Genomic DNA, 56,396 nt, shown 5'->3' on the forward strand with positions numbered 1-56,396 from the left:
CCCCGCGAGAAGGAAAAAAGAATGGCCGAAACAGAGGCGCCGACGCGCCGCATCCAGGTGGCGAACAGCCGCGCCGAGGATTCCGGGCGGGGCCTCGCGCATATGCCGCGCAGCATGATGGCCGCCCTGGGTGTGGGCGAGGGCGATGTAGTGGAGATCGTCGGCAAGCGGTCCACCCCTGCCCGCGCCGTCTACCCTTATGCAGAGGACGAGGGGCTCGACGTGATGCGCCTCGACGGCCTTCAGCGCGCCAATGCGGGCGTCGGCTCGGGCGACTTCGTGGAAGTACGTGCGGCAGAATCGAAGCCGGCCACGCGTGTCGTGTTCGCGCCCGCACAGCAGAACCTGCGCCTGCAAGGGTCCAGCGCGGCGCTGAAGCGCACTTTCTACAATCGGCCGCTGGTCGCTGGCGACATCGTCGCCACTGCCGGGCACCAGCGCGTCGGCCAGATGCCCGCCTCCATTCAGCGCTACATGAATGCGCCGGCCTATGCGTTGCAGGAGATCCGCCTCGCGGTGGTGAGTGCCAGCCCCAAGGGGGTGGTCCATATCGACGAGGACACCGAGATCGAGCTTCGGCCTGAATACGAGGAGCCGGAAGCGGCGCGTCGGGCCGACGTAACATATGATGATATCGGCGGCATGGCGGCGACGATCGACCAACTGCGCGAGATGGTCGAGCTGCCGCTGCGCTATCCGGAGCTGTTCCAGCGCCTGGGCGTCGATCCGCCCAAGGGCGTGCTGCTTTATGGCCCTCCCGGCACCGGCAAGACCCGGCTTGCCCGCGCGGTCGCGAATGAGTCGGACGCGCAATTCTTCCTGATCAACGGCCCCGAGATCATGGGTTCTGCCTATGGCGAGTCGGAGGGCCGGCTGCGCGAGGTGTTCGAGGCGGCGGCAAAGGCCGCGCCCTCCATCGTCTTCATCGACGAAATCGACTCGATCGCGCCCAAGCGGGGCAATGTGCAAGGTGAGGCGGAGAAGCGCCTGGTTGCGCAGCTGCTGACGCTGATGGACGGCCTGGAAGCCCGCGCCAATCTGGTGGTGATCGCCGCCACCAATCGTCCCGAGGCGATCGACGAGGCATTGCGGCGTCCGGGCCGTTTCGATCGTGAGATCGTGGTCGGCGTTCCCGACGAACGCGGCCGGCGCGAGATCCTGGGCATTCACACCCGCGGTATGCCGCTTGCCGACGGGGTTGACCTCGCCGAGTTGTCGCGCACCACCTATGGCTTTGTCGGCGCCGACCTCGCGGCGCTGACCCGCGAGGCGGCGATCGAGGCGGTGCGCCGCATCATGCCGCAGCTGAACCTGGAGGAGCGTACCGTTCCGCCAGAGGTGCTCGACACGCTGTCGGTCACGCGCGACGATTTCCTGGAAGCGTTGAAGCGCGTTCAGCCATCCGCGATGCGCGAAGTGATGGTTGAAGCGCCGCGCGTCCGTTGGGAGGATGTCGGCGGGCTCGACAAGGCGCAGATGCGCTTGAAGGAAGGCGTCGAACTGCCGCTGAAGGACCCAGACGCGTTCCGCCGCCTGGGCATCCGGCCCGCCAAGGGCTTTCTGCTATATGGCCCTCCCGGCACCGGCAAGACGCTCCTCGCCAAAGCCGTTGCGCGTGAGGCGAAAGCCAATTTCATCGCGACCAAGTCGTCCGACCTGCTGTCGAAATGGTATGGCGAGTCGGAACAACAGATCAGCCGGCTGTTCGCCCGCGCCCGCCAGGTCGCGCCGACCGTCATCTTCATCGATGAGCTCGATAGCCTGGTGCCCGCGCGTGGCGGCGGCCTGGGCGAGCCACAAGTGACCGAGAGGGTGGTCAACACGATCCTTGCAGAGATGGACGGGTTGGAGGAATTGCAGTCGGTGGTCGTCATTGGCGCCACCAACCGGCCCAATTTGGTCGACCCGGCCCTGTTGCGGCCAGGGCGTTTCGATGAGCTGATCTATGTCGGCGTGCCGGACAAGGCGGGCCGCCGCCGCATCCTGGACATCCAAACCGAGAAGATGCCGCTGGCCCGCGATGTCGATCTCGACCAGGTGGCGGAGCGGACCGACCGTTTCACCGGCGCTGACCTGTCCGACGTCGTGCGCCGCGCCGGCCTGATCGCGCTACGGCGATCTCTGGGCGCACGGGAAGTCTATATGGACGATTTCACCGAAGCGCTGACCGAATCACGCGCCAGCGTCACGGCGGACATGGAAAAGGACTATGAGCAGATCGCCTCGCGGTTGAAGCAGGATGCCGCGTCCATGCAGTCGATCGGCTTCATCAGCCCAGGCCAGTTGACCCCGCGCGGGCCAAAGGGCGCTGACTGACCCGAGGCGTCCCCGTCGTACCTGGGCAGGCGCGACGGGAAGGCGTTCTCATGCCCAGTTCCGGGTCCACGCGTAGCCGCGGGTGACCGTGGCGACGGTCAAGGTGTACCAGTCGTACCAGCGCTCGCGCCCTTGGTCGCGCGTGGCGGCGTGCTCGGCCTGATCGCGCCATGCACGCGCGGCGGCGTCATCCGACCAATAGCTGACGGTGATGCCGACGCCGTCCGACCCACGGACCGCATCGATGCCGCAATAGCCAGGCTGGCGTGCTGCCAGGTCGTCCATGCGGGCGGATGCGGCACGGTAGCCTTCTTCGTCCGCGCCGGTCCGTCGCGAGACAAAGATCACCGCAATCTGCCCGACCCGGTCCGTGTTCATGGCGACAACTTAGGCCCGCTTGATAACACCGATGCAACCCCGGCGCTTGAAACCCATTCTGATTGTGTGCGACGGGAGATAATTCGTGTCGCCCGCGACCGACTGTGACAGGACCGTGATGCCTCCTTCGACCACCGCTGCCCCCAGCCGCCGCGACCGTACACGCCCCTCAGGCGTGCCCTCGCCATGGCAGATGTTCTTTCAGGGATTCCTGAAACATCCAGTTATGGTCGGCTCGATCATTCCCTCTTCCGACCGGCTGATCCGCAAGATGCTGGGCCCGGTCGACTGGGCGAATTGCAAGCTGTTCGTCGAATATGGTCCGGGCGTCGGCACCTTTTGCCGTCCCATCCTTGACCGGATGGCGCCCGACGCCACCCTGATCGCGATTGACACCAATCCCGACTTCATCCGCTACCTTCGCCACACGATCACTGACACCCGCTTCGCCGCGGTGCACGGATCGGCGGCGGATGTCGGCCAGATCATCGCCGATCATGGCCACGCCCATGCCGACTACATCCTGTCCGGCCTGCCCTTTTCCACCCTGCCGCCCGGCGTCGGCCCGGCGATCGCCACGGCCACGAGCGCGGCGCTGCGTCCCGGCGGCGCCTTCCTGGTCTACCAGTTCAGCCCCAAGGTGAAGGACTTCCTCGATCCGCATTGGTCGAACATCGACCACGACATGGAATGGTGGAACGTCCCCCCTGCCCAGCTTTATTGGGCGTGGCAGGGCTGACTACCTAGCCCGTTGGGTCGATTGAACGCCGCCGGCGAATGTGATTACCTCCGCTCCGCCCGATAACGGGCAGGAGAGGCAAGGATGGTAAAGGCCCTGAAGCTGGTCGTCGCACTCGCGGCGACGTTGGCCGTGCCCGCTTGGGCCCAACAATCGCCTTCGCCCAAGGCCGGATCCGACGTGGTCGTCCGCGGCGCGAAGCGGACGCAGATGAGCAGTTGGCGGCAGGCCGAGACGCGCCACCTTGTCGTGCTCAGCGATGGCAGCCAGTCAGAGCTCATCCGGGTCACACGCAACCTGGAGCGACTGCATTTTCTGCTGTCCGGCCTGCTTGGTCGTTCCGACACGGGTGACGATCCGATTCGGCTTCGAGTGACGCTGATCGGCGACGTGCCGACCTTTGAGGCACTGGACCTGCGCAACTGGCGTTGGCAACAGGGGCCGTACAACGAGCTGTTCCAGCTCAGCCGTTATTACGATCCGCGTCAGGACGGGGCGGTGATGGCGACCACGCGCGTCGACCAGCGCACCGTGATCGAACACACCACCACCAACGCCATCTCGGTCCTCAGCGCACTGTCCGACCCCGCGATTGCGGCCAACCTCGGCGCCAACGATCCCGCGGCCCGAGCCGAGCTGTCGAGTTCGCTGCTCGGCCTGTTCGCGACCGGCGGCATGCGCAGCGAGCATGACCTAGCTCCGACATTCGGCGAGCGTGCGATCGACGTTTCCGCCGACAGCCTGCTCTACGCGGGCTATGCGCAGCATTATCTCCAGACCTACTTTCCCGCCGCGTACCCGCGCTGGTACCTCGATGGCTTCGGACAGGTGTTCGCGTCGCTGGTGGTGAAGGGCGACACGGTGCTGGAATATGGGCGCAGCCCGCGGGGCACATCGGCTGTGCTGAACAGCTTCGGCTCCTACCCCATCGCCGACGTGCTCAGCGAAAAATACCTGACCGCCAACCCGCGCAAGACCAGTTGGACGCCCATCCACGCCTGGATGCTGACCCACTTCATGCTGTTCTCCGATACGCGCCGTCCCCAGTTGCGCCAGTACCTCGCGGCTCGCGCCAGGGGAGACGATGCGGCCAGTGCGGCGCAGTCGTTCGGCGATCCCAAGGCGCTCGCCAAGGAACTGCGCGCCTATTTCGGCGCCCGGAAGCCATATGAAATCGTGACCTATCCCGCCGATCGGATCGAGGAACCGGTGGTCCGCCGGCTGACCCAGGGCCAGGCCGCATTCGTCAAGGGACGGCTGGAACTCGGCGGACGCACCACGGTGCCCCCCAGCCCCGGTGCAGCGACGCCACCCGAGCAGGCCCGCCGGATGACGAGCGAGCGCGAGTCCGCGCTGCGCCGGAGGACCCGCTGGCTTGAGCGCCTGCGCGACGATGCCGCGCGGTGGGACGGGGAGGCAGATGCACAACTGCTGCTGGCCGAGGCAGAATGCCGCAGCGACAATGCCGACCGTTGCCTTGCCGCTGCCGACCGTGCCGCAGCGCTGGCGCCAGGTGACGCAGCGCCGCTCGCCTGGCGTGCTACCGCGCTGGTGATGCAAGCGGGCGCCGCGCCGGCCGCCGACCGCCCGGCCAGACTAGCGGAAGCCCGGCGTGCGATCGCGGCCGCCAATCGCGCCGACACCGAAGCGGTGCAGCCTTTCTTCGCCTATTACGACAGCTTTGCCGCGGCCGGACAGCCACCCTCGGTCACCGCCATCGACGGGCTGCAAAAGGCAGTCGGCGAGGTGCCCGACGCCCCGCAGAGCCGACTGGCGCTTGCCACCGCACTTGCCAGCCGGGGACAGATTGCCCCCGCACGTCAGGTCATCATGCCTGTTGCGGCTGGGCCGTACGACAGCCCCGAACGTCCCGCCGCCCTCGCGCTGGCGGGCCGGACCGCGCCGTCACCCTCCCACGGGCCACCGCCAAAGCCTTGACAAAAGGCCCCGAAACACATACTTACATCTTTGTTAGTAAGGAGTGTTTTCCATGGCCAAGCTCCCTCCCCTTCCCGGTACCACTGGCCGGCGTGACTGGCGCACGGCGCTGGACGCGATTCGCAAGCTGCTCGCCGATGGCAACGACACCGCACAGGTGTTCCGCATCATGCACGCGCTCAACACGGGCACGGCGGCTACCAATTACGCGCGACTGATCGCCACCAAGGAAGGCGGTCGGATCGCGGCGGGCCTGGCCGAATTGGCCGATCGGTTGAGCAATCCCGACTTTGTGGCGTCCTTTGCCCCCGGAACAGTGGGCGCCGCGTATCGCGACTGGCTGGCGAGCACCGGCTATTCGGCCGACGGGCTTGCCGATGTCAGCCGTCAGGCGAGCAACTACGATATGCGCCACCCCTATGTCTGGATGGGTCGTCGTATTCGCGACAGCCACGATATCTGGCACGTGCTGACCGGCTACAAGGCCGATGAGCATATGGGCGAAGCCTGCCTCGTCGCCTTCTCCTATGCTCAGGTGGGTGGGCTCGGCTGGGCGCTGATCGGCACCGCCGCTGCCCTGAAGAGCCTTCGCGCAACCGGATCGCGCCTGTTCGCGCGGGCGGTGTGGGAGGGATATCGCCACGGCCGCCGCGCGCGCTGGATATCGGGCGAGGATTACCTGCAGCTTCTTCATGAGCCGCTGGATGAAGCCCGCCGCCGTCTGCGCATCGAAACCCCGCATGCCTACCTGAAGGCGCAGCGGGACCTAGGCCCCGCGGCTGCGTCCTTCATGCAGGCGCCCGTACGCGCTGCCGCCTGATCGGAGCCGTCGTTCAGTTGCAACGACGGTTCAGGTCGCGGCCATTCCGCTCTAAGGCCAGGCGCAATGCTGTCGCGCCTGGTTCTCACCGACTTTCGCAACCATCCCCAGCTCACCATTGAGCCGGGGGCCGGGTTCGTCGTGCTGTTCGGGGAGAATGGCGCGGGCAAGACCAACATCCTTGAGGCGGTGTCGCTGCTTGCCCCCGGCCGTGGGCTCCGTCGCGCACCGCTCACCGCCATGGCACGGCAGGGTGGCCCCGGTGGATTCGGGGTGGCCGCCAGTCTGGTGGAGGATGTCGATCTGGCGACCGGAACCGTGGTGGGGGCGCCCGAGCGGCGATTGGTCCGGGTTCAAAGCGCACCGGTTGCCGCCACCACATTGGCGGAATGGTTGACCATATTGTGGCTGACCCCGGCAATGGACCGTTTGTTCGTGGAGCCAGCGGCCGAGCGGCGGCGCTTTCTTGACCGGCTCACCCTGGCGCTGTTCCCGGCCCACGCCCGTCACGCCAACCGGTACGAGGCGGCGATGCGCGACCGCAACCGCCTGCTTGCCGAGCCACGGCCCGACCCGGCCTGGCTGTCGGCTTTGGAGGCACGCATGGCGGAGCACGGTGCTGCCATCGCCGCGGCGCGGGCGGAAACGGTGGCATTACTGGCCGAACGGCTGGCGGTCGAACCCGATGGCCCGTTCGCTCGGGCGCGGCTGGCACTGGAAGGGGGCAGGGCCGATGATCTGGCGGCCGAGCTTGCCCGCGGCCGGACGCGCGATGCGGCGGCGGGGCGCACCTTGTCAGGGCCGCACCGTGCCGACCTGCTCGTCACGCATGTGGCCAAAGACCAGCCGGCCGCCCTGTGCTCCACGGGCGAGCAAAAGGCGCTGCTTCTGGGCATCGTCCTCGCCCATGCGGCCCTGGTCGCGGACCGGACAGGACGGGCGCCGGTGCTGTTGCTGGATGAGGTCGCCGCGCACCTCGACCCGGTGCGCCGGCTTGCGCTGTTCGAACGGCTCGACGGGCGCGGTCAGGTGTGGATGACGGGTACTGAGCCCGCCCTGTTCGATGGCGCGCCAGCCGATGCCTTGCGACTGGCAGTGCATCCCGGCGGCACTGGCTGACTGGCGGCACCGTCTGGCGGCTGAACCGGGCCTGTCAGTGCGGCTCAGGATCGGTTCAAGCGTAGCGGGCCACATCGTCCGCCGCCGGGGCGGGAAAAACAGGAGTTTGCCGATGCTGAAGCCGATCGTCTTAGCCGCCCTCACCGCCTCTACCCTGGTTGCCGCACCGGCTCAGGCCCAGCGCCACGACCGTACTGTCGTGGTCGAGCGCACGGTCGTCGTGGATCAGGCGCCCGGCTGGGACCGCCGGGCAATGCGGGGCTATGGCTTTCGCCAGACACCGCGTGGAGCGCGCCTGATCCTGCAAGGTGACGTGCTGTTCGCGACGGACTCGGACGTGCTGCGCCCCGGCGCCATCAACCGCCTGCGCCCACTCGCACGATTTCTTCGCGCCAACCCCGGCGTGCGTGTCGCCATCGACGGTTACACCGATGCCCGTGGCTCGGACACGCACAACCAGGATCTGTCGGAGCGGAGAGCGGCGTCCGTCCGCGCAGCGTTTGACGACGTGGGCGTGGTACGCGCCCGGTTCAGCGTCGCCGGCCATGGCAAGGCCAATCCGGTCGCGAGCAACGCCACTGCGGCGGGGATGCGTCAGAACCGGCGTGTCGAGGTGACGCTGCTCGGCCGTCGCGCGGCAGAGTTCTAATTCGCCAGAGCCCCGGTTCGTGGAAGCGGACCGGGGCTGGACGGTCCCGAATGGACCATCCTTTTACGACCGCCCCGGCCTGACGTAGGTTAACCTTGCCGGCGGTCGGACAGCGCCGTAAGCGCACGGCATGTGTCTTGGTTCCGAGCCGATTGTTTTCAGCACAGCTCTTCCCGCTTACGATGTCGTCATTCCCTGCTTCAATCGCGATCATGTCGTTGCCGATGCGGTGGAGAGCGTCCTCGCCCAGGGTCACCCACCCACCCGCGTCATCGTTGTTGACGACGGCTCCTCCGATGCCAGCGCTGCCACGGTTCTCGCCCTCGCCGCTGCCGACCCGCGGGTTAGCGCCGTGCTGTTGCCGCGAAACGTCGGGGCGTCAGCAGCACGCAACGCCGGCGTTGCGATCGCGCAGGCGCCTTGGATCGCCTTTCTCGACAGCGATGACGTGTGGCTGCCCGGCGCAGCGCATGCGATGCTAGGCTCGCCTGCGCTTGCGGCGCTGGACGTGGTCGTCGGCCAGTTTTCCCGGGTCGAGCAGGGTGGCGAGCCCCAGGCGCCCGAATGTGGTTGGGATGGGAATTGCATTCGTCGCGGCCTGGCCTCCGGCGGGGTGGTCGGGCCGAGCTGGTCGGTGATCCGGCGCGATGTCGTGATTGCGGTAAACGGGTTTGATCCCAGCTTCCACAATTGCAACGACTGGGACTTCTACACTCGCGCGGCCGCTGCCGGTGCCCGCTTTGGCCGGGTGGATGCAACAGTCGCGCTGTACCGCACCGCAGCCGGCGGGCGCCTGACCCATGACGACGCGGTAGGCGCCGCCAATGCCCGGCGGGTGCTGTCCCATCCGTGGCTGCGAGAGTTTGCGGACGTCGCCTGACGCCCGGCTGTCATTTACGGCGCGGGCTCAGCCTCACTATTCGGCCCGGCCGGCCGGCATTGAGCGGGTGATGTGGAGAAAGCGCGCCAAAGCCTGCCTCTTTCTACGTTTAACGCCCGGCAAAGCCGCGCTTAGCGGGCCATTTCGCTTTCGTTACAGCGTCTCAATCCCTATATCCTGCCCATGGCAGAAGACGCGAATACCAACGAATATGGTGCTTCCTCGATCAAGGTCCTCAAGGGCCTTGATGCAGTGCGCAAGCGGCCGGGCATGTACATCGGCGACACCGACGACGGGTCGGGCCTGCATCACATGGTCTTCGAGGTCAGCGATAACGCGATCGATGAAGCGCTGGCGGGGCATTGCGACCGCATCGACATACAGCTGAACCCGGATGGGTCGGTCAGCGTGACCGACAATGGTCGCGGTATCCCGACCGGCATCCACCCCGAAGAGGGCGTGTCCGCGGCCGAGGTCATCATGACCCAGCTTCACGCCGGCGGTAAGTTCGAGAACACCAGCGACGACAATGCCTACAAGGTATCGGGCGGCCTGCACGGCGTTGGCGTTTCGGTCGTGAACGCGCTGTCCGAGTTCCTGGACCTTACCATCTGGCGCGACGGGCAGGAGCACTACATGCGCTTCGCCTTTGGCGACGCCGTTGCCCCATTGAAGGTGGTGGGCGAAGCGGAAGGCAAGAAGGGCACTCGTGTCACCTTCCTGCCCAGCCCGGCGACGTTCAAGATCACCGAGTTCGACTTTGACAAGCTGGAGCACCGTTATCGCGAGCTCGCTTTCCTGAACTCGGGCGTTCGCCTGTTCCTGACCGACGCGCGCCATGACGAGCCCAAGACGGTGGAGCTCTATTACGAGGGCGGGATAGCCGCATTCGTGAAGTGGCTCGACCGGTCGAAAACGCCGTTGTTTCCCGAGCCCATCGCGATCACCGGCCAGCGAGACGCAACCGGCATGGAGGTCGCGCTGGAGTGGAATGATTCCTACTACGAGAACGTCCTCGCCTTCACGAACAACATTCCCCAGCGCGATGGCGGCACCCACATCGCCGCATTCCGTGCAGCGCTGACCCGCACCCTCAACAACTATGCCGAGAAGTCGGGCATGTTGAAGAAGGAAAAGGTGACGCTGACCGGTGACGACATGCGCGAGGGGCTGACCGCCATCGTGTCGGTGAAGCTGCCCGACCCGAAGTTCTCGTCACAGACCAAGGACAAGCTGGTGTCGTCCGAGGTACGCCAGCCCCTTGAGTCGCTGATCGCCGACAAGCTTGCCGAGTGGCTGGAGGAACATCCGCAGAACGCCCGCGCGATCATCGGCAAGGTGATCGACGCCGCCGCTGCGCGCGAGGCCGCCAAGAAGGCGCGTGAGCTGACGCGGCGCAAGGGCGCGATGGACATCGCATCCCTGCCGGGCAAGCTCGCCGACTGTCAGGAGCGCGATCCCGCGAAGTCGGAGCTGTTCCTGGTGGAAGGTGACTCCGCCGGCGGATCGGCCAAGCAGGGACGCAATCGCCATTTCCAGGCCATCCTGCCCTTGCGCGGCAAGATCCTGAATACAGAGCGCGCGCGCTTCGACCGCATGATCTCCAGCCGGGAGATCGGCACGCTGATCCAGGCGATGGGCACCGGGATCGGACGCGACGACTTTAACGCGGACAAGCTGCGTTACCACAAGATCGTCATCATGACGGACGCGGACGTCGACGGCGCGCATATCCGTACGCTGCTGCTGACCTTCTTCTATCGCCAGATGCCCGAGCTGATCACGCGTGGGCACCTCTTCATCGCCCAGCCCCCGCTGTACAAGGCGACCAAGGGGCGGTCCGAAGTCTATCTGAAGGACGACGGCGCGCTCGACGACTATCTCGTGGAGGCGGGTGTCGGGGCGATGGTGCTCGAAACGCCCGGCGGCGCGCGATCTGGCGCCGACCTCAAGAGCCTGCTCGACCATGCCCGGCGCATGCGCACGCTGATGCGCTACGTACCACGCCGTTACGACCCGCAGATTATCGAGGTGCTGGCACTGGCTGGCGCGCTCGATCCGCTACTTGATCGGGCCGGGCGCGAGGAGCGGATTGCCGAGGTGACGGGTCGCCTGGATGCGGGTGACGCCAAGGGCCGCTGGTCCGCGGGCCTGACCGATGAGGGTGGCATCCATTTCCAACGCGTCTCGCGTGGCGTCACCGATCACCACATCGTTGAGTCGACCTTCCTACTGTCGGCCGAAGCCCGGAAGCTGCATACGCTGGCCGCCGAACAGGCCGACAGCTTCGCGCGCGCCGGCAAGCTCGTGCCGATGCGCGGTGTTGCATCAACGGAAGAGCCGGAACCGGAGCCCGAAGAGGGCGCGATCGGCACCGTCCAGACCACGCTCGCGCGTGGTGAGACCCTGGTCGCGCGGCCGTCGCAGCTGCTCGACGCGATCCTGACAGCGGGTCGCAAGGGTCTCGCCATCCAGCGCTACAAGGGCTTGGGCGAGATGAACGCGGAGCAGCTGTGGGAAACCACGCTGGACCCGTCGAACCGCTCCATGCTGCGCGTGACCAGCGACGACGTGTCGGCCGCGGACGAGGTGTTCAGCCGACTGATGGGTGAAGTGGTCGAGCCGCGGCGCGAGTTCATTCAGGACAATGCGCTGAACGTCGCCAACCTGGACGTCTGATCGGGCGTCGGCGCGCCCTGGCCGGACGGGTCAGGGTGTGTCGGAGCCACAGTCGACCGGCCCGCCCGCCGTTGCGACGACTCGGCACTTGGTTGTGCCGGCGATGCTGACCCGGCCGACGCCAGTGTTGCTCACCTGCGCCTGATAATGCGCGCGAGCCCGGATCTCTCCCGGGCCGTCGAGCCGTACGAACAGCTCGCCCGTATCCAATGCGGCCGCGTCGATCGTGCCGGTACCGTTGCTGAGCAGTCGGGCATTGTCGGCCTTTCCCGCCAGCGTCAGCGATCCCGAGCCGATCACGGTCCCGATCAACCGTGGCGTATCGACCTGCGCCGCCTCGATAGCACCCGTGCCGCTGATCGACAGATCAATCCGTTCGCCCCGCATCCGCCCGAGCTTCAGGCGGGACGCGCCAACGACGCTTGCCGAGACGATGTTGGGCGTGGTCAGCGCCACTCGCACTGGTTCCCGAGATCGCACCGCCCGCTGGTCAGCACTGCCGATCACCGGCCGCACGACCAGGGTGGTACCGTCCACCCTGACCTCAATCCGGTCGATTGCCGCCTTTTCGCCGGTGACGGTTCCGGTTGGGGACGCGCCAACCGACACGGTCACTTCATAAGGCCCCTGCACGCGGATTCGGTCAAAGGTCCCAGGATAGACGCCACGCTCTGCCGCAGGCGCGACGACGGGGAGCAGGAGGGCAAGAAGCGCGAACTGGCGTGGCATGGTGCCCAGCCTTGCATCCCGCTCACCCCCGCGCAACCCAGCTCAGGCGCAGCGAACCGACCCTGATCCCATCTTCGTTACCTGGCACTTCGCGCCGCCGGTGATGACCACATCGCCGGACCCGACAATGGTGACATCGGCTGTGCGCGCTGCATTGGCGGCGACATTGCCTGCACCGGCGATCGTGACCTCCGCCGTGTCGGCCCGCAGGCCGGCGTTGCGGACCTTGCCCGAGCCGCCAATCGAGACACTGGTTTTCCCAGCACGGCCGGCCGCGGTGATGTCGCCCGATCCGCCAATGTTCCAGCTGGCACGACGCACCTGCATGTTGTTGACGGTCAGGCGTCCCGATCCGCCGATATTGCCTTCAAAGGAGTCGCCCGCAACCCGGTCCACCGTGATCGAGCCCGAGCCGCCGATCGCTGCACCCGTCAGCCGCGGCAGCGTCACGACGAAGTGCACCCGTTCCCCACCTCCCGACCAGGCGCCTTTCTTCGTACCGAGATCGAGGCTGTGCCCGTTCTGGCGAACCCGCAGGCGGTCCAGCATGGCGGGAGAGCCGGTCGCTACTACCGAGAAGGTGGGTCCTACCGATACGGTCACGTCCGCGCTCGACGACAGACCAACCATGTGAAAATCGCGCGCGGCGAACCGTCGCTCCCCGCCCGAGCCGGTGGCCGGGATTTCGGTGCCGTTCCCGTCAGAAGCTTCGGCAGAACACGCGGCCAGCGGTGCAACTGCCGCAAAAAGGCCGATAGCGAGAAGAGGGCTAATCTGCTTCACGACCGCAACTCCCATTGGTGTACTGTTCACATAGTACACCCGTGCGTCGATGGGCGACAAGCACAAAAAAGGGCGGCACCGACCGGCACCGCCCCTTCCTTGTTCGACCGTTACGCCAATCAGGCGGCCGGCTTGTCCTTGTTGTAGATCGCCGCAGCCGCACGCAGGATTTCCAGGATCTTCACCTGCGCTGCCGGCTCGTCGATCTGCTCCATGGCCGCGAGCTCGCGGGCGAGGCGCGAACACGCCGCTTCGAAGATCTGACGTTCCGAATAGCTCTGCTCGGGCTGGTCATCGGCACGGAACAGATCGCGGACCACTTCGGCGATTGACACGAGGTCACCCGAATTGATCTTCGCCTCATATTCCTGCGCGCGGCGCGACCACATGGTGCGCTTGACCTTCGGCTTGCCCTTCAGGCATTCCATCGCCTCGCGCATGGTCTTGTCCGACGACAGCTTGCGCATGCCGACGGATTCAGCCTTATTGGTCGGAACGCGAAGCGTCATGCGCTCCTTTTCGAACCGCAGAACGTAGAGCTCAAGCGAGGTTCCCGCGATCTCCTGCTTCTGCAGTTCGATTACACGGCCCACGCCGTGCTTGGGATAGACAACATAGTCGCCGACGTCGAAGGACAAAGCCTTGGCAGCCATTCAGGGGGCCTTTCCGGGTTTTCCGACCATGTACCGCGGCGAACACCGGGTTTATACGAACGGAAAAGAGGGGGTTGCGTACACTCCAAGCGGGCGGCACAAATTATCACGCCCGTCGCGGACCCATTTAGCATGGCCGCAACAAAATTACCAGCGTGTTGTGTCAGCAGCGCTGCCCGGAATGGGCCAGTCACTTCCGCGGTGTGAAATCGCCGGGCGATCAGTCGCCGGCGCCTGCCTCCGGCGTGAAGTACTTGTCGTACTTGCCCTCTTCACCTTTGTGCTCGTCGGCATCCGCGGGGGTCTGATCGACCTTGCGCGTGACGTTGGGCCACTGGGAGGAGAAGGTGGCATTAAGCTCCAGCCACTGCTCCAGACCATTTTCCGTATCCGGCAGGATGGCTTCAGCCGGGCACTCAGGCTCGCAAACGCCGCAGTCGATGCACTCGGACGGATTGATGACCAGCATCGTCTCGCCCTCGTAAAAACAGTCCACGGGACAGACCTCGACGCAGTCCATGTACTTGCAGCGGATGCAGGCATCGGTGACGACGTAGGTCATGTACGAGTTCCCTAGGCCAGTGGCCGGCTGTTCAACGATGCGCTGCTAGGACGTGGCGAGCCGATCCGTCAATCAATTGGGTCTTGCTGCGAGACGTTAGCAACTTGCGGGGCCTCGGTGCCGACCGTCAGGTCGGTGTAGCAGGCACGCGCCTCAGGCGCGGGACCGCGCCGCGGCGGCAGCGCGTCGACCCGTACCGTTCTGACCCGGCCATGAGCGGCAAAGGTCAACACGTTGCCGACCCGGATGGCAGCCGCGGCCTTCTCCACCAGGCGACCGTCGCAGCGGAGCCGCCCGGTCGCTGCAAGTTCCTGGGCAACGGTGCGCGTCTTCGCCAGCCGTGCGAACCACAGGAAGCGGTCGAGTCGCATCGTGGCTTCAGCCATTCGCCGCCCACGCAGCAAGCGCCGCAAAAGCATTGTTGGGATCGGGAGCCGGCTCCTCGCGCCGGGCGGGCGGGCGCCCCTTCCAGACCCAGCGTGGCTCATCCCCGGCCACCGGACGGAACCCGAGTTCCGCCATCAGCCGCGCCAGCGTTCCCGGCTCCAGCCCCATGGACGTGGCGAGCGCAGGGTCAGGGGCGAACGGCTTGCGCCCCTGGCGCGCGTCGTGGGCAACCCGCGCGATCCGCTCAACCAGATCGACCCGCACCGCTTGCGCGCCAATCGGTCGAAAGCCGGTCGCCAACGTTGCGCCATCGGCACCGCGGGGCAGCGTGGTCGCCCCTTCACGCGGCAGGACTGGCGATCCACCGCGGACGCGAAGCAGGGCCGCTCGCCAGCGCGCCGCCGCAGGCTTCAGCAGCCGCGCGTCATACAGGTCGAGAGCGCCGATCGTGACACCCATCTTGCGCAGGCGCCGCCGCTCCTCGGGCTGGAGCGCCTCCACGGCTTGGCGTACCGGCATCCTGGGCGTTATTCCGCCCGCTGCCTCCAACGCCGCCGCAACGACCCGCAGCGCCGGTGTTGCGCCCGGATCGCGGGCCGCCGCCGCCAAGGCGGGCAGGATCGGCAGATGGCGCGCGACCAGATCATCCAGCCACGAGGAAAGGCGCGCCTGTACCGCCTCCCGCTGCGCCTTCGACAAGGGATCAAGAGCGCGATCCAGAACGACTCGTGGCCGGGCCAGCATCGCGCCAGGCGCGAGCGCGGCCACCGGGTGCCCGCCCCAGGCAACTACATCGTCGTGGATGGAAAAGGCATCGTTCGGGGCCGAAACCAGCGCCTCTGCACGCTTCGACCGCTCTCCGCCCAACCGCTTCTCCGCCGCCGCGAGCAGCAAGCGCTTGTCGCCGGCGCGCGCATCGGCCGCGACCGTGAACTGGAACCCATCGAGCGTGCCGATCGCGTGATCCTCGACCAGCACCTCTCCTTCCGGGCCGATCGTGACGGGTAGAAGCGACGCGTCGGCGCCAAGCTGACGGATCAGGGCGGTGGTGCGCTTGTCGACAAAGCGCTGGGTCAAGCTGGTGTGCAGGCCATCCGACAAGCGCTCTTCGATCGCGCGGGTACGCTCGGCCCAATGCGCGGGGTCGGCGAGCCAGGTGCCGCGATGGGCGATATAGGCGTAGGTCCGGATCGCAGCGATGCGCCCCGCGATGGTTTCCACATCACCAGCGATCGTGTCGAGGCGCGCAATCTCGTCCGCGAACCATTGGTGGGGAACATGGCCACTCCCCTGCGTCAGATCACGGAACAGGCGTTCGACGAAGCGGGTGTGCGGGTCGATGCCGAGCTTCCGGAAATCGGGCAGGCCGCACGCCGCCCACAACCTCGCCACGCCGGCGGGGCTGCGCGATCGGTCGCGAACCCAGGGTTCGTCCGCCATGCGCTTGAGCACCTGCAGATCCCTCGCCTGGGGTGCCGCGCGCAGCACGCCCGGCTCCGGCTTGCGTTCCAGGCTGGCGATCAGCGCATCGACGCTCGAAAGGTCGGGCTCGCCGTCACGCCAGTAGAGGTTCTCGAGCCGCGGGAAGCGATGCCCCTCGATCGCGAAGATTTCTTCGGGAGTGAAGGCGCCCGGCCCTTCCTCCGTGACCGCGCCAAAGGTGCCGTCGCGCTGGTGTCGCCCGGCCCGGCCCGCGATCTGCGCCATCTCGGGAACCGTCAGCCGACGGGTGCGCCGGCCATCGAACTTGTGGAGCGAGGCAAAGGCGACATGGGCGACGTCCATGTTCAGCCCCATGCCGATCGCGTCCGTCGCGACGAGGTAGTCGACCTCGCCCGCCTGGAACATCGCGACCTGCGCGTTGCGGGTGCGGGGCGACAGCGCACCCATCACCACCGCAGCGCCGCCGCGTAGCCGTCGCAGCATTTCCGCGACCGCATAAACCTCCTCCGCGCTGAACGCGACGATGGCGGAGCGTTTGGGCAGACGGGTGATCTTTTTGGCGCCGGCATAGGTCAGGGTGGAAAAGCGCGGCCGCTCGATGATCTCGGCCTCGGGCACCAGCGCACGCACCATGGGCCGCAGCGCGTCGGAGCCGAGGATCATGGTCTCCTCCCGCCCGCGCGCGCGAAGCAGCCGGTCGGTGAAGACGTGCCCGCGTTCTGGATTGGCGCCGAGTTGGGCCTCGTCGATCGCCAGGAACGCGGCATCGCGGGCAAACTCGTCACCTCCGCGCACGCCCGGCCGGCCGCCCGGCTGCGGCATGCTTTCGGCCGTACACAGGAAGTAGCGCGCCGTAGGCGGGCAGATCCGCTCCTCCCCGGTGATCAAGGCCACCTGGTCGGCGCCCTTCAGCGCGACGACGCGGTCATACACCTCACGGGCGAGCAACCGCAGGGGGAATCCGATAATGCCGCTCGAATGGCCGCACATCCGTTCAACGGCGAGATGGGTCTTGCCGGTGTTGGTGGGCCCGAGGACCGCGGTCACAGCGGGTTTCATGACGCCAACATCGGGCCTCCATCGCCGGATCGCAACCACCTTCCGCCCGGCCCGCACGCGCAACGTCCCGTCGCAGCCAGGCGCGGCAAGCCTCGGGGTTAATTTGACTTTAGTGTGTCGCCTCCACAACCATTGCCATCCAGCGCCGGGGGGTCGGCGGGCTGTCGGGACGGTGATCGCCGGTGTTTCTGCGTAACGATCAAGGGCTGGAGCTTGGCGGCGGCACGAGTGCACGCGCGTTCGGCCGTGCCCTGGTGCGTGAAGCGGACCTCCACCCGATCGAACGCATCCGCATTGCCGCCCAGCGGATCGATTGGGTGCCTGACCTCGGCAGCCAAATTGGCAGTTTGTCTTGGTGGCGCGGGCTTTGCACCTGCACTGCCCTGTGCGCGGCAACCTGGGCCTTGTCGCCCGGCTTCCGCCCCATCGTCGGCGCAGTGCCGGCACCGCTCACGGGCAGCGAATGGGATGAAGCGCGCGCACAGGGGATCGCACCCTTGGGCCTGGGCAGCGACACTGGCCGGCGGATGGCGGCGGGTGACCTGGTCCGCCCGCTTGCCGAGGCGCCAGAGCGGCCCAGTATCGATCTGTCGGCGACCTTGGGCGAGGGCGACGGTTTCGAGCGCATGCTGGAGCGCGCGGGCGTGAGCCGGCGCGACGCCGACGATGCCGCCGCGCTGGTCGCGCAGGTCACGGATCTTGGCGACATCGCACCTGGCACGGCCGTGTCGCTGACACTCGGCCGGCGTCCCAGCAAGCTTTATGCGCGGCCGCTGGAGAAGCTGGACATGCGCGCGCGCTTTGACATGGCGCTGACGCTGAACCGCGCGGGCGAAGCGCTGCACCTGACGGAGCGGCCGATCGCGATCGATCACACGCCGCTCCGTCTCCAAGGGCTGGTCGGATCCAGCCTGTACCGCTCCGCCCGCGCCGCGGGAGCGCCCGCCAAGGCGGTGGAAAGCTATATCCGCGCGATGGCCAGCCGCTTGTCCATCGGCAGCGATGTGCATGCGGCCGACAGCTTCGACATGGTGATCGAGCGGGAGCGTGCCGCCACGGGCGAAACCCGCACCGGCAAGCTCCTGTTCGCTGGCCTTGATCGGGGCAGCCGGCAGACAAAGCTTGTCCGCTGGACGGTGGACGGGGACGAAGACTGGTTCGACGCGGACGGCCGGATCGAGCGCAAGGGCCAGATGGGGTTGCCGGTGGCGGGCCGCATCACCTCCAACTTCGGCTGGCGTACCCATCCGATCCTTGGCTTTGTGAAGCTGCACAAGGGGCTGGACATCGGCGCCGCCTATGGCTCGCCGATCTATGCCGCGATTGAAGGATCCGTCAGCTTCACGGGCCGGGCCGGAGGATACGGCAACTTCGTCAAGCTGACCCATGGCGGCAATCTGGTCAGCGGCTATGGCCATATGAGCCGTATCGCGGTCCGTTCGGGCCAACGCGTCGCGCGCGGGCAGGTGATCGGCTATGTCGGGTCCACCGGCCTGTCGACCGGTCCGCACCTGCATTGGGAAATCTGGAAGAACGGGGTGTCGATCAACCCGCGCTCGATCTCCTTTGACCAGATCCAGCGGTTGTCGGGACGTCAGCTGGCGGGGCTGAAGGCGCAGGTTTCACGCCTGTTGGCAGTGATACCCGGCCGATAAGCCGTTATTCGTGGCTACGGCCGAAGTCGGCGGCCGGATCATCCTGCCCTTGTTCAACGATAGACCGGCGGATGGCGCGGGTGCGGGTGAACAGGTCGAATAGCTCATCGCCCTTGCCCCAGCGGATCGCGCGCTGAAGGCTCGCCAGGTCTTCTGAAAAGCGGCCCAGCATTTCCAGCACCGCTTCGCGATTGGTCAGGAACACGTCGCGCCACATGGTGGGGTCCGACGCTGCGATACGGGTGAAGTCGCGAAAGCCGCCGGCGGAGTATTTGATGACCTCGCCCCGCGTGACCTCTTCCAGGTCCGACGCGGTGCCGACGATCGTATACGCGATCAGGTGCGGCAGGTGACTGGTCACGGCCAGCACACGATCGTGATGCTCGGGCGTCATCACCTCCGGCGTCGCCCCCAGCCGTCGCCAGAACTCGGCCACCCGCTCGACCGCGGTGGCATCCGTGCCTGCTTCGGGAGTCAGAATGCACCAGCGGCCATGGAACAGCGTCGCAAAGCCCGCCTCCGGTCCCGACTGTTCGGTGCCGGCGACCGGGTGGGCAGGGACGATCGCGCGGCCGGGCAGCGCCTCCGCCAGCGCGCGAGCAACCGCGGCCTTGCAACTCCCCACGTCGCTGACCACCGCATCGGCGGGCAGATCGTCGGCGAGCTCAGCCGCCGCCGGCCCGATCGCACCGACGGGAACGCACAGGATCACCAGGTCCGCGTCGATGGCCGCCGTTCCGGCGCTGTCCGCGACATCGTCGACCAGTTCAATCCGCACGGCCGTCTCCCGTACGGCAGGATCGGCATCATAGCCGGTCAGCCGCACGGTCGGCATCGTCGCCCGCACCGCCCGCGCGAGCGAGGAGCCGATCAGCCCCAGCCCGATCAGCGTGACACGAGCGAAGGGCAACATCAGCCCGCCCGCTCCACCAACTGGCGCAACGCCGCGATGACGCCGCGGCACTCGGCCTCCGTCCCGATCGTGATGCGCAGTGCGTGGGGCAGCCCCTGCCCGGGCAGCCAGCGGACTATATAGCCGGCCTCCATCAGCCCCTTGTACGCCGCCTCGCCGGTCAACGCGCCCTGGAACAGCACCAGCACGAAGTTCGCCTGGCTCGGGATCGCGCGCAGCCCCGCATTGCCAAGCGAGGCGATCTCGTCGGCGAACCACGCGCGCCACTTGGCGTTGTGAGCGCGCGTCGCGTCCACGAACGCGTCGTCGTTGATCGCCGCCACCGCCGCCTGCTGGCCGGCGATGGTGATGTTGAAGGGCATGCGGATTTTGTGCATCGCGCTCACGATCGGGGCAGAGGCATAGCCCCAGCCGATCCGCTCCGCGGCAAGGCCATGGATCTTGGAAAAGGTGCGGGTGACGAGCACGTTTGGCTCGTTCATCGCCAGGCTGAGGCCCGCGTCGTCGTCCTCGGGCTCCAGATACTCGGCATAAGCCTGATCGATCACCAGCAGCACATCGGCGGGAAGCCCGCGATGCAAACGTGCGATCTCCGCGCGCGGCACAAAGGTGCCGGTGGGATTGTTCGGATTAGCCACGAACACGACGCGGGTGCGCTCGGTCACGCAGGCAAGGATCGCATCGACATCGGTCGCGTAATCGGTGTCGGGCGCCACGATCGGCGTCGCGCCAACCCGCCGCGCCGCGATCTCGTACACCGCAAAGCCATAGCGGACATAGATGATCTCGTCCCCCTGCCCCGCGAACGCACCGGCCGCGAGGTGAAGCACTTCGTCCGACCCGGTGCCGTAGATGATGCGCGCCGGGTCGAGCCCGTATTTGGCGGCAATCGCTTCGCGCACAATGGCAGCGCCTGCATCGGGATAGCGCGACAGGGAATGGCCCGCGCTCTGGAACGCCTCAACCGCAGCGGGCGAGGTGCCGAGCGGGTTTTCGTTGGAGGAAAGCTTGGCGACCTTGCGGCCGTCATCGGTGGTGGCGCGGCCCGGAACATACGGGGCGATGGCGGCGATCCAGGGTTTTGGCGCAGGTGCGGTCATGCGGGGGGCTTAGCGGCGCAGCCGGCCATGCGAAAGGCCGGATGACCGAGGGGGACAGGGCTGCCCTTAGGTCGTGAGCGCCGCCCTTGGCCTCAGGCTCTCGCTCGCCTAAGCGCGCGGCCATGAGCCACGACCAGCGTTTCGGGCTTCAACGCCACGCCAGATTGCCCGGGCCGCTTAGGCTCGACGGTGGTGGCAGCTTGTCGCCGGTCGAGATCGCGTATGAGACCTATGGCACCCTGTCGCCCGACGGCGGCAACGCGGTGCTCATCTGCCACGCCCTGACCGGGGACCAGCACGTCGCCTCCGTCCACCCGCGCACGGGCAAGCCGGGCTGGTGGACACGCATGGTGGGCGAGGGCCGCCCAATCGATCCCGCGCGACACTTCATCGTCTGCGCGAACGTGCTCGGCAGCTGCATGGGGTCATCAGGTCCCGCCAGCCTGGACCCGCTCACCGTCAAACCCTTCGCGATGAGCTTTCCCGTGATCACCATTCGCGACATGGTGCGCGCGCAGGCGATGCTGCTGGACCACCTGGGCGTTGGCAAACTGGCGGCCGTGGTTGGTGGATCGATGGGCGGCATGCAGGCCTTGTCCTGGGCGGCGACTTATCCCGAGCGAGTCGCGCGATGTGTGGTGATCGCCTCCACCGCCCGCCACACGGCGCAGAATATCGCCTTTCACGAAGTCGGGCGACAGGCGGTCATGGCCGACCCGAAGTGGCAGGGCGGCGCCTATTATGATGATGAGCCGCCCGCCGCCGGGCTGGCCGTCGCGCGCATGGCGGCACACATCACTTACCTGTCCGAAGCGGGGCTGACCGAGAAGTTCGGGCGCCGGCTGCAGGGGCGAGATGCCAAAAGCTTCGGGTTCGATGCCGATTTTCAGGTCGAAAGCTATCTTCGCCACCAGGGGATCAGCTTTGTCGACCGGTTCGACGCGAACTCCTACCTCTATATCACCCGCGCGATGGACTATTTCGACCTGGCCGAGGAGCATGGCGGACGGTTGGCGAACGCGTTCAAGGGGAGTGCGACCCGGTTCTGCCTGGTCAGCTTCGATACCGACTGGCTGTACCCTACAGCCGAGTCGCGTCGCGTGGTCCACGCGCTGAACGCGGCCGGCGCGGCAGCGAGCTTCGTGGAGCTGTCCTCTCCCTATGGCCATGATGCATTTCTGCTGGACAGCCCCGAGCTCAACCGGGTGGTGGACGGATTCCTGAAAGCGGCGGCATGAGCGACCTGATCTTTTCCGACGACAAGACGCTGCTGCAATTGCCGCGCATCCATGGCTGGCTCTCATCGAGCTACTGGTCCCCCGGCATCGCCCGCGCGACGGTGGAGCGCGCGATCGCGGGAAGCCACGCGCTCGGGGTGTATGACGGCGCGGAACAAGTCGGCTTTGCCCGGATGATCAGCGATCATGCGACCTTTGCCTGGCTGGCGGACGTGTGGGTCGCCGAACAGCGGCGCGGCCAAGGGCTGGGCCGGCGCATGGTGCAATGGTTCCTCGACAACCCGCGCTATATCGGCATCCGCCGCTTTGCGCTGGTCACCGGCGACGCGCATGGGGTGTATGCCGCTCTCGGCTTCCACGCGCCGCTGCGGCCAGAGCGCTACATGGAGCGCCTGTCACCCGATGCGGCGGCGCGGTTGAAGGCCGCACCATGAGCTTGCGGCCCGACCTCGGCATCATCGCCGACCATGTCACGGCCGGCGCGCGCGTGCTCGACATCGGCTGCGGCGATGGCGAGCTGATGGCGGCGTTACGCGACGGAAAAAGGTGCGACGCCCGGGGACTCGAAATAGATGCGGGCAACGTCGCCGCCGCCGTCGCGCGCGGCCTGTCGGTCGTGCAGGGCGACGCCGACCGCGACCTCGCCGACTATCCCGATGAGAGCTTCGATTATGCGATCCTCAGCCAGACGCTGCAAACCGCGCGGGCGCCGGACGTGGTGCTCGATCACCTGCTCCGGATCGGCCGGCGCGCGTTCGTCAGCTTCCCCAACTTCGCGCACTGGCGGGTGCGGCTGAGCCTGTTGTGGGGCGGCCGGATGCCCGTGACGAAGCTGCTGCCTGAACGCTGGTACGACACGCCCAACATCCACCACGTCACCGTGGACGACTTCCGTGCCTTTGTGCGCGAGCGCGGAGTAAAGGTGGAAGGAGCATGGTTCCTGTCGCGCGGGCGGCAGACCACGGCGGCAGGCGCCAACGCCTTCGCCGAACATGCGGTGTTCCTGCTCAGCCGGACGGATTAGTAGCGTCGAAGGCCCGTGTTGAAGATGGTGGCGCGTAGATCAGCAGCGCCTTGCTCGGATTGTGCCCGATCCGGCAGGAAGAAGAATCTGCGTTCGTTCAGATAGAGCAGGACCATCCCGCCCGAGTCCTGCCAACCGAACAGATCCGACCATGGCATGCGCGTTATAACCTGGACGTTCTCGAGAACGACCTCATCCGCGCTCCAACTCCAGGTCTGCTCAAGCGTCGCAGAACGTTGCTGGTGGACCAGCCGCTTTACCCGTCGGGGTGCAAGAACATAGGCGAGCGCATAGATGAGCGGCAGCATCGTGAAACCCAGCGCCGCGTAAGCCGCGCAAAAGCCCACCGCGTGGTACAATCTTCCACCAAACCAACCGACCGTTGCGCCCACCCCAGCGCTGAAGATCGTGAACAGAACCCATGTGCGCAGGAACCGGCGCCGTCGAAGGGCTAGCCTCAGATTCGTCCGGTTCGCGGCGACGAAGTCGGCCGCCATCGGTCTCCAGCTTGCCTGCCCCGCCATATGCTCCCCTTCCCCTCATCTGGCGACCACTCTAGAGCACCCGCGACTAGCGCGAGAGGGTGCCCGATGAAATTGATGACCGGCAACTCCAACCTGCCGCTTGCGCGCGCCATCGCCGATTATTGCGAAGTGCCGTTGACGGAGGCGCTGGTGCGCCGCTTTGCCGACGAGGAAATCTTTGTCGAGATCCAGGAGAACGTGCGCGGCGAAGACGTGTTCGTGATCCAGTCCACGGGTTATCCCGCGAACGATAATCTGATGGAGCTGCTGATCATGATCGACGCGCTAAAGCGCGCGTCGGCAAAGCGGATCACGGCGGTTATCCCCTATCTCGGCTATGCGCGCCAGGATCGAAAGCCCGGCCCCCGCACCCCGATCTCGGCCAAGCTGGTGGCGAACCTGATCACCGTTGCCGGTGCCAATCGCGTGCTGTCGGTCGACCTGCATGCCGGGCAGATCCAGGGGTTCTTCGATATTCCCACCGACAACCTTTATGCCGCACCGGTGATGAGCGCAGACATCCGCGCGCGCTTTGCCGGGCGCAACATCATGGTGGTGTCACCGGACGTGGGCGGCGTGGTGCGCGCGCGCGTGCTCGCCAAGCGGCTCAACAATGCGCCACTGGCGATCGTCGACAAGCGGCGCGAGCGGCCGGGCGAGTCGGAGGTGATGAACATCATCGGCGATGTCGAGGGCCGGTTTTGCGTACTGATCGACGACATCGTCGACTCGGCGGGTACGCTTTGCAACGCGGCGGCTGCGCTAAAGGAAGCCGGCGCGGAAGAGGTGGTCGCCTATGTCACCCATGGCGTGCTCTCGGGCGGCGCGGTGGCGCGAGTCGAGGGTTCGGAGCTGACGGAGTTGGTGATTACCGATTCGCTGGGCAATCACGAGGTGATCGACGCGTGCAAGCGGATCAGGCACTTGCCGATCGCGCCGTTGCTGGGTGAGGCGATCAAGCGAATCGCGGACGAGACGTCGGTCAGCAGTCTGTTCGACTAGGGAGCGCTGGCCCGGCGGAGCTGCGCCTATCGGTTGCCGAGCGCGACGATGTGGTCGAACACCGCGGGATGCAATGGCTTCGCGAACGCGCAGCCATATTTGAACTTGTCACGCCACGCGACCACCGCCTCCAGCGGCGACAGGCCGGGCAGCGTCAGCCACACCACCGTGCCCGGCCACAGGGTGAAGCTCGTTTCGGCCCGGAAGCCGGACGCTGACAGGTCCACCACGTCGATCTCGAACCGGGTCTGGCCACGATCGCGCAGGTGGGCGCGCATCTTTATCGCCCGTCGCAGAGCGCGGCGATGTTCACTGTCAGAAACCGGCGTGAACGGCGGAGAAAAGGTCGGGCGGTCCATGGCCGAAGGGCTTACGTCCCGGTTGGTTACTTTTCGGCTAAGCCCCGCGCCGACAGGCTATGCTGCAACTGCGCTGGATTCGCGGCGGCGGCTGTGCGACAGGCGGCGCCAAATTCCTTTTACGAAAGGCCAGAGCCCCATGAACATTCACGAATATCAGGCCAAGGAGCTGCTGGCCAAGTTCGGCGTCCCCGTTCCCGCAGGTTTCGCCGCCATGAGCGTCGACGAGGCGGTCGAGGCAGCGGGCAAGCTGCCCGGGCCCCTCTATGTCGTAAAGGCGCAGATCCACGCTGGCGGCCGCGGCAAGGGCAAGTTCAAGGAGCTCGGCCCCGATGCAAAGGGCGGCGTCCGCCTGGCTAAGACCGCTGACGAAGTGCGCGCTGCCGCAACCGACATGCTCGGCAATACGCTGGTGACCGTGCAGACGGGCGAGGCCGGCAAGCAGGTCAACCGACTGTACGTGACTGACGGTGTCGACATCGCGAAGGAGTTCTACCTCGCGCTGCTCGTCAACCGCGCCACGGGTCGTGTGTCGATGGTCGCCAGCACCGAAGGTGGCATGGACATCGAAACGGTGGCCCACGACACGCCCGAGAAGATCCATTCGATCGACATCGATACCGCAACCGGCTTCATGCCGCATCACGGCCGCGCCGTCGCAGCCGCGCTGGAGCTGAAGGGTGACCTGGCGAAGCAGGCAGCCAACGTCGCGTCCAAGCTGTATGCCGCGTTCCTGGGCACCGACGCCGAGCAGATCGAAATCAATCCGCTCGCCGTTACAGAGGACGGCAAGCTGATGGTGCTCGACGCCAAGGTCGGCTTCGACGGCAACGCCATGTTCCGCCACAAGGACATCGCCGAGCTGCGTGACGAGACTGAGGAGGATCCCGCGGAGATCGAAGCGTCGAAGTACGACCTCGCCTATATCAAGCTCGATGGCGACATTGGCTGCATGGTCAACGGCGCGGGCCTCGCCATGGCGACGATGGACATCATCAAGCTGAACGGCATGTTCCCGGCGAACTTCCTCGACGTGGGCGGCGGCGCCAACAAGGAAAAGGTCACGGCGGCGTTCAAGATCATTCTTCAGGATCCGAACGTAAAGGGCATCCTGGTCAACATCTTTGGCGGCATCATGCGCTGCGACATCATCGCCGACGGCATCGTCGCGGCGGCGAAAGAAGTGAACCTGCAGGTGCCGCTGGTCGTGCGCCTGGAAGGGACCAACGTCCAGCAGGGCAAGGACATCCTGGCCAACTCCGGCCTGCCGATCGTCGCGGCCAACGACCTGGGCGACGCCGCGCAGAAGATCGTCGCCGAGGTGAAGAAGGTCGCCTGATCTTCTCCATCGTATCGGTTTTGATGAAGGGGTTCGGGCGGCAACGTCCGGGCCCCTTGATCGTTGTGGGTGGTGAACAAGGCTGCTCACCATACCGGACTTGCGAAAACGGCAATTCTGCGACTAGTGAGCAACCGATGCGCCCTGGGAAACGGCGCGGGAGAGAGTGCAAGCCATGAAGGTGCTGGTACCGGTCAAGCGCGTGCTTGATTACAATGTGAAGCCCCGGGTGAAGGCGGACGGGTCGGGCGTCGACCTGTCCAACGTCAAGATGAGCATGAACCCGTTCGACGAAATCGCAGTCGAGGAGGCGATCCGTCTGCGTGAGGGCAAGAACGGCGGCGGAGTCACTGAGGTCATCGCAGTGTCCGTCGGGGAGCAGAAGTGCACGGAAACGCTGCGCACCGCCCTGGCTATGGGTGCCGATCGCGCGATCCTGGTCCAGACGGACGAGAAGGTCGAACCGCTCGCCGTGGCCAAGATCCTCAAGGCGATAGCCGATGAGGAAGGCCCGAGCCTGGTGATCCTGGGCAAGCAGGCGATCGATGACGACAATAACCAGACCGGGCAGATGCTCGCCGGCCTTACGGGCTGGGGCCAGGGCACGTTTGCATCGAAGGTCGAGCTCGCACCCGACTCGGTGACTGTGACCCGTGAGGTCGATGGCGGGCTCGAGACCGAGAAGCTGACGCTGCCGGCGATCGTCACGACCGACCTTCGCCTGAACGAGCCGCGCTATGCGTCGCTGCCCAACATCATGAAGGCGAAGAGCAAGCCGCTCAGCAACAAGACTCCGGCCGACTATGGCGTGGACGTCACGCCGCGCATCAAGACGCTCAAGGTGGTCGAGCCGGGCAAGCGCCAGGCCGGCGTCAAGGTCGCCGACGTCGATGAGCTGGTGAACAAGCTCACCGTGCTCGGCATCCGCAAGTAAGCTCGAAGCGAGGACAAGAGACATGAAGACTCTGGTTTGGGTCGAGCACGACGGCGGCTCCGTGAAGGACGCGACCCTATCCGCCGTGACCGCGGCGTCGAAGCTGGGCGAGGTGCATCTGCTCGTCGCAGGTCAGGGCGTAGACGCCGTGGCACAGGCTGCTGCCCAGATCGCGGGTGTGGGCAAGGTCCATGTCGCCGATGATGCCGCCTTCGCCCATGCGTTGGCTGAGAATGTCGCGCCGCTGGTCGTCGAGCTGATGGGCCACCACGACGCGTTCGTGGCGCCGGCGACCACGTCGGGCAAGAACATTGCCCCGCGTGTCGCCGCGCTGCTGGACGTCATGCAGATCAGCGACATCCTGTCGGTTGAGGGCGAGGACACCTTCACCCGCCCGATCTATGCCGGCAACGCCATTGCGACCGTGCAGACGTCGGACGCCAAGAAGGTCATCACCGTCCGCACCACCGCCTTTGAGAAGGCGGCGGCGACGGGCGGCTCGGGCACGGTCGAGGCCGTGGCCGCAAGCGGCGCCGACAAGGGTGTGTCGACCTTTGTTGGTTCCGAGATCGCGGCCAACGCGCGCCCCGAGCTGACCAGCGCGAAGGTGATCGTGTCAGGCGGGCGGGCGCTGGGTTCGGGCGAGAAGTTCCGCGAGCTTATCGAGCCGCTGGCCGACAAGCTCGGCGCCGGCGTCGGCGCGAGCCGCGCGGCGGTGGATGCAGGCTTTGTCCCCAACGACTACCAGGTCGGCCAGACCGGCAAGATTGTGGCACCCGAAGTCTATGTCGCGGTCGGCATCTCCGGTGCGATCCAGCATCTTGCCGGCATGAAGGATTCAAAGATCATCGTCGCGATCAACAAGGACGAGGACGCGCCGATTTTCCAGGTCGCGGACATCGGCTTGGTCGGCGACCTGTTCAAGATCGTGCCCGAACTGACGGAGAAGCTGTAGGCCTGTTAGCGCCGGCCAGCGCTGGCGCAACAGGCCCGGTCGGCGCGGCACCAGCCGTGTCCGACGTCACGGGAGCAACTCCCGTGACGGCCCCCGCCGCTCAATATCCCAGTCTTCAGCCGTCACTCGGCTCAGCCGTCGTGACCAAGCGTTTAGTCCCGACCGGCCATTTTCTGCCGGTCAGCGCACCGCCGTCGCCCGGAACGCGTCCGCTACCGCTTCGCGCAGCGGTTTGGCCGCGAACACTGCATCATAGGGATTGGGCCGTAGCGGCAGGCCATCGCGGCGCGGCTGGAACGACTGCAACCAGCTGTACCGATCGCTCATGCCCCAGAACAGTACGTCCTTGAGCTGGCGGTAGCTCATCATGATGTCGAGCCAGCCCCTGCCCAGCGTCGCAATATCGGCGTCACGCACCGCCGGGTCGGAGGAAGGGCGATCAACGTCGGTAACGTCCATCTCCGTCACGACCAGATCATAGCCAAGCGCCACGACCTGATCGAGAAACGCGCGCCAACCCGCAGTTCGTTGATCAACGATCGCCGCGGCGGACGCTGTGGAGTAAAAGCCGATGTGCGACTGTACGCCGAGTGCGTCGACCGGCACGCCGCGCTCTCGGAAGCCTCGCAGCAGGGCCAGAACGCCGGCCTGATGGGTCGGCGTACCCCAGTCCATATAGTCGTTGTAGACGAGCTGCGTGGTTGGCAGTTCCGCCCTTGCTGTGCGGAAGGCGAGATCGAGCAGGCTGGCATCGCCGCCGACGGCACGAGAGAGTGAGTTGGTCCGCAGGGCACCGGTCGCCGGGTCCACCGCCTCGTTGATCACGTCCCAGCTGGCAATCTGGTTGCCGTAGCGGCGCGTGACGGTCTGAACGTGTTCGCGGACCAGCCGCTCCGCCTCGGCTCGCGGATTGCTGCCAAAGTCATAGGTGGTGAGCCAGCCCGGGAAGCGCTCGGCCACGTACCAGAGCAGCGTATGGCCTCGCATGGCCATGTTCCTGGACTGCGCATAAGCGAGCATCGCGTCAGCGCGGTCGAAATCGAAGCGATCCACGCTCGGACGCAGCGCCTGCCACTTCAGCTCATTCTCGGGCACCAGTATCGAACAGTCACGCTCGAGCAGCGCAGCATAGCTGGGATTGGCGAACGAGCCCGCATCGCCGGCAGCGCTCCAGGCGAAGGTGGAGCCGAAGCGCATGTTGCGGGTCGCAGCCAGCGCGGACAGGCTGGCCGTACCGCCAGGGGTCGGCGTGGGGGTCGGGCTGGGGGCGGGACTGGGCGCGGGACTGGGTGCGGGTGATGGAGTCGGCGTCGGGGCTGACACGATCGGTACCGTACCGCCTCTGCTGCCTCCTCCGCCGCCACATGCGGTGACGGCCAGCCCTGTGCCCAGCACCAGGCTCTGCCGCCGCGTGATCCGCTCCATCAGGTCTCTCCCTGCCGGTTCCTTGCCGGCCGGGCGAATGGTGACGCTACCAGCGCGTGATTACAACGGCTTAGAATCCCGACAGAAAGCTTGCGACGTTGTGGCCGAGCGCGCCGGCGGCATATCCGCCTTCCATGACGATCACGGTCGGCCAATCAGCACGGGCGATGTCGCGGGCAAGAACCGCGTAGTCGGGCGTGGTTAGCGCGAAGTGGCTGATCGGGTCGCCTTCCCAGGTATCCGCACCAAAGCTGACGACCAGTAGGCCTGGGTCGAACCGCCCGATTGCATCAAGCGCGATGGCTTGGGCGCGGCGAAACGCGTCGAGTCGCGTCCCGTGCGGCAGCGGCAGGTTGAGTGTCGCGCCATGCCCGTCACCCTCGCCCGCCTCACCCGGATGCCCCCAGTAGAAGGGATAGTCCGTCGCCGGGTCGGCGTGGACCGAGGCGAAGAACACGTCCCCCCGGCCCCAGAAGATGTCCTGGGTGCCGTTGCCATGATGATAGTCGATGTCGAGGATCGCGACCCGCCCTACGCCCGCATCGCGCGCGGCCTGGGCTGCCACGGCCGCGGCGTTGATGTGGCAGTAGCCGCCGCAATAATCGCGGCCGGCATGGTGGCCGGGCGGGCGGCACAACGCGAAGGCGGCGCGGTCGCCATCCAGCACCGCTTGTGCCGCAGCAAGGGCGGCTTGCGCACCCGCATAGCTCGCGGTGAAGGCTTGCGGTGTGATCGGGGTCACGGTGTCGAACGCGTGTCGGCCGAGCAGCGCGTCGACTCGGGTCAGTTGCTGTGCCCGACGATGCACGGGGAAGGCGTAGGGGATGGCATCACCCGCTCGCCCCGCCTCTCGCCACAGGTCCGGCACCCGTTGCAGCGCGTCGAGATAGGCAGCGTCGTGGACGCGTAGCAGCGGAGCGATGCCACGATCTTGGGGCCGCTCCGCCCCGCCGATCGCGGCCAGGATGATCTGGGCGCGCTCGGGCGTGTCGGCATACGGTGACTGCGCGCCGTTCCACAGCTCATAAAGCGGGGCATGGGCGAGTTGGGCTGGATCAAAGAACCGCCTCACCCGACCCGCTCCACGGTCAGGCTGCCGGCGGGCAAGGGCTGCGTCAGCTCCGCCGAGGGAACCCGGGGATCGAGCCAGTTCGCCCATTGTTCGCGGCCGAGCACCACAACCTGACGCGAGTGATAGGGGGCGATGTCGGGACCGGGAGGGCAGGTGAGCATGGTGAACGCCTCCCCGACCGCCGGGTCGCGCCGGAACAGCCCGGCGATACAGAACCAGTCATGCCCGACCAGGCGGAACGCCCATTTGGTTTTCCGCTTGGCACCCGGCTCTTCTGGGGCGGTGAACTCGTAGAAGGAGTCCACCGGGATCAAGCAGCGCCCTTCAACCAGCCGCCGTCCGTCCGAGCGGTAATTGTACACCGGCTTGCCACCCGGACCCGGCCAGCTCCAGCGCCGCGTCACCAGTTCCGCTTCCGCCGGTGCGTCGGCAGCCGCGCGGATGATGGTGGTCTGTTCCGTGATGCGGAAGCCATCGAGCGGCGCCATGTTGGGCGGCCCTTCCGGAAAGCGGAGCGGGATGCCGGTCTGACCCCAATCTTCGCGCAATAGCCCGAGTTCGATGCGGCGGGCGGCCTCGTTGCACATGGGCGGGCTCTCCGATGGTCAGGGGTGAGCGTATCGTGCCGGTCGGGCGGGGCAAGCGCCCGCCCCGCCCCGACCCGATCAGGCGGCGACGCGCTCCAGCGCCTGCGCGATCAGAGCACGACTGTTTTTGATGCCGTAAAGCTTGATGAAGCTGCCCATGCGCGGACCCTGGCTGGAGCCGAGCAGCGTTTCGTAGAGCGCCTTGAACCAGTCGCGGAGCGACTCAAAGCCGCCCCCATCCCCGAACTGGCCCTTGCCGATCTCATAAACGATGTTCTGAATGTCCTCGGCGCTCGCATCCGCCGGCAGGGCGGCGAGTTCGGCATCCAGGCGGCGGAGCGCGTCCACCTCCACGCCCTCGGGCGCGCGGCGGACCAGCGTTGGCGCGACGAAATCGCGGGCATAGGCGAGCGCGTGGCCGATCAGTCGGTCGAGCTCCGGCTCGCTCTCAGGCGTCGCGTCGGGAACATAGTTGGCGAGATAACCCCAGACCTGCTCGCGCGTGGCATCGCCCATCACGCCGACCAGGTTCAGCAGCAACCCGAACGTCACCGGCAGTGTGCCCGTGGGCACCTCGCCACCATGGATGTGGTGAACGGGATTGCCGAGCTGTTCCTTGATCGCCTGGCCCGGATAGGCGCCGTGGAACTGCCAATATTCGTCCACCGCACGAGGGATCACGCCCATGTGGAGCTGCTTGGCCTTCTTTGGCTCGCGATAGGCGAAGAAGGCGAGGCTCTCCTCGGGACCATAGGTCAGCCACTGGTCAAGGCTGAGCCCGTTGCCCTTTGACTTGGAGATCTTCTCGCCCTTTTCGTCGAGAAACATCTCATAGGTGAAGCCTTCGGGCGGCCGACCACCAAGCACTCGGGCGATCTTGCCTGACTGGGTGACCGAGTCGATCAGGTCCTTGCCCGCCATCTCATAGTCGACGCCGAGCGCGACCCAGCGCATCGCCCAGTCGACCTTCCATTGCAGCTTGGCGAGGCCGCCCAGCGCCGACCGGACGATCCGCTCGCCGCTCTCGTCAGTGAACGCGATGGTGCCCGCGTCAGCGTCCACCACTTCGACCGGCACCTGCAGCACGACGCCCGATGTCGGGCTGACCGGCAGCACCGGCGAATAGCTGGCGCGCCGCTCCGCACGGAGCGTGGGCAGCATCACCGCCTGGATCGCGTCATAGTGACGCAGCACCAGCTTCAGTGCGTCGTCGAATCGGCCCGAAGCATAGTATTCGGTCGAGGAGGCGAATTCGTACTCAAAGCCGAACCGGTCGAGAAACTGGCGCAGCATCGCATTATTGTGCGCGGCGAAACTGTCGTGCGTGCCGAACGGATCGGGAATGCGCGACAGCGGCTTGCCCAGATGCTCGGCCAACATCGCGCCATTGGGGACGTTGTCGGGCACCTTGCGCAATCCGTCCATGTCATCGCTGAACGCCACTAGCCGCGTCGGCTGATCGGACAGCGCAGCGAAGGCGCGGCGGACCATGGTGGTGCGCAACACTTCGTTGAACGTGCCGATATGCGGCAGGCCCGAGGGCCCGTAGCCCGTCTCGAACAGGATCGGTGAAGGCTGGCCGTCCGCCGACGGCTTGCCATTTGGATAGCGGGCGAGGAGCTTGCGCGCCTCCTCAAAGGGCCAGGCTTTGGACTCCAGCGCCGCGGCGCGCAGGGCGGTATCAACGTCGGTCATAGAGCCTCGCGACCTAAGCACCCGTCAAGACGCTGGCAATGCCGGGTTGCCGATCGGTGTGATCAGCCGCTATGGACGGGCGCAACTGCAAGGACCCGGTGCAACCCCGGGTGGCTATTCCGGCCGCCGATCCGCCGGACAACATGCCCGCCACGCTTCAGGTCGCGCCAGCGACGATGCGACGGGCATCACTCTTCCTGGTTGCCAAACATGACATCCACCCTCGCCCGCCACCGGGCGCAATGGTTCACCGATGCCGGGCAGGCGCGGCGCGACGTGCTTGCCGGCATTGTGGTCGCGCTGGCGCTGATCCCGGAGGCGATCGGTTTCTCGATCATCGCCGGTGTCGACCCGCGGGTCGGCCTTTATGCCTCCATCGCGATCGCGACGGTGATCTCGTTCCTGGGTGGCCGGCCGGCGATGATTTCTGCCGCGACGGCGGCTGTTGCGGTGGTGGTGACGCCCTTGGTGCGCGATCACGGCGTCCCGTACCTGTTCGCCGCTACGATCCTGATGGGGATGATCCAGATCGCGGCGGGGTTGGCGCGGCTGGACCTGCTGATGCAGTTCGTGTCACGGTCGGTTATCACCGGCTTCGTCAATGCGCTCGCCGTCCTGATCTTCCTGGCGCAGCTGCCACAACTGATGGGCGTGACCTGGCACAGCTACGCCATGGTCGCTGCCGGGCTGGCGATCATCTACCTCTTGCCGCGCGTCACCCGCGCCGTGCCCTCTCCGCTTGTCGGCATCGTCGTGCTCGCCGCGATCAGCATCGCCATGGGCCTGCCGGTCCGGACGGTGGGCGACATGGGCCGACTGCCAGAAGGCCTGCTGAGCCTCACCTGGCCTAACGTGCCGCTGACGCTGGATACGCTCCGGATCATCCTGCCCTATTCGTTGACCATGGCTGCAGTCGGGCTGCTCGAATCGCTGCTCACGGCGCAGATCGTCGACGACATGACGGACAGCGACAGTGACAAACGGCGCGAATGCCTCGGCCAAGGTGGCGCCAATATCGCCGCGGCGCTGGTCGGCGGCATGGGCGGATGCGCGATGATAGGCCAATCCGTCATCAACGTGACCTCGGGCGGGCGCCGGCGGCTGTCGACCCTGGTCGCGGGCGTGTTCCTGCTGTTCCTACTCGCGGTCCTGGGGCCCGTCGTCGGGCGCATCCCGATGCCGGCGCTGGTCGCGGTGATGATCATGGTGTCGATCGGCACATTCAGCTGGAACTCGATCCCGAACCTGCGCCGCCACCCGCCAACCTCATCGGCGGTTATGCTGGTGACGGTGGCGGTGGTGGTCGCGACCCGCGACCTGGCGCAAGGGGTGCTCGCGGGCGTGCTGCTGTCCGGCATCTTCTTTGCCGGCAAGGTACGGCGGATGTTCGCGGTGCACCGAGACGCCTCACCGGACGGCGCGGCGGCGACCTATCGCGTGACCGGCAATATCTTTTTCGCCTCGGTCGACCGCTTCACCCGGGCTTTCGCCGGCGAGGAACCTTCCCGCCACGTCACCATCGACGTGTCTGCGGCGCATTTCTGGGACATTTCAGGTGTCGGTGCGCTCAACAAGATACTGACCAAGCTGCGCCGCGACGGACGGGCCGTCGAGGTAATCGGCTATAACCGCGCCAGCGCCGACTTGGTTGACCGATTCGCGCTGCACGACAAGACGGGGGTGGAACTGGGCGCGACGCCGCATTGACGCCGCGCCTGTGTTCCGGATCACCGGTCCTGGATGCGGTCGCTGAGCCCGTCATGATCGGGCGCGCCCTCCGACGGCCCAACCTCGCCGTCGCGGGATCGGGTCAACGGCACGGTGGCAAGCCCGCTGACATTGCCCGAGCCGGTGAGCCCGCCATGGATCTCCGCGTCGAACGTGCCGCTCTCCACCTCATGCCGCATGGAGGCGAGATAGTCCGGGAAGCGGTCGGCAGGGATGAAGTTGGTGGTGACCCCGTCGATGGTCAGCGGGGCACCGTTCGACAGCGTCGGGGAAAAGGCGACCAGGCCGTCCGACTCGCTCCACCAATCATGGTTCTCGCCATCGCGATTGTTCTTCCATTGATCGGCCACGCGATCGATCGCTTCCAGCACCGGTTGGCGCTGCTCGGCAGGGTCGGCCTGTTCATGGTGCAACAGGTGATCAACCCGGTTCTCGATCCCTTCAACCACGTCCTTGAGGGCCATCTCACGCTCCTGATCTTGGCTTCGGAGAGAAGACGCGCGGGCGCGACTGAAGTTTCTCCATGAGCTGCGGGTTGCCAATCCGTTCCGCCGCTCGCATTTCGGGACACGCCCATGCCGCTTCCCCATCTAGCCCTTCACGCAAGCCATGGCGGCATCTGGGTCGCTGACGGGGCCGGCACGCGCGCAATCGGGCGTGGCGAGGCGATCCGGCTTGCTGCAGACACGCCGGTGGTCCTGCTCAATGCGCCGCTGATCGGGCAGCGGCTGGGCTATGCCGAGCTGTCGGGGCTCGACCTGCTTGAGCTGTTCGCGTTCATCCACCCCGCTCGTTTTGCGGTTCCGACACCGCGAGGACTGGCGCGCGCCGTGGACCTGTCCCCGCCCGAGCAAGACGAGGATGTCGCCGCCTTTCTGCTCGAAGCCGCTGAATCATTGCTGGCGGTGCCAGCGGGAAACTGGGCGGAGCGCGAGGGAGCCTGGGCGAGCGCGCAGGCGCTGTTCCGGATGCGCTGGCCTTGGGGACCATCGGTGGTGGAGCGAGTTGCGAAGCCGCCGCGCGACGAGCGCTGGCTGTTCAGCCGCCTGCCCGAATGGGAGGAAGCGCCGCCCCGCCCTGTCCCGCGCACCGTGACATTGGACCCGTCGGAGGCGCAGGCTCGGCTGGCGGCGCTTACAGGGCAGGGTGCAGAGGAACGGCCGGGTCAACGCCTTTACGCCGCCGCCGCCGCTGAAGCATTCACCCCGCGCGCAATGCGGGATGCGCCCAATCTGGTGCTGGCGGAGGCGGGCACAGGGATCGGTAAGACGCTGGGCTATCTGTCGCCCGCAAGCCTGTGGGCGGAGCGCGCGGGCGGCGCGGTGTGGATCTCCACCTATACCAAGGCGCTGCAACGCCAGCTTTCCCACGAAACCGAGCGGCTGTTCCCCGATGCCGCCGAGCGGCGCCAGCGCGTGGTGACGCGCAAGGGACGCGAGAACTATCTGTGCCTGCTCAACCTGGAGGACGCGCTGCAGGGCGGCTTCGCCGGACGCGCGGCGGTGCTGGCGCAATTGGTGGCGCGCTGGGCCGCGTTCAGCGCCGACGGCGACATGGTCGGTGGAGACCTGCCAGGCTGGCTGCCGACTCTGTTCCGGCGCAACGGGCCCGCTGCGCTGACCGACAGGCGCGGCGAGTGCGTCTATGCAGGCTGCCCACATTACCGGAAATGCTTCATCGAGCGTGCCGCACGGGCGTCGGCCGAAGCCGATGTGGTGATCGCCAACCACGCGCTGGTGATGGTCAACGCCGCGCGTGGGCGCGAGCTGGCCACCCGTCCAACGCGCTACGTCTTCGACGAGGGGCATCACCTGTTCGACGCTGCCGACGCGATGTTCGGCACTGTCCTGTCCGGGGCCGAGACGATCGAGCTCAGGCGCTGGATCCTGGGGCCGGAGGCAGGCGGTCGTGGGCGGCGGCGGGGCCTGGCCGCGCGCCTTTCTGACGCGGCAAGCTATGACGAGGCGGCACAGCGCGCGATCGGCGACGCTGTGGACGCTGCGCGCTGCCTGCCGTCCGACGGTTGGCTCGGGCGTCTTGTGGAGGGCGCACCGCATGGGCCCGTGGAAGCGCTGCTCGCCGCCGTTCGGGGCCTGACCTATGCGCGTGCCGAGCTGCCCGGCGACGCGGGCTACGGGCTGGAAACGGAGCTGGCCGAGCCAACGCCTGCTCTGATCGACGCGGCGCAGCCAGCGGCAGCGGCGCTCGACGCGCTGGTCCGTCCGCTGAACGGACTTGCGCGGCGGCTGGAGGCGTTGCTGGCCGAGGCGCCCGACTGGATGGACGGGCCGGCACGCGCACGGATCGAAGGGGCGATCGCGTCTATCGGCTGGCGCGCGGAAACGGTGGCTGCGTGGCTTGCGCTGCTCTCGCGGGTGGGTGGCCCGGCGGATCCTGACTTCGTTGATTGGTTGAGCGTCGACCGGGCGGAAGGGCGCGAATGGGACGTGGGCCTGCATCGCCGCTGGCTGGACCCCACCCGCCCCTTCGCCGAGGTGGTGCTGAAGCCCGCGCACGGCGCGCTCGTCACGTCGGCGACGCTCACGAACGGGGGAGATTGGTCCACCGCGGAGGCGCGGGTCGGTGCGCCGCATCTGTTGCGTGCGCCCTCCCGCTTCACCGCGCAAAGTCCGTTCAACTATGCGGCGCGCGCTGAGGTGCTGATCGTCACCGACGTGAAGAGGGGCGATATCGCAGAGCTGGCGGGCGCCTATGCCCGGCTGATCGCGGCGGCGGGCGGAGGCACGTTGGGGCTGTTCACCGCGATCCGGCGGCTGCGCGCGGTGCATGCGAGGCTCGCGGACCGCCTGGCCCGTGACGGATTGCCGCTGCACGCCCAGCACGTCGATCCGATCGACACGGGCACGTTGGTCGACATCTTTCGGGATGATCCGCACGCGTCCCTGCTCGGTACCGACGCCTTGCGCGACGGGGTGGACGTGCCGGGCGAGTCGCTGCGTCTGGTGGTCATGGAGGGCGTCCCCTGGCCAAAGCCAACGGTGCTGCACGCCGCCAGGCGACTGGTGGGAGGCGGCACTGGATATGACGATCGCATCGTGCGCGCGCGGCTGGCGCAGGCATTTGGGCGACTGATCCGGCGTGCCGACGATCAGGGCATGTTCGTGCTGCTGTCGGCCGCCACGCCGTCGCGGCTCCTGACCGCCTTTCCGGAGGGTACGCCGGTCGCGCGGGTGACGCTGGACGAGGCAGTGATCCGAGTCGCGGCCCGCCTAGGTTCAACTGTCCCGACGCTGGCCACGCCGGCGCTTTCCAATCCGAACACGGTCGGGCATGAAGCGACGGCCGTGACCGAGCCCGGTCCGGGGGAGGCACGCCCGTGAAGACGTTGACGCTGTTGCGCCACGCCAAATCGGGCGGCGCCGATGATCCTGGCCTGTTGGATGTCGACCGGCCGCTCAACAACAAGGGTTTCCGGGCGGCCGAGCGCATGGGGCGCCACCTGGCCGAGCTGAACCTCCACTTTGACGCGGTGATCGCATCCCCCGCCAGGCGTGTTGCCGAAACACTGCAGGCCGTCAGCGCCGGTTATGGTAGTCCGCTGGACGCGACGTTCGATCGTCGGCTCTATCTCGCCAGCCCCGACACGCTGATCGAGGTCGCGCGGGAGCAGCAGGCGGAGCGAGTTCTCCTGGTCGGGCACAATCCAGGCCTGGAGGAATTGATACTGACGCTGGTTTCGCCGAACGCGGGGAGCCTTCGTGAGGAAGTAGCGGCCAAATACCCGACCGCTTCAGTCGCCGAGATGACATTTTCCGGCGACTGGGCCGATGTGGCGCCGGGCACGGCATCGCTGACCCGCTTCGTGCGCCCGCGTGACCTGGACCCGACACTTGGGCCCGATGCTGTTTAGGCATTGGCCCAACGCGAAGTTATCCTCCATCCGCCTTTTCGTTAACGGCCGCCGAGCTTGTCCTTCAGCGCGGCAGCGAGCCCGCTCATAGGGCCGGCCTCTTCCTCGCTCAGCACGCCGGCGTTGCGAAGCACCTCGGCAGCATTGGGCGCGCGAGGAAAGGGATCAAGCGCCAGCGCCACTGTCTCGGCGGCTGCCTCCCCCAAGTCGACAACGCCATTTTCGATCTCGATCGTGTCCAGCGCGTCGGCAGTCAGTTCCACTTCGTCGGTAGCGGCTGAGCCGGGATCCACGAAAAGCAGGTCCACGGCCTCGTCGATGTGTGCGGGAACGGGCTCCCCGCTGGCGGAACAGGGCTGAACAAGGTCCGCCAGCACACGCCCGCTCACCTTGATGCCGGCCTGCTCACGCCTGACGCGGAACGCCGCCTCAAGCCGGTCGAGTGACAAAAGGCCGAATCGACGAGCGAGGCGCTCCCGCTCGTCGGCATTGGCTTCGACCGCAATTTCGCGCTCGCGCGGGCCGATGGTATCGACACGCTCAGGCCGAGGAAATTCGGGAGTCACGGTAGGTCCCCTTCCAGCAGCCGTGCGATCGGGACGGCAGACAGGTGCGAGCGGAATGCGGAGAGCGCGCCGGCCACATGCTCGAGCGCCTCTGGGGCCGGCGCCTCACCCCGGTAAAGGTTCTTGATCAGCGCCGGACCAAGGTCCCCCGCCGCCAGCGCGTCGCGATAGGCGCCGAGCCGGCCGCCCAACGCCGCCATCAGCTTGCCAATGTGCTTGCCAACCGTGATGTCTCCGATGCCGATCTCACGCAGCTGCTGGTCCATGTCGTCGACGAATCGCTCGGTCAGGTGCGCGGCCGGTGCGGCGCCGGCCGGCTCCTCCTCCAACCGCAGCAATACCATCGACAGCACGGCTGCGATCGTGTCGAACCGGCCATCCACGGTGTCGGGCACTGCCCCTTCCACGTACCAATGCTCCTGCCGGGCACGCGCCACCGCCGCATTGTACAAGGGCAAGGCCTGGTCCCGTCGCCTGCCCAGAATTCGATCAACTAAACCCACTCGCCTGCCCTTCGAACCCTGTGCGGCTTGTGCGCCGCGTCCGCCTCGCATATCGACATGGTGGCCGGCCGATGCAATCGGCGCCCGCGACCGGCCCGTTTGCGCCACGGAGTATCCATGCGTTTGCCGCTTTCTGTCCGCCCCGTCATCGCCGCGACGCTGGTCGCGCTCGCAGCCGGCGCCTGCACTCCCGTGCGCTCGCATCAGGGCTACATCGTCGATGCGGACCTGGTGAACTCCGTTCAGCCGGGGGTCGACAACCGTCAGTCAGTGCTGGCGACGCTTGGAAGACCAAGCTTCACCAGCCAGTTCGCCAAGGACGCGAACGGCGGTGACTGGTATTATGTCGCTCGCGACAGCCGCAACCTTGCCTTCCGCAATCCGCGGGCAAAGGCGCAGATCACCCTGCAGATCAGCTTCGACCCGGCTGGCAACGTAACGGCGATCCGCCGCAGCGGCACTGAGCAGATCGCGTCGGTCGAGCCGAGCAGCAAGACAACCCCGACGCTGGGCAAGAAGCGCGGCTTCTTCGAGGATCTGTTCGGCAATATCGGCACCGTAGGCGCGCCGATGGGCGGCAGCGGTGGCGCGGGTGGTGGCGGCGGCGGGGGTCGCACCACGCCCTGAACGGGGCAGCGCTAGCGTTCGCTTTCCGCATGATCCGAGAACCGGCGCGATATGTCGGGCAAGTTACGCTTGCGTAACATAGGCTTGTACGCCACACCCGCCCTGGGGAACACGCAGGGGGCAGGGCGTGGAAGGGGTGGCGCATTTCGTCGATCCGCTCGCGCGCGAACTCGTGTTGTTCGAGGCGGCGATGTTGCTGATCGGCGGTATCGATGATCTGGCAGTAGACCTGCTATACTGGTGGCGTCGTATCCGACGCGGCCCGGACGTGCCCTTTAAGTTGTCGCCGCGGCGAGTCGCCGGGCGCATGGCGGTGTTTGTTCCCGCCTGGCATGAAGCTGACGTGATCGGGCGGATGCTCGACGCAGCGTTGATCCGGTACCAACATCCCGACTACCGCATCTTCGTCGGCTGTTACCCGAACGATCCGGATACGATCGACGCGGTTGCAGCCGTCGCGGAATATGACGCGCGGGTCCGGCTGGTGATCAACAGCGCGGTGGGTCCGACCACCAAGGCCGACAACCTGAACGCGGTGTGGCACGCACTTCTGCGCGACGACGCCGCCGACGGCCAATCAACCCGCGCCGTTGTGTTGCACGATGCAGAGGACGTTGTTCACGCCGACGAGCTGGACTTGTTCGATGCCCTGATCGACGTCGCGGACGTCGTGCAAATCCCTGTTGTGCCGTTGATTGACCCTGCTTCCCGCTGGATCGGCGGGCACTATGCCGACGAATTTGCCGAGGCGCATGGACGCCACATGCTGGTCCGCACCGCCCTGGGTGCGGGCATGCCGCTGGCGGGAACGGGATGTGCGATCGCGACGCCGATGCTGGCGCAGATCGCCCATGCGCGTGGCGGCGACCCCTTCGATGCTGCCAGCCTGACCGAAGATTATGAGCTGGGCCTGCGCATCGCAGAACTGGGCGGCCATGGCAGCTTCGTTCGGGTCACGGACGATCGCGGGCGGATAGTTGCCGTCCGGGCTTTCTTTCCGGGCACGCTGGCCGCTGCCGTCCGGCAAAAAGCACGCTGGATGACCGGCATCGCGCTTGCCGGGTGGGACCGCACCGGCTGGGGCCCGGCAAGGGCGCTCAGCGATCACTGGATGCGGATGCGGGACCGGCGTGCACCGCTCGCCATGCTGGTGCTGGCCATCGCGTACATCGCGCTGCTCAGCTGGGGTGCAAGCCTGTTGCTGCACAAGCTGAGCGGGACACAGGCGCCGGCCACGATCCCGACCTGGCTGTTCGTCACCAATACCGCCCTGCTTGCATGGCGGCTGGCGATGCGAGCTACCGCAACCGCAAAGGTCCACGGCCGGCTTGAGGGCTTACTGGCTATTCCCCGTTTCCTGGTCGGTAACCTGGTCGCCCTGATCGCTGCGCGGCGCGCCATGAGGATGTACATGGGCATGCTCGCGGGGCAGCCACCGCGCTGGGACAAGACCCGCCACCACTTCCCGGACCTGGCAAGCGTGCCCCAATGAAGCGCGGACGACCGATCCGGTTCCTCGGCGGCACGCTTGCCGGGTGGACAGCCCTGCGCATCATCATGCTGTGGCCCAGCATCGATGGCGTCCCCGCGCTGGTACGCGCGGTCGCGCCGCCACTGGCGGCCGCAACCCTGCCGCCCCGGGTGGTGATCCAAGTACCTCCCCCGATCAAGAACGCGCATAGGGCTGAGCGGACGCTGGCGTCTGGATCCGTCGCTGCGCCTCCACCCGGATCCGCGCTGGCACACGGGCCGGCACCGTTGAACCATGATGTTGCCCTGGCCCTCACCGCTCCGGTTGCGGCGGGAGAAACCGTTCCCGCGGGGCGGAACCAGGACAGGGCGGAATTGGGCACGATCCCGCCTCCGCTTCGCCCAACGCCACCCCCGTCCGGCACGACACGCCTGTCGGGCAGCGCCTGGCTATTGGCGCGCGGGGGTTCCGGCGGGACGCTGAGCGGCGGGCGCCTGGGTGGCTCACAGGCCGGCATACGGCTCACCTACGGGCTTGATAAGGAGCGCCGCATCGCCTTGGCAGCCCGGGCTGCGACGCCGCTTCAGGGCGCCGGAAGAGAGGCGGCGATCGGACTAGAATGGCGGCCCACGGCGCTCCCAGTACGGCTTGTGGCCGAGCAGCGCTTCAGCCTGGACGGCGGGCGCGGGGGCCCGACGCTGATGGCGCTCGGGGGGATCGGGCCACGCCCGATCGTCGCCGGGGCGACGCTGGAGGCCTATGCGCAGGCCGGTGCCGTTGCGCGTAACGTGGTGGAAGGGTTCGCAGATGGTGCCGCCCGCCTGGTCCGCCCCGTGGCGACGCTCGGCCGCACGCAGGTCGATATCGGAGCGGGAAGTTGGGGCGCGGTTCAGCGCGGCACGGGACGCGTTGATGTCGGCCCGACCATGGGGATGCGTGTACCGGTGGGTACGCGGGCTTTTCGCCTGACGCTCGACTGGCGAGAGCGGGTCGCCGGCAAGGCGAGCCCGGGCAGCGGCCCAGCCTTTTCACTCGGCACCGACTTCTAGCACGGCATCGCGGTGCATGCCCTGCTAGCGGCCAAAGCAGCAGGCGGGTAAGCGGGTTGGCGTGGACCTGTACCTTCCCATTGCCAACCTGTCGGTCAATGCGCTGGTGATCGTGCTGCTGGGTGGCGGCGTGGGCCTGTTGTCTGGCATGTTGGGCGTGGGCGGTGGGTTCCTGACCACACCGCTGCTGATCGTGTATGGAATACCGCCCACGGTCGCTGCGGCGTCCGCCGCCAGCCAGGTAACAGGGGCCAGCGTCTCGGGCGTTTTCGCACATTGGCGACGCGGCGGGGTCGACACCAAGATGGGCGGCGTCCTGGTAGCGGGTGGGATCGCGGGCTCGATCGCTGGCGCGCAAATCTTCCGCCTGCTCCAGGCAATCGGCCAGATCGATCTGGTGATCGGTGTCGTGTACGTCGTCATGCTCGGGTGGATCGGTTGGATGATGGCCAGCGAATCCATCCGCGCGATTGCGGTGGCCCGCGGCCACCTGAAGCCGCGGCCCCGCAAGCGGCGGCACCATCCGCTGGTCGCGGCGCTGCCTTTGCGCACCCGCTTCTACAAATCGGGCCTGTACATCTCCCCCTTGGCGCCGCTGCTGCTGGGCTTCGGCGTGGGAATCCTGACCATTCTGTTGGGCGTAGGCGGCGGCTTCGTCCTGGTGCCGGCATGTGTTTACCTGCTGGGGATGGCAACGCAGACCGTGGTCGGTACAAGCTTGTTCCAGACGCTGTTCGTAACGGCCGTCGCGACCATGGTGCATGCCACCACGACCAAGGCAGTCGACATCGTGCTCGCCGCCTTGCTGCTGCTCGGGTCGGTCGCCGGGGCGCAGGTAGGCGCCCGGTTCGCGTCGCGGATAAAGCCTGAATATCTAAGGCTCGGCCTCGCGATCGTGGTGCTGCTGATCGGGGCACGGGTGCTGCTGGGCCTGGTCTGGCGTCCGGAAGCGATCTTCACGGTCGAGCTCGCGTGATTCGGCCGGCGCTGCTCCTGCTCTTCGCGCCCCTGTTGCTGGGCCAGGCGAAGCCCGTGCTGGTGCCCGACGTGTCACAACGTGAGGTGCAGATCGCGTACTCATTCACGGGCGCGGAACTGCTGTTGTTTGGCGCTATCCTTTACCCCGGTGGCCGACCCCCGCCGGGTGAAGAACCGGCAGAGATCGTCGTGGTGGTGAAGGGTCCCACCCAGTCGATACTGGTACGTGAGAAGGAGAAGGTGGCCGGCATCTGGGTCAATGCCGAACGCCTCCGCTACCGCTCGGCGCCGTCCTTTTACGCGATTGCTTCATCCCGCCCGATCCGCACCCTGGTCGATGAGCGTAGTCGTGCGATCTACGAATTGGGCCTCGACAGCCTGCAACTCTCCCCCGCCAGCGCGGCGACTTCCGACGTCGAGGAGCGGTTCGAGCGGGGGTTGGTTGAGCTTCGTGAGCGGTCGGGGTTGTACTACGAAGCGCCGGGCGCCGTAGAGGTAACCGGTGGCGTGCTGTACCGCGCCCGCGTGACGGTGCCCGCACGCGTGCCCGTCGGCCGCTTCACTGCCGAAACCTTTCTGATTCGCCATGGTCGCGTGCTGGCCGCGGCGGTGCGCGACATCGACGTCCGCAAATCGGGGTTCGAGCGCTTTGTCGCGCGCGCGGCGGATCGCTCGGCCGTGCTGTACGGACTTACCGCCGTGGCATTGTCCGTGCTGTTCGGCTGGGTGGCGGGGGTGATCGCGCGCCGGATCTGACGGCAGAAAGCGCGCGCCTACCGGAATTTAAGACTCGGCGACTAGGCACGATGCGTGTCTTGCCAACGAGTGACCTCATGACCTTCATGCCCGGATCCGCTGCCTTCGAGAACGCGGTTCCCGCCGCCACGCCACTTTCGGGAGAGGAGGCGATCGGCTTTGTGCTCTCGGTTGCTGGCGCATCGAGCCAGGTGGTGCTGGATCCGGCTGCCCTGGAAGCGGCGATGGCGCATCCCGATCCCGTCGCGGCGAGCGCCGGCCAGGTCGGCAGCCAGATCAAGATGCGGGTTGGCGGGTCGTGGCTCGTCGCCAATGTCCGCAGCCTTGTTTATCAGGAAACCGGCGCCGGGCGGATCGTCGCCGAGATCGACTTTCTGGGCGAAGGCGATGAGGAGCGGCTGACGGGCAAGCTGTACAACTTCCGTCGCGGCGTGACTCGGTATCCGGTGCCCGGCTGCCACGTCGTACCGGTCACGACGGGTGACCTGCGCCAGGTTTATGCCGCCGACACAGTCCCCAGCGTTGGCGTCGGCACCGTTTATCCGACCAAGGACGTGCGTGCGTCGATGTTGATCGATGCCATGCTGGGCAAGCACTTCGCGCTGGTGGGGTCGACCGGTACCGGCAAATCAACCGGCGCCGCGCTGCTTCTCCATCGGATCTGCGAGCGTGCACCCTTGGGCCATATCGTGATGATCGATCCGCACGGCGAATATGGTGCGGCCTTCAAGACCAACGGCGCGCTGTACGACGTCAACAACCTGCAAATGCCTTATTGGCTGATGAACTTCGAGGAACACTGCGAGGTGTTCCTGACCACCTCCGGGTCCGAGCGGCAGATCGATGGAGACATCCTGGCGAAGTGCCTGCTGATGGCGCGCGGCAAGAGCCGGCTTGGGCAGGAGATTCCGAAGCTGACGGTCGACGCGCCCATTCCGTACATGCTCAGCGATCTGACCAACCTCATCCAGCTCGAGATGGGCAAGATGGACCGGGCAGGGGATACCGCGCCCTATCTGCGCCTGAAGACCAAGATCGAGGAGATCAAGGCTGACCCGCGCTACGGCTTCATGTTCTCCGGCATGCTGGTAGCGGATACGATGGCAAACTTCATCGGCCGGGTGTTCCGCATGCCGGGCGATGGCAAGCCCATCTCGATCATCGACGTCTCGGGCGTGCCGTCGGATATCACTTCAGTAGTTGTTGCAGTGCTCAGCCGCATGGTGTTCGACTACGCGATCTGGTCGCGAAATGAGCCGCAACGGCCGATCCTGCTCGTTTGCGAGGAGGCACATCGCTACATTCCCGCGGACAACGGCGTTGCGAAGTCGTCGGTCGGTCGCATCCTGGCCCGGATCGCAAAGGAAGGGCGTAAGTACGGCGTCAGCCTGGGCCTGATCACGCAGCGGCCATCCGATCTGTCGGAAGGCGTGCTGTCACAGTGCGGCACGATCATCGCGATGCGCCTCAACAACGAGCGCGACCAGGCCTTTGTTCGTGCCGCGATGCCCGAGGGTGCCCGCGGGTTCCTCGAATCCATTCCGGCGCTGCGCAATCGCGAGTGCATCATCTGCGGGGAAGGCGTGTCCATCCCGATCCGAGTCGCGCTCGACACGCTGGAAGAGGCAAAGCGGCCGGCATCGGGAGATCCCGTCTTTTCGCAATTATGGCGCGAGGTCGGCGACGAGGAAGCGATCATCACCCGCACGATCAAGCGGTGGCGCGCGCAGGGTAAGTGACCCGCGGATGACCCGAGCGGGCCTGGTCGTCGCCCGATCAGGCCCTGGATTCATCCAACGCATTGATGGCGGCGTGCACGCGCTGCTCGACTTCCGCGCGCGGAAGGCCGGTCGGGATTACCTCCCCATACCGTATCGTGATGACGCCGGGCTTCTTCGCGCCCTTGCGCGGCCACACGACGCCGCTGTCGACCGCCACTGGGACGACGGGCATGCCGAGCATTCGGTACAGCCCCGCGAAGCCGGACTTGATGGGCGGCTGTTCGCCCGGCAGCACCCGGGTTCCTTCGGGAAAGATCAGCACCGACCGCCCAGCGTCGCGCGCTGCCGCACCCTCCCGGATCATGCTGCGCAGCGCAGCGGCTGACCCATCGCGGTCCACGACCAGCGCACCATAGCGCCGAGCCGCCCATCCCCAGAACGGAATGTTGGCCAGTTCCTGCTTCAGCGCCATGGCGGGACCGTCCAGCCGCGCCTGCAATTCCAGCGTCTCGAACATCGCCTGATGCTTGGAAGCGTACAGGGCGGGCCCGGCGGGCCGCGAGCCTTCTACGCGCACCGTGATCCCCAGGATCGGTCGCGCAAGCCGACGCTGCAGGTTCGACCAGAAGGTAGCATGGCGGATCACCGCAGCGCGCCCGAACAGCGCGCTGATCGGAACCGACAGCACGATGGGCACGGAAAGCCCATAAAAGACGATGTAAAAGACGATCGTCCGTAACCAGTTCGTCACCCGCCCATCCCCAGCCAGAGCGCGACCCGACGCAGGATCAGCTTGTTGTATTCGTTGACCAGCCCCGTCAGCCGCGGCGTGCTGGGGACGCCGTCACCCAACACCAGCACGTCGCTTCCCAGCGCGGCCGACAGCTCCATGCGCGCGCGCGCAACGTGCCAGTCGGACGTGACCAGGCGCACCGTGCGGTACCGGTGCTCGCGGACCCATTGCGCCGTCTCCTCGGCATTGCCGCGCGTGTCCACCGCCTGGGCGCCCAAGTCGACACAGCAGCGCAGCAAGGCAGGGCTGGCGCCATATTCTCGCTCCAGATCGACGGGTCGCACGCCCGGTGCAACGCCCGTGACCAGCATTCGCTTGCCCTGCCGGGCACGCAGCAGGTCCAGCCCGCGATTAATCCGTCCGGGCCCGCCCGTCGGGACTACAATCGCATCGGTGGTCGTACCCTCCAGCGGCGGTGCAAGGGCGAGCATGAACACACAAAAGCCAAGGCTCCAGGCAAGGGCCAGGAGCGCGATCAGCCGGGTCATCACAATGTGCGCCCCAAAGCCCGCAGCACCGCCAGCCGGGCGGCGAACGTTGCAAGCGCAACAAAGCACAAGGGCAGCAAGGCCAGCAGCACCCAGTCGCCTGTGCCCAGCCGCGTGCTGCCCAGCAGTTCGGATCCTAGCGCCGCCATTTGCGCCTGCAGCGCTGCGGTGACGCCCAGCGCCGCCGCACCGCCCACCACGCCTCCGAATGCTGCGTCGAGCGCGATCCTGCGCTGGAAAAGGCGGGCGATCTGCACATCGGTTGCGCCGAGCATATGCATCACGTCGATCGTTGCCCGGTGGAATTGAAGGCCGGCACGCGCCGCCAGCACCACAACGGCTGCGGTTGCCGCCGCCATCAACAGTACCAGCCCGAGCGCGAGCAGAACCACCGTTCGCATGGCGCCATTCACCGGCGACATCCACGCTTGGTGCCGGTCCACCCGGGCGTCGGGCACTGCTCCTGCGACAAGGGCAGCCACCCGGTCTGCAGCCGTGTCACCCGGATCGCGCAGCTGTATGTCGATCAGCGCGGGTACGGGCAGCGCCGCATCGCCGGCATCATCGCCGAGCCAGGGGCGCAACAGACGCGCAAGCTCCGCACGTGGCACCGTTGACACTGCCACCACGTCAGTGCTGGCGCGCAAAGCTGCCGTGATCCGGGTCGCGGCGGCGTCGCGGCTTGCAGGGTCGCCCTTCACGACCTGCACCGTCAATCGCCCGGCAAGATCGCGATCGAGCAGCCGCGCCGCCGCGGCAGTGCCCAGGCCCGTTGCTGCCGACAGCACGGTCAAGAAGAGCATGATGGCCATGACCCCCGTCATGGCGCCCATGCCGCCCGCCTCGTCCAGCACGCGCCGGTGCGTGCCCGCACTCACGGCCGGGACCGGGGCGGTGGGTAGCGCAGCGCTCCCGTGGGATCGAGCAACCGCCCTTTGTCGAGCCGCATCATCTGCGCGTCCGGGATACGATTGAGCAATTGAAAGTCGTGGGTCGCGACAACAACAGTGGTGCCGAGCTTGTTCAAGGAATCGAACAGGTGAAGCAACCGTTCGGCCATGTCGGGATCGACGTTGCCGGTCGGCTCGTCCGCCACCAGCATCTCCGGCCGGCCAATCACCGCGCGTGCAATCGCGACCCGCTGTTGCTCTCCGCCCGACAAGGTTGCGGGACGCGCATTGGCCCGATCGGTCAGGCCCACCCAGGCCAGCATTTCACGCACCGGCTGCTCAACATCCTCCTCGGGCACCCCCGCCACCCGCAACGGGAGCGCGACATTATCCCAGGTGGAAAGGTGCGGCACCAGGCGGAAATCCTGGAACACGACGCCGATCCGTCGGCGAAAGCCAGGCAACCGCGTGCGGGGAAGCAGCACCGTATCTTCCCCGAACAAACGAATGATGCCGCGGCTCGGCCGCTGAGCGAGATAAAGAAGGCGCAACAACGACGTCTTTCCCGCGCCGCTTGCCCCCGTCAGAAAATAGAACGAGCCCCGGCCCAGCTGGAAACTGACGTCGGACAGCGTTTCAGGGCCCGTGCCGTAGCGCAAGCCGACATTTTCGAACTGGACGATACTCGCCATGATCAGTGCGCTGCCCCGTTTACAGCCTTGGCACGAACCCCCGACCCGCTTCAAGCTTGCCAGAGTCGCGAACGACGTGCTTAATTTCAGCCAGCAGCGGCCGGTCGCCGCGGCCGGTTCTGTGGTGCCCAGCGTTCATGATCCTCGAATGTCCCGAATGCAGCACCCGTTATCTGGTGCCAGACAGCGCAATTGGCGCCGAAGGGCGCACCGTGCGTTGCGCCAAGTGTCGCCACAGCTGGTACCAGGCGCCTTCCCTGCCGGAGGTAGCGGCGACCGACGCTGACCGTGTTCCCGCACCGGCTGTTGCGGCGCCGGCATCGGTGTCGATCGATGAATCGCCATTCGCGGCACCATCCTCGCCGCCAGCCCCCCCTCCTCCCCAGCCTGTGCCGGCGGCGCCGATTGTGCAGCCGTCGGCGCCCCGGGAAAGCATCGACGCCTTCGCTCATCGAGCGCCCTTTCGCGGCCGCCGATCACCCGCGCGACGCTGGACGATGATGGCGGTCGCGGCGGGCATATTGATGCTGCTGGCGGCGGGAGCGATCGTCTGGCTCGGCATGCCCGGGCTCGCCACCAGCATGGGCTTGCAGGCGGCCGAAACCCCGCTTCAGCTCAAGGACAATCCGATTGAGCGGCGCGAACTGGACAATGGGTCCGAATTGTTTGCGGTTAGCGGCCAGGTCACCAACCCATCCACCGATCGTCAGCGCGTGCCGGACATCACGGCGGACCTGCGGGACAGCCAGTGCCGCCTGGTGTTCAGCTGGAAGATCGAACCGCACCAGCGTACGGTGGCACCGGGCGGATCTATCGAGTTTTATTCCGCTCGCCTGGATGTGCCGCCAAGCTCCAAGCTGCTGGAGCTGAGCTTCGCTGGCGAGGGTGTACGCTCGCAGCAGCAGAACAATTGCCGCAAGAGCTGACGCGACATGAAAGGCGGGTTGCGGGGGGCGATCCGCTTTGCTAGTGGCACGCGCCTACCGGCCGCCGGGCAACCAGCGGTATTGGCACGTGCGGTCGTGGCGGAACTGGTAGACGCGCAACGTTGAGGTCGTTGTGGCCGAAAGGCCGTGGAAGTTCGAGTCTTCTCGACCGCACCAATCTTCAGAGTAGATGTCCGATAAGGACCTACCCCTTGGCCGCCCGGTAGCCCGTGGCGTCGCGCGAGAGAGGCCGAGCGCTCCTGCGCTGCAAGCAACCTGACAGCAGGCATCGAAGCTGCTGCCCGCGTCGTGCCACGAAACGCAGCACTGTTCGCTCCCGCTCGCCCCTCTGAGCAGGATTTACTCCGAAGCTCGAAGAACTTCCTCGACCTCTTCATGGCTGATGCCGAAAGCGCCCGCCAATCCGGAAATCGATGCGCCGCGCTTGGCAAGCTCGCGAATGCGGCTGGCGTCGACAACAGTCGTGTAGGACCGGGTGTCACGTTGCTCCCGAACGACGTCTTTTCGTCCAGAGGATCGATGCCGGCGCGCAGCAGCGGCATGCGGATCGCCTTGCGACGCCTGCTGCTCGCTTTCGCGGCGTTCGATACGAGCCCGTTCGCGCGCCGCTATATCAGCGTCCCGAGTGGCACCGCGAGCTTCTGATCGCTGCGCCATCGCCTCCGATCGTAGCTTGGCACGTTCATCGCGCGCACGCGCTCGCTCGCTTGCTCGATCCTCGAGGCTGGCATTGGACCGTACCCGCAGGCTGGACGACGAACCGCCCCAACTCTTGTCCATCGTTCAGTCAGCCCGCGTTTCGCGCATGGAACAGCTTTCCTCCCTCAACCACGAAAACGATCGCGAGGACGGCAAGACCGATGCCGAGATAGCCGATCGCCAGCGGGAATGTCGTGCCATTGTACGATTGGCCGATCAGCGAGCCAACGATCACCGCACCGACGCTGGTGATGAACCCCTGAATCGATGAGGCCGTGCCCGCAATGTGGCCAACCGGCTCCATGGCCATGGCCCCGAAGTTCGACCCGCACAGGCCGATGCAGGTCATGCTCAGGGCCTGAAAGATCATATAGCTCCACAGGTTTTCGAAGCCTGATGCGATTACCCCAAGGTGCAGGATCGACAAGGCGATGAGGCCCAGGACCGCGGATTGGGAGATAAGGCGCGTGCCCAACCGCTCCACCAGACGACTATTAGCGAACGATGCGCAACCCATAGAGAATGCGCAGGCGGCGAACAGGATGGTGAAGCGCGGGCCAGCATGGAATTCGTCGACGAAAATCTGCTGCGCCGATGACACGAAGGCGATGATCCCGCCAAAGGTCAGCGAGGCCGCAACCGCATAGCCGGCAGAAAACCGGTTCGACAATGTGAGTGCGTAGGCGTGCCGGAGCGATGCCAGCGACAATGGCGTCCGCCGCTCCACCGGCAGCGACTCGCGAAGTCGGACGACGGACCAGGCAAGCACCACCGCCGCAAAGGTTGCGAGCGCGTAGAAGATGAACCGCCATGGTCCAAATGCCAGCAGGACCTGGCCGATGCTGGGTGCAAGGATTGGCACCAGGAAAAAGATCATCTGCGCCACGGACAAGGTTCGCGCCATCTGCCGGCCGGAGAATCGGTCGCGGACGATCGCGACGGCGAGGACGCGGGTCGATGCGGACATCAGTCCCTGCAGCACTCGTGCCCCAAGCAGCGCGGCAAATGTCGCCGAGCTTGCCGCAAAGACGCTGGCGGCGACAAATCCGGCCAAGGTGATGAGCAGCACCGGCCTGCGCCCGAACCGATCAGCCAGCGGACCATAGATCAGTTGCCCGGCTCCGAAGCCCAGCATGTAAACGGTGATAATCCATTGCCGGTGGTTCGCGGTCGCAATGGCGAGTTGGTGGCCGATGTCGGCGAGCGCAGGCAGCATCAGGTCAACGCCCAGCGCATTCACCGCCATCAATGCGGCGATAAAGGCGACAAACTCGTTCGGGTGCATCGAGCGGTGGTGTTCTTGGTTAGTCATCGTGCGCGACCTAGGGTGCCCGGTCGCTATGCGCCACCGGGTTGCTGCAATCAGGGATAACGTCAGCGATCTTGGTACGTCGAGTTTCCCCGGCTTGCCTTGAAGCAGCGGAACGCGACGCTATGCCCACTAAGTGGCGGCAATACGCCGCCGTGTCGGGGGTGCGCTTGTCAGGCATTATAAAGGACGTTGGGGCACGACCACGCGCTGCCGTCAGTGACGCCATGCCCGACAAACCAGTATCGAAAACCCTATATAGGGAGCTGCCAATCACCCGCGGCTTCAATCACCTGGTCGCGGGATCCTACTTCGAGCGGATCTTTGGACGGTGGCCGCTGCCCCCGGCACATGCGGATGCGTTGATCAACGACGTCATCTTTGCGCGCATGATCGATGAACACTGGACGCCAACCCAGATCGCTTTTGTTGACAAGGAACATGCAAAGGCAGCGGCGCGAAGGCTGGCGCCAGCCCTCCGCGTGCCGGAAACATTGTGCGTCTTCCCGACTGATAACATAGTCTCACCCGAACAGCTGTTCTCAGCCTTGGCGCCTTTCGCGGGATCCAAGGCAATTGCGAAACCGACCCACGCAAGTGGGGCCGTCGTATTTCTGGAAGATCTTACCGCGCCAGCGGACCTCCGCTATCTGTTGACGCTCGCCACGAACGATTACGTGGCCGTGATCCGCGAAATGCAATATCGCGGCCTTCCGAAAAAAATCATCGTTGAACAGCTCATCCCATCAGCCAGCCGAGCACTGGACGACTACAAGTTCCATTGCGTGAATGGAGAGCCACTGGTCTGCCAGGTCGATCATCATCGGTTCGGCCAAGGCTGGAGTCAGTTGTTTAGCGTGCCTGACTTCAATCCGATGGATGCCCATGATGGCCTGGCTGCGCCCGAAAGCTACCAGCCTCCAGAGCAGGATCGCGTTCAAATTATGATGTCGGCGGCGAGGGCGCTTGCGGCACCGTTCGACTTCGTGCGGGTCGACCTCTACAATGGCTTGGATGGGGTCTACTTTGGTGAGCTCACCTTCACACCCGGCGGTTCGCTCGGGATAGCGCCCTCGATTGAGGGGCAGATTCCCGACAGTGCCACGCACCGACGCTATAGCCGGATCATCATGGACGCGTTGCGACAGTCCTAAGTCGCGGTAGCATTCGAATGCGACAGCGGGGTCCCACCCGGCCGACAGTCGAGCGCGCGCCCGTTTCCTGGCGTGATTAGCCATGCGATCACGCCTCGTCAGGGAACAGCTGAATGATCTGCAACTCTCGCGGTCGGCGGCAGCAGTACGCGATTCATGCTGATGCTCTAATCCGCTGTTCCACGTGGAACATTTTCAGACAGCGGTGTGGTGGGCGTATAAAGTGATTGGTCGCGCGGATGTGCCTTGCTGCCCTCTTCCAAGCAGCATTGATCCTTTGTCACCGACCGCGCGTTATCGGTGCATGAGCATGCGTAACCTACCCCGGCCCTACTGAGTGCCACCTTACATAAACGCGATAGGCACCGCGACACCATCTCACGACATTCATCCGTCCTTTCTGGCATGGGCGCGAGAGCGTGTCTCGCCGCGAGAGATGCGATTGTTTGATCGTATGGCAGCCCGGGCCGGCATAGAACAACGCTGGTCTGTGTTGACTGCGGAGCCCGCCCCGATCGGCCCGGACGGTTTCTACGGAAACAATGCCGTGCCTGGCACTGCAGAGCGCATGGCCATCTACGCGCAAGCTGCTCCAGGACTTGCGGTCGAAGCCATTGAGCGATTGGCGAAAAAGGTGCCTCTCGGCCACATCACCCACTTGGTGGTGGCGAGTTGCACCGGATTTGTGGCGCCCGGGATCGATCAGATCATCGCGCGCCGGCTAGGCTTGGCGTTCGATGTCGAGCGGCTTCTGATCGGCTTTATGGGCTGTTACGCCGCCGTTGCCGCACTGCGAAGCGCGCGACATATCGTCCGCTCCGTTCCGCACGCGCGAGTGCTGGTGATCACGGTGGAACTGTCGACGCTCCACATGCAGCCCGACACCACGCTGGAGCCATTGCTTGCCCAGCTACAATTCGGCGACGGAGCGGCGGCGGCGCTTGTCACCGCCGACCCGGCGGGGTTCTCACTTGACGAGACATTTGCCGCCGCCCTGCCCCATTCCGACGACCTGATCCGGTGGACCATTACGGACCAAGGCTTCGTGATGCACCTGTCCGGCGCCGTTCCCAATCACATCAGCTCGGCCCTGGCGGAGCCCGCCCTGCGCGCATCCATCACCGGCGGCGTCGACCCGGCGACCGTGGACGGCTGGGCCGTGCATGCAGGCGGGCGATCTATCCTGGACGCGGTGGAGCATGCCTTTGCCCTGGCGCCCGATGCCCTTGCCGCCTCACGCGCGGTGTTGCGCACCGCGGGCAACATGTCTTCCGCAACCCTGATGTTCGTGCTGGAACGCCTCCTAGCAGGGCCGCCGGTGCGTGAGGGCCGCGCACTTGCTTTCGGTCCTGGGCTCGCAGCAGAAGGGTTCGCATTTCGGAGCGCCGCATGAACCTCGCCCAGCGCGCCATGGCCGATGAACTGATGGATGCGGACGACCTACCCGCGGCCACTTATGCGGCAGTGGTCGGCGATCTGGCGCGGGTGAACACGGTGACCCTGGCGATCCGGCCGACCCTGGCCTTCCTGAACCGCGCAGTAGGTCAGCGGCAAAGCTTGAAATTGCTGGACGTCGGTTTTGGTGATGGTGACGCCTTGCGCCGCATCGCAGGCTGGGCGGCTAAGCGAGGCATCAAGGCGGAGCTGGTGGGCATCGACCTGAATCAGCGCAGCGCTCCCGCAGCGGCCGCGCACACCTCGCCGGACCTTGGCATCACATATTTGACGGGCGACTATGCTTCGCTGGGGGGTGGCGATTGGGACTGCATCATCTCCAGCCTGGTCGCGCATCACATGACCCATGCTCAGCTGGTCAATTTTCTTCGCTTCATGGAGCGTGAAGCCCGGCTCGGCTGGCTGGTCAACGACCTGCATCGTCACCGCTTTGCCTTTCACGGATTTCCGCTGTTGGCCCGCTTGGCGGGGTGGCATCCCATCGTGCGCCATGACGGCACATTGTCGATCGCGCGCAGCTATCGTCCAGCAGAATGGCCTCCTATCCTGAAGGAAGCCGGCGTGGATAGGGCTCGGGCGTATCGCGCGTTTCCATTTCGCCTTTGCGTGGAGAAGGTGATGGAGGAACCAGCGTGCGGCCGCTGATCGTTGGTGCCGGGCCCGCCGGCTGCGCTGCCGCAATCACATTGGCGCGCGGTGGCATAACGCCAGTTCTGGTCGAGCGCAGCCGTGAGCCCGGTGATGCGCTATGCGGCGGCTTTCTGAGCTGGCGATCTCTGGAGGCCCTCGCCGGCCTTGGTACCGACGCACGAGACCTGAATGCGGAAGCCATTCGTTCCGTCCGGCTTTTCGCCGGCCATTGCCACGCCGAAGCCCTGCTTCCCGCGCCCGGGCTGGCTGTTTCCCGCCATCGGCTCGACTCGTTGCTGCTGGAGCGAGCGGCGGCGGCAGGTGCCGGTGTCGAGCAAGGCGTCGCTGTACGAGAGGTTCAGGGCACGAAAGTAAGGCTGCAGGACGGTACGGCAATCGATCCTCCTGCGCTGCTGCTTGCCAGCGGCAAGCATGATGTACGCGGCCTCCCCCGTCCCGCTACAGCACGCGGCCGCGACCCAACGCTGGGGCTGCGGTTGCGGCTTCCTCCCTGCCCCACCCTTACGCGCTTGATCGGGAATTCGGTCGAACTGCACCTTTTGCCAGGCGGCTACGCTGGACTGGCGCTTCAGGAGGATGGCAGCGCAAATCTTTGCCTTGCAGTGCATCGGTCGGCAACGGACGCGGCGGGCGGCCCTGCCGCTTACCTTCGCACGCTCGGCGATGCGGGACCGCTGGGTGAGCGCCTGGCGGGCGCCGACCTGGATGCCCGTTTCGACGCTGTTGCCAACGTCCCGTATGGCTGGCGAGTCGGCACGGGGGCAGACCGGCTGTTTCGGCTCGGCGATCAAGCTGGCGTTATCCCATCCTTGGCAGGCGAAGGAATGGGAATCGCCCTCGCAAGCGGAATTGACGCCGCCCGCACGTTGTTAACGTACGGCCCAGGTGCGGCACCGACGTGGCAGCGCCGCTTCGACCGGCGGCTGAGGCGTCCCATCGGCGTTGCAGATGCGGTGCGGGCCCTAGCTGAGGGACGCGGTCGAGGCGCTCTGGTTTCCCTGGCTCGTGTGCCGGGACTGATCCAAGTAGTGGCCGCCGCAACCCGGATCGCGCACCACATGCCTTGACGCTCAAGCTGGCCGGGACGACATA

At 66.3% G+C, this 56,396-nt stretch carries 54 protein-coding genes, 1 tRNA gene, 1 pseudogene and 1 other annotated feature; of the genes and pseudogenes, 33 read left to right on the forward strand and 23 right to left on the reverse strand.

All coding sequences use genetic code 11. The annotated features are described in order from the left end of the window. Positions 1-21: 21 nt before the first annotated feature. Positions 22-2,316: a CDC48 family AAA ATPase gene (locus FHS94_RS01140; RefSeq protein WP_184053621.1), complete on the forward strand. Its 2,295-nt coding sequence runs from the start codon at positions 22-24 to the stop codon at positions 2,314-2,316. 48 nt (positions 2,317-2,364) lie between these two features. Here the strand turns inward: FHS94_RS01140 and FHS94_RS01145 are convergent, their stop codons facing one another. Beyond that, on the reverse strand, positions 2,365-2,694 hold the full coding sequence (locus FHS94_RS01145) for an antibiotic biosynthesis monooxygenase family protein (protein WP_184053624.1): 330 nt from the start codon (positions 2,692-2,694) through the stop codon (positions 2,365-2,367). Positions 2,695-2,812: 118 nt separating this feature from the next. On the opposite strand from FHS94_RS01145, the gene FHS94_RS01150 reads away from it, so the two are divergent. From FHS94_RS01150 to gyrB, 7 genes are all read left to right on the forward strand, one after another. Further along, positions 2,813-3,433: a class I SAM-dependent methyltransferase gene (locus FHS94_RS01150; protein ID WP_184053627.1), complete on the forward strand. Its 621-nt coding sequence runs from the start codon at positions 2,813-2,815 to the stop codon at positions 3,431-3,433. Between the two features lie 84 nt (positions 3,434-3,517). Further along, entirely contained in the window at positions 3,518-5,371 is a 1,854-nt protein-coding gene (locus FHS94_RS01155) for a hypothetical protein (protein WP_184053630.1), read from the forward strand. A gap of 52 nt (positions 5,372-5,423) precedes the next feature. After that, positions 5,424-6,191 carry a Coq4 family protein gene (locus FHS94_RS01160; protein ID WP_184053633.1) on the forward strand — a complete coding sequence of 256 codons (768 nt, stop codon included), beginning with the start codon at positions 5,424-5,426 and terminating at the stop codon, positions 6,189-6,191. A 66-nt stretch (positions 6,192-6,257) separates the two neighbouring features. Continuing rightward, complete coding sequence (gene recF / locus FHS94_RS01165) at positions 6,258-7,310, forward strand: DNA replication/repair protein RecF (protein ID WP_184053636.1); 1,053 nt, start codon at positions 6,258-6,260, stop codon at positions 7,308-7,310. 112 nt (positions 7,311-7,422) lie between these two features. Further along, entirely contained in the window at positions 7,423-7,959 is a 537-nt protein-coding gene (locus FHS94_RS01170) for an OmpA family protein (protein ID WP_246348274.1), read from the forward strand. Positions 7,960-8,089: 130 nt separating this feature from the next. Further along, positions 8,090-8,839, forward strand: a complete 750-nt coding sequence (locus FHS94_RS01175) for a glycosyltransferase family 2 protein (protein WP_184053639.1) — start codon at positions 8,090-8,092, stop codon at positions 8,837-8,839. A gap of 183 nt (positions 8,840-9,022) precedes the next feature. Then, the gene (gene gyrB / locus FHS94_RS01180) at positions 9,023-11,518 is read left to right on the forward strand and encodes a DNA topoisomerase (ATP-hydrolyzing) subunit B (protein WP_184053642.1); all 2,496 of its coding nucleotides are present in this window, start codon (positions 9,023-9,025) and stop codon (positions 11,516-11,518) included. Positions 11,519-11,548: 30 nt separating this feature from the next. On the opposite strand, the gene FHS94_RS01185 is transcribed toward gyrB, so the two are convergent. From FHS94_RS01185 to FHS94_RS01210, 6 genes are all read right to left on the reverse strand, one after another. Beyond that, complete coding sequence (locus tag FHS94_RS01185; RefSeq protein WP_184053645.1) at positions 11,549-12,247, reverse strand: GIN domain-containing protein; 699 nt, start codon at positions 12,245-12,247, stop codon at positions 11,549-11,551. A 42-nt stretch (positions 12,248-12,289) separates the two neighbouring features. Beyond that, positions 12,290-13,030, reverse strand: coding sequence for a GIN domain-containing protein (locus FHS94_RS01190; protein ID WP_184053648.1), 741 nt, complete (start codon positions 13,028-13,030; stop codon positions 12,290-12,292). 119 nt (positions 13,031-13,149) lie between these two features. Then, positions 13,150-13,683 (reverse strand): CarD family transcriptional regulator, encoded by a 534-nt coding sequence (locus tag FHS94_RS01195; RefSeq protein WP_184053651.1) that lies wholly within the window; start codon positions 13,681-13,683, stop codon positions 13,150-13,152. A gap of 220 nt (positions 13,684-13,903) precedes the next feature. Further along, positions 13,904-14,245 (reverse strand): ferredoxin FdxA, encoded by a 342-nt coding sequence (fdxA, locus tag FHS94_RS01200; RefSeq protein WP_184053654.1) that lies wholly within the window; start codon positions 14,243-14,245, stop codon positions 13,904-13,906. 68 nt (positions 14,246-14,313) lie between these two features. Next, positions 14,314-14,631: an RNA-binding S4 domain-containing protein gene (locus tag FHS94_RS01205; protein WP_184053657.1), complete on the reverse strand. Its 318-nt coding sequence runs from the start codon at positions 14,629-14,631 to the stop codon at positions 14,314-14,316. Continuing rightward, positions 14,624-17,134: a helicase-related protein gene (locus FHS94_RS01210; RefSeq protein ID WP_184053660.1), complete on the reverse strand. Its 2,511-nt coding sequence runs from the start codon at positions 17,132-17,134 to the stop codon at positions 14,624-14,626. Before FHS94_RS01210 ends, FHS94_RS01205 begins: the two co-directional genes overlap by 8 nt. A 182-nt stretch (positions 17,135-17,316) precedes the next feature. On the opposite strand from FHS94_RS01210, the gene FHS94_RS01215 reads away from it, so the two are divergent. After that, on the forward strand, positions 17,317-18,789 hold the full coding sequence (locus FHS94_RS01215) for a peptidoglycan DD-metalloendopeptidase family protein (protein ID WP_184053663.1): 1,473 nt from the start codon (positions 17,317-17,319) through the stop codon (positions 18,787-18,789). A gap of 4 nt (positions 18,790-18,793) precedes the next feature. Here the strand turns inward: FHS94_RS01215 and FHS94_RS01220 are convergent, their stop codons facing one another. Both FHS94_RS01220 and hisC read right to left on the reverse strand, forming a co-directional pair. Then, a complete protein-coding gene (locus FHS94_RS01220) occupies positions 18,794-19,702 on the reverse strand; it encodes a prephenate/arogenate dehydrogenase family protein (protein WP_184053666.1) in 909 nt (302 codons plus the stop codon). Further along, positions 19,702-20,802, reverse strand: coding sequence for a histidinol-phosphate transaminase (gene hisC / locus FHS94_RS01225; protein ID WP_184053669.1), 1,101 nt, complete (start codon positions 20,800-20,802; stop codon positions 19,702-19,704). Before hisC ends, FHS94_RS01220 begins: the two co-directional genes overlap by 1 nt. A gap of 122 nt (positions 20,803-20,924) precedes the next feature. On the opposite strand from hisC, the gene metX reads away from it, so the two are divergent. The 3 genes from metX to metW are packed head-to-tail and all read left to right on the forward strand — an operon-like array spanning position 20,925 to position 23,064. Further along, positions 20,925-22,040 (forward strand): homoserine O-acetyltransferase MetX, encoded by a 1,116-nt coding sequence (gene metX / locus FHS94_RS01230; RefSeq protein ID WP_184053672.1) that lies wholly within the window; start codon positions 20,925-20,927, stop codon positions 22,038-22,040. After that, positions 22,037-22,474: a GNAT family N-acetyltransferase gene (locus FHS94_RS01235; protein WP_184053675.1), complete on the forward strand. Its 438-nt coding sequence runs from the start codon at positions 22,037-22,039 to the stop codon at positions 22,472-22,474. Before metX ends, FHS94_RS01235 begins: the two co-directional genes overlap by 4 nt. After that, positions 22,471-23,064, forward strand: a complete 594-nt coding sequence (gene metW / locus FHS94_RS01240; protein ID WP_184053677.1) for a methionine biosynthesis protein MetW — start codon at positions 22,471-22,473, stop codon at positions 23,062-23,064. The genes FHS94_RS01235 and metW overlap by 4 nt, the downstream gene beginning before the upstream one ends. Here metW and FHS94_RS01245 read toward each other — a convergent pair. Then, positions 23,061-23,588, reverse strand: coding sequence for a YcxB family protein (locus FHS94_RS01245; protein ID WP_184053680.1), 528 nt, complete (start codon positions 23,586-23,588; stop codon positions 23,061-23,063). The genes metW and FHS94_RS01245 overlap by 4 nt on opposite strands. Positions 23,589-23,654: 66 nt before the next feature. Here FHS94_RS01245 and FHS94_RS01250 point away from each other — a divergent pair, with 66 nt between their 5' ends. Beyond that, positions 23,655-24,590, forward strand: a complete 936-nt coding sequence (locus FHS94_RS01250) for a ribose-phosphate pyrophosphokinase (RefSeq protein ID WP_184053683.1) — start codon at positions 23,655-23,657, stop codon at positions 24,588-24,590. A gap of 26 nt (positions 24,591-24,616) precedes the next feature. Here FHS94_RS01250 and FHS94_RS01255 read toward each other — a convergent pair whose 3' ends face one another. Further along, positions 24,617-24,949 carry a PilZ domain-containing protein gene (locus FHS94_RS01255; RefSeq protein WP_184053687.1) on the reverse strand — a complete coding sequence of 111 codons (333 nt, stop codon included), beginning with the start codon at positions 24,947-24,949 and terminating at the stop codon, positions 24,617-24,619. A 139-nt stretch (positions 24,950-25,088) separates the two neighbouring features. On the opposite strand from FHS94_RS01255, the gene sucC reads away from it, so the two are divergent. The 3 genes from sucC (at position 25,089) to FHS94_RS01270 (ending at position 28,177) form a co-directional block, all read left to right on the forward strand. Next, a complete protein-coding gene (gene sucC, locus FHS94_RS01260) occupies positions 25,089-26,288 on the forward strand; it encodes an ADP-forming succinate--CoA ligase subunit beta (protein ID WP_184053690.1) in 1,200 nt (399 codons plus the stop codon). Positions 26,289-26,463: 175 nt separating this feature from the next. Beyond that, positions 26,464-27,222 carry an electron transfer flavoprotein subunit beta/FixA family protein gene (locus tag FHS94_RS01265; RefSeq protein ID WP_184053693.1) on the forward strand — a complete coding sequence of 253 codons (759 nt, stop codon included), beginning with the start codon at positions 26,464-26,466 and terminating at the stop codon, positions 27,220-27,222. Between the two features lie 22 nt (positions 27,223-27,244). Then, a complete protein-coding gene (locus tag FHS94_RS01270; RefSeq protein ID WP_184053696.1) occupies positions 27,245-28,177 on the forward strand; it encodes an electron transfer flavoprotein subunit alpha/FixB family protein in 933 nt (310 codons plus the stop codon). Between the two features lie 180 nt (positions 28,178-28,357). Here FHS94_RS01270 and FHS94_RS01275 read toward each other — a convergent pair whose 3' ends face one another. The 4 genes from FHS94_RS01275 to FHS94_RS01290 all read right to left on the reverse strand — a co-directional run bounded on the left by FHS94_RS01275 (position 28,358) and on the right by FHS94_RS01290 (position 32,956). Beyond that, a complete protein-coding gene (locus FHS94_RS01275) occupies positions 28,358-29,602 on the reverse strand; it encodes an endo-1,4-beta-xylanase (protein WP_246348276.1) in 1,245 nt (414 codons plus the stop codon). A gap of 70 nt (positions 29,603-29,672) precedes the next feature. Further along, complete coding sequence (locus tag FHS94_RS01280; protein ID WP_184053698.1) at positions 29,673-30,674, reverse strand: arginase family protein; 1,002 nt, start codon at positions 30,672-30,674, stop codon at positions 29,673-29,675. Next, positions 30,671-31,261 (reverse strand): SOS response-associated peptidase family protein, encoded by a 591-nt coding sequence (locus FHS94_RS01285; RefSeq protein ID WP_184053701.1) that lies wholly within the window; start codon positions 31,259-31,261, stop codon positions 30,671-30,673. The genes FHS94_RS01280 and FHS94_RS01285 overlap by 4 nt, the downstream gene beginning before the upstream one ends. 78 nt (positions 31,262-31,339) lie before the next feature. Beyond that, positions 31,340-32,956 carry a lysine--tRNA ligase gene (locus tag FHS94_RS01290; RefSeq protein ID WP_184053704.1) on the reverse strand — a complete coding sequence of 539 codons (1,617 nt, stop codon included), beginning with the start codon at positions 32,954-32,956 and terminating at the stop codon, positions 31,340-31,342. Between the two features lie 88 nt (positions 32,957-33,044). Further along, positions 33,045-33,100: a sequence feature (sul1 is cis-regulatory element that is thought to sense ions involved in sulfur or methionine metabolism; They are found in Alphaproteobacteria), on the forward strand. Between the two features lie 66 nt (positions 33,101-33,166). Here FHS94_RS01290 and FHS94_RS01295 point away from each other — a divergent pair. Continuing rightward, a complete protein-coding gene (locus FHS94_RS01295; protein ID WP_184053707.1) occupies positions 33,167-34,663 on the forward strand; it encodes a SulP family inorganic anion transporter in 1,497 nt (498 codons plus the stop codon). A gap of 20 nt (positions 34,664-34,683) precedes the next feature. On the opposite strand, the gene FHS94_RS01300 is transcribed toward FHS94_RS01295, so the two are convergent. After that, a complete protein-coding gene (locus FHS94_RS01300; protein ID WP_184053709.1) occupies positions 34,684-35,148 on the reverse strand; it encodes a hypothetical protein in 465 nt (154 codons plus the stop codon). A gap of 111 nt (positions 35,149-35,259) precedes the next feature. On the opposite strand from FHS94_RS01300, the gene FHS94_RS01305 reads away from it, so the two are divergent. Continuing rightward, positions 35,260-38,025, forward strand: a complete 2,766-nt coding sequence (locus FHS94_RS01305) for an ATP-dependent DNA helicase (RefSeq protein WP_184053712.1) — start codon at positions 35,260-35,262, stop codon at positions 38,023-38,025. Then, a complete protein-coding gene (locus FHS94_RS01310; protein WP_184053715.1) occupies positions 38,022-38,555 on the forward strand; it encodes a histidine phosphatase family protein in 534 nt (177 codons plus the stop codon). Before FHS94_RS01305 ends, FHS94_RS01310 begins: the two co-directional genes overlap by 4 nt. A gap of 41 nt (positions 38,556-38,596) precedes the next feature. Here FHS94_RS01310 and FHS94_RS01315 read toward each other — a convergent pair whose 3' ends face one another. Together FHS94_RS01315 and FHS94_RS01320 are read right to left on the reverse strand one after the other, a co-directional pair. Then, positions 38,597-39,121 carry a YceD family protein gene (locus FHS94_RS01315; protein WP_184053718.1) on the reverse strand — a complete coding sequence of 175 codons (525 nt, stop codon included), beginning with the start codon at positions 39,119-39,121 and terminating at the stop codon, positions 38,597-38,599. Beyond that, positions 39,118-39,675, reverse strand: a complete 558-nt coding sequence (locus FHS94_RS01320) for a ubiquinol-cytochrome C chaperone family protein (protein ID WP_184054396.1) — start codon at positions 39,673-39,675, stop codon at positions 39,118-39,120. The genes FHS94_RS01315 and FHS94_RS01320 overlap by 4 nt, the downstream gene beginning before the upstream one ends. A gap of 66 nt (positions 39,676-39,741) precedes the next feature. Between FHS94_RS01320 and FHS94_RS01325 the strand changes: the two genes are divergently transcribed. From FHS94_RS01325 to FHS94_RS01350, 6 genes are all read left to right on the forward strand, one after another. Next, on the forward strand, positions 39,742-40,251 hold the full coding sequence (locus FHS94_RS01325; protein ID WP_184053721.1) for an outer membrane protein assembly factor BamE: 510 nt from the start codon (positions 39,742-39,744) through the stop codon (positions 40,249-40,251). Between the two features lie 127 nt (positions 40,252-40,378). Beyond that, positions 40,379-41,743, forward strand: coding sequence for a glycosyl transferase family protein (locus FHS94_RS01330; RefSeq protein WP_184053724.1), 1,365 nt, complete (start codon positions 40,379-40,381; stop codon positions 41,741-41,743). Further along, positions 41,740-42,771, forward strand: coding sequence for a hypothetical protein (locus tag FHS94_RS01335; RefSeq protein ID WP_246348277.1), 1,032 nt, complete (start codon positions 41,740-41,742; stop codon positions 42,769-42,771). Before FHS94_RS01330 ends, FHS94_RS01335 begins: the two co-directional genes overlap by 4 nt. Positions 42,772-42,832: 61 nt before the next feature. Then, a complete protein-coding gene (locus FHS94_RS01340) occupies positions 42,833-43,747 on the forward strand; it encodes a TSUP family transporter (RefSeq protein ID WP_184053727.1) in 915 nt (304 codons plus the stop codon). Beyond that, positions 43,744-44,505, forward strand: coding sequence for a TIGR02186 family protein (locus FHS94_RS01345; protein ID WP_184053730.1), 762 nt, complete (start codon positions 43,744-43,746; stop codon positions 44,503-44,505). The genes FHS94_RS01340 and FHS94_RS01345 overlap by 4 nt, the downstream gene beginning before the upstream one ends. 77 nt (positions 44,506-44,582) lie before the next feature. Then, positions 44,583-46,244 carry an ATP-binding protein gene (locus FHS94_RS01350; protein WP_184053734.1) on the forward strand — a complete coding sequence of 554 codons (1,662 nt, stop codon included), beginning with the start codon at positions 44,583-44,585 and terminating at the stop codon, positions 46,242-46,244. Positions 46,245-46,281: 37 nt separating this feature from the next. Here the strand turns inward: FHS94_RS01350 and FHS94_RS01355 are convergent, their stop codons facing one another. Genes FHS94_RS01355 through ftsE form a run of 4 tightly spaced genes read right to left on the reverse strand, consistent with a single transcriptional unit; the run spans position 46,282 to position 49,089 of the window. Then, entirely contained in the window at positions 46,282-46,977 is a 696-nt protein-coding gene (locus FHS94_RS01355; RefSeq protein ID WP_184053737.1) for a 1-acyl-sn-glycerol-3-phosphate acyltransferase, read from the reverse strand. Then, complete coding sequence (locus FHS94_RS01360; protein ID WP_221234456.1) at positions 46,974-47,507, reverse strand: YdcF family protein; 534 nt, start codon at positions 47,505-47,507, stop codon at positions 46,974-46,976. Before FHS94_RS01360 ends, FHS94_RS01355 begins: the two co-directional genes overlap by 4 nt. Continuing rightward, positions 47,507-48,340, reverse strand: a complete 834-nt coding sequence (locus FHS94_RS01365; protein ID WP_184054400.1) for a cell division protein FtsX — start codon at positions 48,338-48,340, stop codon at positions 47,507-47,509. The genes FHS94_RS01360 and FHS94_RS01365 overlap by 1 nt, the downstream gene beginning before the upstream one ends. 41 nt (positions 48,341-48,381) lie before the next feature. Beyond that, entirely contained in the window at positions 48,382-49,089 is a 708-nt protein-coding gene (gene ftsE, locus FHS94_RS01370; RefSeq protein ID WP_184053743.1) for a cell division ATP-binding protein FtsE, read from the reverse strand. A 137-nt stretch (positions 49,090-49,226) separates the two neighbouring features. Between ftsE and FHS94_RS19580 the strand changes: the two are divergent. The 4 genes and pseudogenes from FHS94_RS19580 to FHS94_RS19585 all read left to right on the forward strand — a co-directional run. Further along, positions 49,227-49,325: pseudogene (locus FHS94_RS19580) on the forward strand (MJ0042-type zinc finger domain-containing protein); the annotation flags it as partial. 261 nt (positions 49,326-49,586) lie between these two features. Then, positions 49,587-50,015, forward strand: coding sequence for a hypothetical protein (locus FHS94_RS19315; RefSeq protein ID WP_246348327.1), 429 nt, complete (start codon positions 49,587-49,589; stop codon positions 50,013-50,015). 90 nt (positions 50,016-50,105) lie between these two features. Next, positions 50,106-50,192 (forward strand) — tRNA-Leu (locus FHS94_RS01380). Between the two features lie 363 nt (positions 50,193-50,555). After that, positions 50,556-50,681 carry a hypothetical protein gene (locus tag FHS94_RS19585; RefSeq protein ID WP_281396806.1) on the forward strand — a complete coding sequence of 42 codons (126 nt, stop codon included), beginning with the start codon at positions 50,556-50,558 and terminating at the stop codon, positions 50,679-50,681. 142 nt (positions 50,682-50,823) lie between these two features. On the opposite strand, the gene FHS94_RS01385 is transcribed toward FHS94_RS19585, so the two are convergent. Further along, on the reverse strand, positions 50,824-52,020 hold the full coding sequence (locus FHS94_RS01385; RefSeq protein WP_184054402.1) for a multidrug effflux MFS transporter: 1,197 nt from the start codon (positions 52,018-52,020) through the stop codon (positions 50,824-50,826). A 251-nt stretch (positions 52,021-52,271) separates the two neighbouring features. Between FHS94_RS01385 and FHS94_RS01390 the strand changes: the two genes are divergently transcribed. From FHS94_RS01390 to FHS94_RS01405, 4 genes are all read left to right on the forward strand, one after another. Next, a complete protein-coding gene (locus FHS94_RS01390; RefSeq protein ID WP_184053749.1) occupies positions 52,272-53,198 on the forward strand; it encodes an ATP-grasp fold amidoligase family protein in 927 nt (308 codons plus the stop codon). Positions 53,199-53,535: 337 nt separating this feature from the next. Beyond that, positions 53,536-54,591, forward strand: coding sequence for a type III polyketide synthase (locus FHS94_RS01395; RefSeq protein WP_184053753.1), 1,056 nt, complete (start codon positions 53,536-53,538; stop codon positions 54,589-54,591). After that, positions 54,588-55,298 (forward strand): methyltransferase domain-containing protein, encoded by a 711-nt coding sequence (locus FHS94_RS01400; protein ID WP_184053756.1) that lies wholly within the window; start codon positions 54,588-54,590, stop codon positions 55,296-55,298. Before FHS94_RS01395 ends, FHS94_RS01400 begins: the two co-directional genes overlap by 4 nt. Beyond that, entirely contained in the window at positions 55,286-56,371 is a 1,086-nt protein-coding gene (locus FHS94_RS01405; RefSeq protein WP_184053759.1) for an FAD-dependent monooxygenase, read from the forward strand. Before FHS94_RS01400 ends, FHS94_RS01405 begins: the two co-directional genes overlap by 13 nt. The last annotated feature ends 25 nt before the right edge of the window (positions 56,372-56,396 follow it).

The organism is Sphingomonas aerophila (assembly GCF_014199305.1).
Lineage (GTDB): Bacteria > Pseudomonadota > Alphaproteobacteria > Sphingomonadales > Sphingomonadaceae > Sphingomonas > Sphingomonas aerophila.

Coding starts and splice junctions, on each gene's coding strand:
- FHS94_RS01400 (WP_184053756.1), top strand. CDS start 54,588: ATGAACCTCGCCCAGCGCGCCATGGCCGATGAACTGATGGATGCGGAC.
- FHS94_RS01235 (WP_184053675.1), top strand. CDS start 22,037: ATGAGCGACCTGATCTTTTCCGACGACAAGACGCTGCTGCAATTGCCG.
- FHS94_RS01290 (WP_184053704.1), bottom strand. CDS start 32,956: ATGACCGACGTTGATACCGCCCTGCGCGCCGCGGCGCTGGAGTCCAAA.
- FHS94_RS01265 (WP_184053693.1), top strand. CDS start 26,464: ATGAAGGTGCTGGTACCGGTCAAGCGCGTGCTTGATTACAATGTGAAG.
- FHS94_RS01155 (WP_184053630.1), top strand. CDS start 3,518: ATGGTAAAGGCCCTGAAGCTGGTCGTCGCACTCGCGGCGACGTTGGCC.
- FHS94_RS01285 (WP_184053701.1), bottom strand. CDS start 31,261: ATGTGCAACGAGGCCGCCCGCCGCATCGAACTCGGGCTATTGCGCGAA.
- ftsE (WP_184053743.1), bottom strand. CDS start 49,089: ATGGCGAGTATCGTCCAGTTCGAAAATGTCGGCTTGCGCTACGGCACG.
- metX (WP_184053672.1), top strand. CDS start 20,925: ATGAGCCACGACCAGCGTTTCGGGCTTCAACGCCACGCCAGATTGCCC.
- FHS94_RS01160 (WP_184053633.1), top strand. CDS start 5,424: ATGGCCAAGCTCCCTCCCCTTCCCGGTACCACTGGCCGGCGTGACTGG.
- FHS94_RS19585 (WP_281396806.1), top strand. CDS start 50,556: ATGCCGGCGCGCAGCAGCGGCATGCGGATCGCCTTGCGACGCCTGCTG.
- FHS94_RS01210 (WP_184053660.1), bottom strand. CDS start 17,134: ATGAAACCCGCTGTGACCGCGGTCCTCGGGCCCACCAACACCGGCAAG.
- FHS94_RS01145 (WP_184053624.1), bottom strand. CDS start 2,694: ATGAACACGGACCGGGTCGGGCAGATTGCGGTGATCTTTGTCTCGCGA.
- hisC (WP_184053669.1), bottom strand. CDS start 20,802: ATGACCGCACCTGCGCCAAAACCCTGGATCGCCGCCATCGCCCCGTAT.
- FHS94_RS01255 (WP_184053687.1), bottom strand. CDS start 24,949: ATGGACCGCCCGACCTTTTCTCCGCCGTTCACGCCGGTTTCTGACAGT.
- FHS94_RS01320 (WP_184054396.1), bottom strand. CDS start 39,675: ATGCGAGGCGGACGCGGCGCACAAGCCGCACAGGGTTCGAAGGGCAGG.
- FHS94_RS01185 (WP_184053645.1), bottom strand. CDS start 12,247: ATGCCACGCCAGTTCGCGCTTCTTGCCCTCCTGCTCCCCGTCGTCGCG.
- FHS94_RS01140 (WP_184053621.1), top strand. CDS start 22: ATGGCCGAAACAGAGGCGCCGACGCGCCGCATCCAGGTGGCGAACAGC.
- gyrB (WP_184053642.1), top strand. CDS start 9,023: ATGGCAGAAGACGCGAATACCAACGAATATGGTGCTTCCTCGATCAAG.
- FHS94_RS01325 (WP_184053721.1), top strand. CDS start 39,742: ATGCGTTTGCCGCTTTCTGTCCGCCCCGTCATCGCCGCGACGCTGGTC.
- FHS94_RS01250 (WP_184053683.1), top strand. CDS start 23,655: ATGAAATTGATGACCGGCAACTCCAACCTGCCGCTTGCGCGCGCCATC.
- FHS94_RS01220 (WP_184053666.1), bottom strand. CDS start 19,702: ATGTTGCCCTTCGCTCGTGTCACGCTGATCGGGCTGGGGCTGATCGGC.
- FHS94_RS01205 (WP_184053657.1), bottom strand. CDS start 14,631: ATGGCTGAAGCCACGATGCGACTCGACCGCTTCCTGTGGTTCGCACGG.
- FHS94_RS19315 (WP_246348327.1), top strand. CDS start 49,587: ATGATGGCGGTCGCGGCGGGCATATTGATGCTGCTGGCGGCGGGAGCG.
- sucC (WP_184053690.1), top strand. CDS start 25,089: ATGAACATTCACGAATATCAGGCCAAGGAGCTGCTGGCCAAGTTCGGC.
- recF (WP_184053636.1), top strand. CDS start 6,258: ATGCTGTCGCGCCTGGTTCTCACCGACTTTCGCAACCATCCCCAGCTC.
- fdxA (WP_184053654.1), bottom strand. CDS start 14,245: ATGACCTACGTCGTCACCGATGCCTGCATCCGCTGCAAGTACATGGAC.
- FHS94_RS01150 (WP_184053627.1), top strand. CDS start 2,813: ATGCCTCCTTCGACCACCGCTGCCCCCAGCCGCCGCGACCGTACACGC.
- FHS94_RS01335 (WP_246348277.1), top strand. CDS start 41,740: ATGAAGCGCGGACGACCGATCCGGTTCCTCGGCGGCACGCTTGCCGGG.
- FHS94_RS01305 (WP_184053712.1), top strand. CDS start 35,260: ATGCCGCTTCCCCATCTAGCCCTTCACGCAAGCCATGGCGGCATCTGG.
- FHS94_RS01175 (WP_184053639.1), top strand. CDS start 8,090: ATGTGTCTTGGTTCCGAGCCGATTGTTTTCAGCACAGCTCTTCCCGCT.
- FHS94_RS01295 (WP_184053707.1), top strand. CDS start 33,167: ATGACATCCACCCTCGCCCGCCACCGGGCGCAATGGTTCACCGATGCC.
- FHS94_RS01195 (WP_184053651.1), bottom strand. CDS start 13,683: ATGGCTGCCAAGGCTTTGTCCTTCGACGTCGGCGACTATGTTGTCTAT.
- FHS94_RS01245 (WP_184053680.1), bottom strand. CDS start 23,588: ATGGCGGGGCAGGCAAGCTGGAGACCGATGGCGGCCGACTTCGTCGCC.
- FHS94_RS01170 (WP_246348274.1), top strand. CDS start 7,423: ATGCTGAAGCCGATCGTCTTAGCCGCCCTCACCGCCTCTACCCTGGTT.
- FHS94_RS01390 (WP_184053749.1), top strand. CDS start 52,272: ATGCCCGACAAACCAGTATCGAAAACCCTATATAGGGAGCTGCCAATC.
- FHS94_RS01270 (WP_184053696.1), top strand. CDS start 27,245: ATGAAGACTCTGGTTTGGGTCGAGCACGACGGCGGCTCCGTGAAGGAC.
- FHS94_RS01360 (WP_221234456.1), bottom strand. CDS start 47,507: ATGACCCGGCTGATCGCGCTCCTGGCCCTTGCCTGGAGCCTTGGCTTT.
- FHS94_RS01300 (WP_184053709.1), bottom strand. CDS start 35,148: ATGGCCCTCAAGGACGTGGTTGAAGGGATCGAGAACCGGGTTGATCAC.
- FHS94_RS01350 (WP_184053734.1), top strand. CDS start 44,583: ATGACCTTCATGCCCGGATCCGCTGCCTTCGAGAACGCGGTTCCCGCC.
- metW (WP_184053677.1), top strand. CDS start 22,471: ATGAGCTTGCGGCCCGACCTCGGCATCATCGCCGACCATGTCACGGCC.
- FHS94_RS01275 (WP_246348276.1), bottom strand. CDS start 29,602: ATGGAGCGGATCACGCGGCGGCAGAGCCTGGTGCTGGGCACAGGGCTG.
- FHS94_RS01365 (WP_184054400.1), bottom strand. CDS start 48,340: ATGGGCGCCATGACGGGGGTCATGGCCATCATGCTCTTCTTGACCGTG.
- FHS94_RS01385 (WP_184054402.1), bottom strand. CDS start 52,020: ATGCACCCGAACGAGTTTGTCGCCTTTATCGCCGCATTGATGGCGGTG.